This is a genomic window from Clostridia bacterium (assembly GCA_024653205.1).
Classification (GTDB): Bacteria; Bacillota; DSM-521; order Neomoorellales; family SLTJ01; genus JANLFO01.
Genome location: JANLFO010000021.1, coordinates 1 through 40802, shown reverse-complemented (window position 1 = coordinate 40802; position 40802 = coordinate 1). Strand labels below are relative to the sequence as shown.

Genomic DNA, 40802 nt, shown 5'->3' with positions numbered 1-40802 from the left:
TCGGCGAGGTGACAGTACGAACGGGGAGCACCCGGTACCGCCCGTGGGAAAGTGGTGATAACTCAGCCGCTAGTGTTCTTGACAAGCCTGAGTCGAGCCCGATATAATGCCGCTAGTCAAGGTGGGGGAAAAGAGGGGTCCGACAGGCGGCCGCCTGGCAAGGACCTCTTTCTTTTCCCGGTCTAGAGCTAACGGATGGGGGGATCCGGGGATGACCTCCGAGGTGGCCGACCTGGCGGCCAGATTGGTAGAATGGCTCAGAGAGCAGGTGGGGGCGGCCGGGGCCAGGGGCACGGTCGTGGGCCTGAGCGGAGGAGTGGATTCCGCCGTAGTGGTGGGCCTGTGTCAGCGGGCCTTCGGCGACAACAATCTGGCTCTCATCCTTCCCTGTCACAGCGACCCCCAGGATACGGAGGATGCGGTCCTGGTGGCGCAAGCCTTCGGCGTACCCTACCATACGGTGGTGCTGGACGGCGTGTACGATATGCTGTTGGAGCTCCTCGACCCCGGTGGTATCGAGAATCCCCGGGACCTGGCGGCGGCCAACCTCAAGCCCCGCCTGCGCATGCTCGCCCTTTACTACTTCGCCAACCGCCGTAACTACCTGGTAGTCGGGACCTCCAACCTCAGCGAGCGCACCGTGGGCTACTTCACCAAGTACGGGGACGGCGGGGTAGACCTCTTGCCCCTGGGTAATCTGGTAAAGCGGCAGGTGCTTGAGCTGGCGGCCTACCTCGGCGTTCCGGAGCGCGTACTGCGCAAGCCCCCCTCCGCCGGGCTCTGGGCCGGCCAGACCGATGAGGGAGAAATGGGCCTGACCTACGCCGAGCTGGACGCCTACCTGTTGAGCGGCAAGGCCCGCCCCGAGGTAAGGGAAAGGATAGCCCGGCTGAGCCGGGCCAGCGAGCACAAACGCCGCATGCCTCCGGTGGCACCCGCATAGGCCCTATCGTCGGCCGGGTATCCCTGGTTTTCGCCGGCAGCCCTGGTTTCCCCGGGCACCTGAAGCGGGCCGGGCACCGAACTCGCGCAACTGAGGGCCGGGCCTAAGCCGCGCCGGAAATCATCCGTGGCCTCCGGCCCTCTTCCGGACTTGCCCTCGCCGAGCTCGGTACCCGGCGCGGTGCCAATATGTCCAGAGAGCACCCGGTACCGCCTGCCAGCCCAAGATAACTAGGGTCGGTCGGTTCTTGACCGTCCGGTGACCCGGTGGTATATTGGGCTTGCAGGATCGGGGGAAGAAAGCCAGGAGAGGAGGGACGAGAATGCGATTTGCAGCCGAAAACCGAGTATCAGGGGCGCTGGCCGTTCTTCTGGTGCTGACCCTGGTGTTAACCGTCGGCTTCCTGCTGGGCGGGTGCAGCCAGCCTGCCGCCTTGGCCGACAATCCTCCGCCGCCGGCATCCGATTCCGCTTCTTCCGGTGGGAGCGGTACCGCCGTGGCGGCCGTGCCGCCCGGAGTAGGCCCCAACACCATTGCCGATATCGTGTCTAAGGCCGGCCCGGCGGTAGTCAAGATCGACACCATAACCCGGGTTGGCGGGTCCAATCCCTTCTTCAACGATCCCTTCTTCCGCCGCTTCTTCGGGGTTCCTTTCCAGCTCGGACCCCAGGTGCAGCAAGGAGTGGGGTCGGGCTTTCTGATTTCTGCCGACGGTTATATACTCACCAACGAGCACGTGATCGATCAGGCTCAGGAGATCAAGGTCACTGTAGCCGGGTATGATACTCCCTTCGAGGCCCGGGTGGTAGGTTCGGATTACGACCTTGACTTGGCGGTTTTGAAGATCGACGGGCCGCGGGCCTTCCCTTACCTGGAGCTGGGAGACTCGGACGCGGTGCGGGTAGGGGAATGGGTGATTGCCATCGGCAACCCGTACGGGCTGGACCACACCGTGACCGTGGGAGTGATCAGCGCCAAGGGGCGGCCGGTACCGGTGGAAGATCGCCTGTATGAGAATATGCTCCAGACTGACGCGTCGATCAATCCCGGTAACAGCGGCGGCCCGCTCCTAAACCTTCAGGGCAGGGTGGTGGGCATTAACACCGCCATCAACGCCGAGGCGCAGGGGATCGGCTTTGCGATCCCTATCAGTGCCGTAAAGGGAGCAATTGAAACTCTTAAGACCAAGGGTCAACTCGTGCGGCCTTGGCTGGGAGTGGGCATTTACGACGTTACGCCTGACGTAGCCGAGTACTTCGGCCTGGGCCGCGTTGAAGGGGCCCTGGTGGATTCGGTGGAGAGCAACAGTCCTGCTGCCAAGGCGGGCCTGCGTCGGGGAGATATAATCCTGGAGTTCAACGGCCAGAAGATAACCGATGCCGACACTTTGGTCAAGGCCATCCGGAGTACAAAGGTAGGCCAGCAGGTGAAGATAAAAGTATGGCGTCTGGGCAAGACCATTGAAATCACTGCAGTGATTGCCCAGAAGCCTGCGGAACGCTAGCGCTGGAATCCAAAATAATGCCCCCGCTCCGCCGGCCAGACTAGTATACGAAGAACGTCATCCGGCGGTAGAGGGGCGAGGAACGACGGGTAGCTGGAGAGCGTTATTCCGGGTCAAGCCGCTGGAGGAAGTCCTGGCCGAGCGGGGAGAGCAAGGCCTGCGGCGGCGGCTTGGCCCTTTTGATTTGGTATTCTTGGGAGTAGGGGCCATCATCGGCACCGGCATTTTCGTTCTCACCGGCGTGGCCGCCAGCCGCTTTGCCGGGCCCGGGGTCATCATTTCCTTCGCCCTGGCCGGGGTGGCCAGCGCCCTGGCCGCCCTGGTGTACGCCGAACTGGCCTCCATGGTGCCGGTGGCCGGCAGTGCCTATACCTACGCCTATGCCGCTCTGGGCGAGTTGGTCGCCTGGATAATAGGTTGGGACCTGATCCTGGAATACACCGTCGCCGCGGGCGCGGTGGCCATAGGCTGGGCTGGGTACCTGGCCAGCTTCCTGGAAGCCGCGGGTGTGGCGCTGCCTGCCTGGATGTCCGCGCCTCCGGGGGCCGGAGGCGCGGTTAACCTGCTGGCCTTGCCGGTGGTGGTATTCGTGGCCGCCGCCCTCACCTGGGGTACGCGGTTGTCCGCCAGCACCAACAATCTCGTGGTTTTGATCAAACTGGCCGTAGTGGTCGTTTTCCTCGCCGTGGGAGTCTCGAGGGTTAACCCTTCCCTGTGGGTACCCATGTTTCCCTACGGTCCCGCCGGGGTAATTACCGGTGCCTCCATAGTGTTCTTCGCCTATATCGGCTTTGACGCCGTTTCCACTGCTGCCGAGGAGGTTGCCAACCCCCGTCGGGACCTTCCCCGGGGCATTCTCGGCTCTCTGGCCCTGTCGGGGACGCTGTACGTGGCGGTGGCCGCCGTCCTTACCGGAATGGTGAGCTGGCGGGAGCTCAACGTGCCTTCTCCGCTGGCCTACGCCCTGGCGCGCCACGGCCTGGCCTGGGCCTCGGCGCTCATATCCGTGGGAGCCATCGCCGGCCTGACCAGCGTGATTATAGTCGACATGTTCGGGCAGACCCGGGTATTCTTCGCCATGGCCCGGGACGGCCTGCTGCCCCGGGTGTTCGCCCGGCTTCATCCCCGCCACCGTACCCCGGTACTAACCACCTGGCTAACCGCAGCCGCGGTGTTTGCCATCGCCGGGTTCCTTCCTATAGGGCTGGTGGCCGAACTGGCCAATATAGGCACGCTGGCCGCCTTTGTGCTGGTCTCGCTGGGCGTGATGGTACTGCGGCGGGCAAGGCCGGACCAGCCCCGGCCTTTCCGGGTGCCCTGGTTCCCCTGGATTCCTTTGGCAGCCATGGCCTCTTCCCTCTACTTGATGGCCAACCTCCCCGGGGTCACCTGGATCCGCTTCGCGGTATGGCTGGGGTTAGGGCTGGCGGTATACTTCCTGTACGGGCGCCGGGCGAGCCGGTTGGCCGGGGTCCCCGCCCGCTGGGGCTGGGTACCCCAGCCTGCGGCCAAACCGCTGCCGGAAAAAGAAGACGGGCAAGCCGGCCGCCTGCCCGCTCCCGACAAGGGAGGAAAGTAAGCCGTAGGTAGGCCATAGGTTCCTAGAGATAGCTTACCACCAGGTCCCCCACTTCGGAGGTGGTATAGCCCATCTGTCCGGCGGCCAGGCTTTTCAGGTGATCCCGGCAGACCCGCATGACCGCCTCTTCCACCCTCCGGGCCGCCTCCTCCTGGCCGAGGTTCTCCAGCATCATGGCTCCGGCGCAGATGGCCGCTAAGGGGTTAATCAGGTTCTTGCCCGCGTACTTGGGGGCAGAGCCGCCTATGGGCTCGAACATGGAAACCCCCTGGGGGTTGATGTTGGCCCCGGCGGCGATGCCCATACCTCCCTGGATTATGGCGCCCAGGTCGGTGATGATGTCTCCGAACATGTTGTCGGTGACGATTACGTCGAACTGCTCCGGGTTCTTGACCATCCACATGCAGGCGGCGTCAACGTGGGCGTAATCCTTGGTTATGTCCGGGTATTCTTCGCCCACTTCGTAAAAGGTGCGCTGCCAAAGGTCGGAGGCATAAGTAAGGACGTTGGTCTTGGCTACTAAGGTGAGTTTCTTCTTGCGGTTCCTCCGCTGGCAGTATTCAAAAGCGAAGCGGATGCACCGCTCCACCCCTCGCCGGGTATTGATGGACTCCTGAATGGCCACCTCTTCCGGGGTTCCCTTTTTGAGAAACCCTCCCGCTCCGGCATAAAGACCTTCGGTGTTCTCCCTGACCACTACGAAGTCTATGTCCTCGGGCCCTTTATCCTTTAGGGGGGTATCCACTCCCGGATACAGTCTCACCGGCCGCAGGTTGACGTATTGGTCGAGCTTGAAGCGCAGCTCCAGCAGGATACCCTTCTCCAGCACCCCGGGCGGAACCTCCGGGTGGCCTATGGCCCCCAGATAGATGGCATCGAAAGTCTTCAGCTCTTCCAGGGCCCCCGCGGGCAGGGTCTCTCCCGTGCGCAGATAGCGTTCTCCGCCGTAGTCAAAGGTTTGGAACCGGAGCCGGAAGCCCAGCTTCCCGGATACGGCCTCGAGCACCTTCATACCCTCTCGAATCTGCTCCGGGCCGGTGCCGTCGCCCGGTATCACCGCTATGCGGTACACATGCTTGCCTCCTTTGCCTTGCCGGATATGGTTGCCCGGATTTCTATTCTATCGCTTGGCGACCTGCTAGCGCAAATAGCTCCACGGGCTGACCGGCTCGCCGCCTTCGCGGACGTCAAAGTGCAGGTGCGGTCCGGTGCTCAGGCCGGTGTTGCCCACCCGGCCGACTTCCTGTCCCTGTTTTACCTGCTGTCCCTCCCCGACGCTGATCCGCGAAAGGTGGCCGTAGGTGGTGGTCACGTTACCGCCGTGGCTGATTACCACCGCGTTCCCGTACCCGCCGTACCAGCCGGAAAAGATGACTTCACCCTCGGCCGCCGCCACCACCCGGGTTCCGGTAGGCGCCGGGATGTCGATCCCGGAATGGAAGCGTCGCCCGCCCAGGATCGGGTGTATTCGCCAGCCGTAATCGGAGGACACGCTATAGTATCCGGGCACCGGCCAGGCAAACCGGCCGCCTACGAAGGGGGTCTTGCCGCGCTGCCCCTCGAGTTCCCTTATCTTGGCGGCCAGCTTGCGGGAGGCCTCTTCCTCTGCCGCCAGCGCTCTTTCGGCCCGGCGCTTCTCCTCCTCGGCTTGGGCCCGCAAGGCCGCCTTTTCCTTCTGGTGACCCTCCAGAGTCTGCTTTTGCGTTTCGGTCTGACCTTTTAACGAGGCGATTCGTGCCTTCCTGGCCTCCAGGTCGGCCTTCCTGGCGGCGATGTCCTGCCGTCTGACCTCCAGGTCGGCCTTCCTGGCCTCCAGATCCCGGCACCGTGCTTCCAGATCCCGCACCAGCTCGGCGTCGTATTCCGCGATCTTCTGCACCAGGTCGAAACGCACCAGGAAATCGGTAAAGCTGGCCGAACCCAGCAATACTTCCAGGTAGTCAAGGGAGCCCTGCTTGTACATGGACCGGAGGCGGTCCATGAATATCTCTACTCTTTCCTCGTAGGCCGCCTGGGCCTCGGCGAGTTCCTTCTCCGCCCGCGCCAGATCGGCCTCTGCCTGCTCCAGCGCCTGTTCCGCCTGTTGCAGTTCCACCTCGGCCGTAGCCAGGGCCTGCTCCAGTTCCGCCAGCTTGTCCTCCGCCTGCTCGATCTTCCGGTCGAGTTCGGCCAGCTGGCGGTTCAGATCCTTGATCTCGCTCTGCTTCTCCGCTATGTAGCGCCGGTACTGCTCTATCTGCCGGCTTACCTCTTCCTGGCGTTCCTTGAGCTCGTCCAGCTCGCCGGCCCAGCCGGTGGCCGTGGTCAGCAAAACCAGTATGCCCAATACTGCCATCAGAATCCGCATACCTTTTGAAAACATGCGGTCATGCCCCCACCCCGTGGAACGCTGACTGTTGAAGGTAAGTTTCGACAAGAAATGGGGGATTTCCTTCCCCGTATCCGGTTGCGAACCGACTTTTTACCCGCCGTGTGCCTTTGCCGGCCGCACGGGCAGAGAAAGCCCTTTTCCCGGTTTCGGCACCTTTGCCTCCGGCAGGCCATAAGTTGAAAGCACGGGAGGTGCTGAAAGATGGAGGAATTGACCGCATTGCTGGTGGTGGCCCTGTTTGCCGAACGGCTGGTTGAGGCACTGAAGATGGTGCTGGGTTCCATGGTGCAGGGCTGGCCGCGCCCGTACCAGGAGAGCTTTTGGAGGCTGCTGGGGCTCTTCTGGGGGGTACTGCTTGCCGTGGCTCTCAAGGTCAACCTTTTTGTAATCGCGGGTCTCCCCGACGCCAACCCCGTTTTGGGTGCCCTGCTGGCGGGGCTGTTCGCCGGTATGGGGACCGAATGGGTGCACCAGCTGTTAACCAACCTGCCGCGCCTGTCTGCAGAGGCACGCCGCCTGCGTTTGCTGACCGGTGCCGACGGAGCCGGGCGGAAGCGGTCGGACTAGAGGGGGATGGGGGGTGGCCGGACCGCCGCGGCCCGATAATCCCGCGCCCGGGCCGAAGCCGCCCCGGCGCCCCGTGCCATCCTCGGCAGGGGCCCTCGAAGCGGGTAGCCTTGGCTTGGAACGGGGACCGTGGTAAAATAGCCCCGAGGGGGAAGCCATGTACGACCCGTACAGCTATCTGCCGGAACACTTTGCCCAGGCCGTACGCGAGGGGCGGCTGCACGTGTACTGCGAGTTCTGCGCGCGGCGGCGCAAAACCTCCTGCCTGGCCCTTACCGATCCGGTGAGCATTTGGGAACGCGGCGAGTGCTGGGCCTATACCGAGAAGCACCGGGACGTACTCCTGGCCGAGAAGGCGGTGCGCGAGTACGCTCTGCGCAAGCGCCGGCTTCTCCTGGCCAGGGCCTAGTGGCCTCGGGTAAGAAGAGGAGAAGGGGCAGGGGTTCCGGGCGGGGGTGCCGCAATTGAGCCGGAGAAGTGAAATGACCCTGATGGAGCATCTGGAAGAACTGCGGCGCGTCCTGGTGGTGTCCGGGATCACCCTGGGGGTCACCACCGGTATTGTCTACGGATTCTTCCGGCAGGAACTCATGGCCTGGGTGACCTCTCCCTTGGAAAAGTATCACGTCCCGCTGGTCTATATAGGGGTGGGGGAAGCCTTCCTCACGCAAATAAAGCTTTGCCTGGCCGCCGGGTTCGTCCTCGCCTTGCCGGTCATCCTGTGGCAGGTATGGGGATTCATCGTCCCCGCGCTCAAACCCGAAGAGCGGCGCACGATCGGCGCCGTCGTTTTTTTTTCGGTGCTGCTCTTCCTTGCCGGCGTGCTTTTCGCCTACTTTGCCGTGTTCCGGTTTGTAGTCCGCTTCCTCATAACCATTGCCGGGCCGGGCCTAACCCCGATGTTTTCCATCGGTCATTACATCTCGTTCCTGGTCAGTTTCCTGCTCCCTTTCGGGCTTTCTTTTGAGCTGCCTTTGGTCATGTACCTTCTCAGCCTCTGGGGGATATTGGGAGAGGACTGGCTGGTCAGGAACCGCCGCTACGCGATAGTGATCGTCTTCATATTGGCCGCGGCCCTGACCCCCGGTCCGGACGTGATCTCCCAGCTCTGTATGGCCGGGCCCTTGTTGATACTGTACGAGGTCAGCGTCTGGGTGGCGCGCCTTGCGGTCCGCCAGCGAAAGGCCTCGGAAGCCCGCCAGATCTAGCCCGACCGCCGTGCGATAATCCGCGGTCGTCTACTGCTCCCGCCGGTTCTTTCCCGCCCGGCACTTTTTCTTACATGTTCGTCCTCCTGATTTACTTATTACCCGAGGAGAATAATATAGACCTCGGGTGGTTCGGTTATGGGTATCTATTTGGACAATGCCGCCACGTCCTTTCCCAAACCCGAAGCGGTTTACCGGGCGGTATTAGACGCCATGCGTAGGGTGGGGGCCAGCGCCGGCCGAAGTACTTACCGCCGGGCTCTGGAGGCGGAGCGCCTGGTTTTTGAGGCCCGCTTGGCCCTGTGCCGGCTGTTCAACATCGCCGACCCCACACGTCTGGTGTTTACGGCCAACGCTACGGAAGCGCTTAACCTGGCCCTAAAGGGATTCCTGCGCCCGGGTGACGAGGTGGTCACCTCTTCCGTGGAGCATAACGCGGTCTGGCGACCGTTAAAGGTTCTGGAGAGAACACGGGGCATAGTGGTTACCGCCGTGCCCTGTCAAAAGGACGGAACCCTGCCCCTGGAAGCTCTGGAGAAAGCACTGGGGCCCAGGACTCGCCTGGTGGTGCTCACCCATGCCTCCAACGTGGTGGGCACCCTCCTTCCGGTAGCCGAGGCGGGCCGGCTTACCCGGCCGAGGGGTATCGTGTTCCTGGTGGACGCCGCCCAGACCGCCGGGGTCTACCCCATTGACGTGGAGGCCATGAACATCGACCTCCTGGCCTTTACGGGCCATAAGGGGCTCTTGGGTCCCATGGGCACGGGCGGGCTCTACGTGCGGGAAGGCGTGGAATTGGTTCCCCTCAAGGAAGGGGGTACCGGGGGCCAGTCCCTGCTGGAGGAACAGCCGTCCACGCTGCCGGAACGCTACGAGGCCGGCACCATGAACGTGCCGGGACTGGCGGGTCTGAAGGCGGGGGTGGAGACCCTAGTGGCCGAGGGTGTGGATAGGGTAAGGAAGCGGGAGAAAGAGCTCACTGCCTACGCCCTGCAGGAACTCGCGAGCATACCGGGCCTCGTGCTCTACGGGCCGGGCGAGGCCGAACGCCAGGTAGGGATAGTCTCCTTCAACCTGGAGGGTCTGGAAGCCGACCGGGTAGCCCTCCTTTTGGACCGGGTCTACGACATTCAGGTGCGGGCGGGATTGCACTGCGCCCCTCAGGCGCACCGCACCATAGGCACGTTGGAGCAGGGTACGGTGCGCGTGGGTTTGGGCTATTTTAACCGGGAAGGCGACGTGAAAGCTCTGGTAAGGGCCTTGAGAGCCTTGAGGGCAGCGAACTGAGCGGCGGCATCGTGCCTTTTCTTCTCGCCCGGTTCCCCGAGGCTCGCTTTGCCTGCCCTCTCCACCCGCCCACCCCTCTGGGTTATCCCCGAATTCGGCTGACAGTGCTGATTTCCCCGAGCAGGCCGGAACCGCGCCGGGCAATTCCCATCCCATGTTTTTCCGAGTCGGGGAGACCGCGCGGGCCGGGAAAGGTCGGAGCCGCCGGCACCGGATAGGGCTACCGGCCCAGCCTTTGCGTTGACACGAGGAATTCCCTGGTGTTATATTGGCGAAAACGGGCACCAATAGAGAACGGGGGGAGGTGAAGAACGTGCTCGAACAGTTGCGCGAACTGGTTGCCGGAAGGGACGTAGAGGGGATAAGGAATCTGGCGGCGCAGCTGCTGCCTACCGACCTGAGCGCCATCCTGGAAGAGCTGGAGCCGGCGGAGCGGGCGTTCGCCTTCCGGTGCCTGCAGAAAGATCAGGCCATCGCCGTGTTCGAGAACCTGAACAGCGAGCAGCAGCAGGATTTACTGGCGAACCTGCACAGCGGCGAAATGATTCACATATTGGAAGAGATGAGCCCGGACGACCGTACCCGCCTGCTGGACGAGATGCCGGCCAAGGTTACCAAGCGCATTCTGGAGCAACTGACACCCGAAGAGCGGGAGATTTCCGCCCTGCTTCTGGGATATCCGCCTCGGACCGCCGGCCGCATAATGACCCCGGACTACGTGAGCCTGCACAAAGATATGCAGGTAGGGCAGGCCCTGGAGAAGATACGCCAGGTGGGGCTCCAGAAGGAAACCATCTATACCTGCTACGTCACCGACAGCGAGAGGCGACTGGAGGGCATAGTGAGCCTTCGTGACCTGGTGTTGAGCGACCCCGACCGGACGGTGGAAGAGATTATGGACCGCCGGGTGGTGGCCGTGCACACCGAGGAAGACCAGGAGGTAGCGGCCCGGCAAATCCAGGAGTACGACCTGCTGGCGGTGCCGGTTCTGGACCGCGAGGGGCGTCTGGTGGGTATCGTTACCGTAGACGATGCGGTGGACGTGCTGGAGGAAGAGGTATCCGAGGACTTTCAGCGCATCATGGCCGTGGCCAAGGTAACGGAGCGGGGGTGGGAGAGCTACTTCGACCTGGGGGTTTTCTCCCGGCTGCTGCGTCGGCTCCCGTGGCTGGTGGTGCTGCTGGTGGCCGAGGTGGTGTCCGGTAATATTATCGGGCTTTACGAGCACGCGCTGGAAACCGTGCTGGTGCTGTCGCTCTTCATCCCCATGATCATGGCCACCACGGGTAACGTGGGCTCCCAGACTACCACCCTGATCGTGCGTTCCATGGCTACCGGAGAGCTGGACCGGAAGGCCCGCCGGCAGGTGGCCGGAGAGATAGTTACCCTGATTTCTCTGGGAATCATGCTGGGAATCGTCGCCTTCGGGATAGCCGTGGCCATGGCCCGGGACCTGCGCGTCGCCCTGACCGTGGGGCTGACGCTGGCGGGGGCGGTGAGCAGCGCCGGGCTGGTGGCCATGTCCTTGCCCTTCCTCTTCCGGTTACTGCGGCTCGATCCCGCAGTAGCGTCGGCTCCTCTTATCTCGACCATCGGCGACGCCGTGGGGCTCCTGCTCTACTTTAACGTTGCCCGGCACCTTTTCGGCTCCTAGGCCGGGCGGTGGATGTGGTGGTCACGCATGCACGGCGCGCGGCTCATCTTGGCCGACCCAGATGAAGCTACCCGACGAGAGATCAGAGAGGCAGTGCAGCGTTACGGGTACTTGGTTGTAGGGAGCGTTGGAGACGGACGCAGTGCCGCCCAGCTCATCTTTCAACGGGAGCCGGAGGCAGCGGTAATCAGCTGGCAACTGCCCTTGCGGAGCGGCCTGGAGGTAGCCCGGGTAGTGGAGGAGCAAATGGTATGCGCGGTAGTCCTTACTGCCGAAGAGCTCAACTGGTTTGTGTTGGAAGAGGCTCGGGAGGCGGGAGTGCAGGCTCTTTTGCCCAAACCGCTGACCGAACAAGTGCTGATTCCCGCTCTAGAGATTGCTATTTCTACTTTTAGGCGCTACCGAGAGGTGGCGCTCCAGAACCGCAAACTAAGAGAAGAACTAGAAACCCGGCGTTTGGTGGAACGGGCAAAGGGTTTGCTCATGCAAACGCGAGGCTGGAGTGAGGCAGAAGCCTACGCCTTCTTGCGACGGGCAAGTATGAATCGCGGGCTACCACTGCGGAGGGTGGCCAGGGCGGTACTGGAAGGGCATCTTGGAACTTGAGGTCCGTGTTCAGCCCTGCTGCCGAGAAATATACTGTATACATTATTGCCCCCTCTTTACTTTTTCCTAAGGTACCGGTAGAATTGGTCCCCGGGAAAACGGGATAGCGGGTGCAGGGAGGGCAAGGGCGTCCTCGCCGGCAGACTTGAGCTGCCCAAGGGCAGCTTTTTTCTTTCCCCAAATGGAGGCTGCGGTCATGGGTAGTAAGCAGACGCAATTGGAGGTTCTCGAAAGGGTACAAGAGAATAACGTGAAGTTCGTGCGGCTGCAGTTTACCGATATCTTCGGCGCCTTAAAGAACGTAGCCATCACCGTCGAGGACCTGCCACGGGTGTTGGAGGAAGGCATGCTATTCGATGCCTCGGCAGTGGGGGGGATAGCCTCTCACCTTCAGTCCGACATGGTGCTTCGGCCCGATCCCACTACGTTTGTGGTCTTCCCTTGGCGGCCGCGCGATGGGGCGGTGGCCCGCCTCTTGTGTGATCTGCACACGCCCGAGGGCCAACCCTTCCCGTTGTGCTCCCGTTGGGTCCTCCGGCGGGTGCTGGAAGAAGCGTGCGGTCAGGGGATAAGGTTTCTAGTGGCCGCCGAGGCCGAGTTCTTTCTCTTTCAACTGGATGACCGGGGTCACCCTACAACGGTAACCCATGACCTTGCGAGCTTTTGCGATCTTACTCCGGTGGACCTTGGCGAGAATGCCCGGCGGGATATGGTGCTTACCCTTCAGGAGATGGGCATTGGCACTGCTTCTTCGCACCACGAATTGGGCCCCGGCCAACACGAAATCGCCTTGAGGCTGACCGAGGCCTTGCAGGCCGCCGACCAGTTGGTCACGTTCAAGTTTGTGGTGCGCACCATCGCCCAGCGGCACGGGCTCCACGCGTCTTTCATGCCCCAACCTTTGTCCGGAGCAAACGGTTCCGGCCTCAACCTCGGGTTGCAGGTTTGGCAGGGGGACCGTAACCATCTATGGGATCCTTATGGAGAGTGGGGGCTGAGTGCGGCAGGACGCCGTTTTGTCGGCGGGATACTGAGGCATGCTCGGGGTGCGGCCGCCTTGACCAATCCCTTGGTGAACTCTTATAAGCGTCTGGTGCCGAGCGATACCGCCCCTACCTATGTGGCTTGGGGGGAGGAAGGTCGGAATACCATCGTCCGTCTTCCTGCCCGTCGGGGGATAGATATGAGGATAGAGGTCCGCCATCCCGACCCTACCTGCAATCCCTATTTGGCCTTGGCGGTGCTGCTGAGGGCGGGATTGGCGGGCATGCACCAGGGTGTGGAGCCTCCGCCCCCGGTATCGGAGAAACTGTACCCTGCAGAAGGCGGCGGGCTTGGGCAACCGGGCGCGGTCTGCCTTCCCCGTACCCTGGAGCAGGCCCTGGCGGCCATGCAGGAGGATGATCTGGTTCGGCAGACTTTGGGTGATACTCTCTTCGAACTGTACTACCAGACCAAGGCGGGAGAATGGGAGCGGTTTATTGCCGAGGTCCATCCTTGGGAACTCCAAGAATATCTGAAGGCCTACTGAGGGAGGCGGTAAGAAAATTTCAGGGTAAGAGAGGAACCGAATGAACGGAACGGCAGAAAGGGTGTGCCGGTTTAGGGAAGCCCAGGACGTTTCGAAGTTGGTGGGCGCTATGAAGGGTGAAAAGCCGGAGAGTAGAGTAAGGGACAGGAGGTTGATAAGATGAGCTACAGCCCGGGTATCAATGCTAGCGAGGCCACCCGTACTTCCCGAAGGACCAAAGGCGACTGGTGCCCGTTTAGCGGCATGTGCGTCACCTGCCTGGATGGGTGCGTGGGCTTCTGCGAGATCGGCAAGTCAGCCGTGCGGGGCAAAGAGGTAATCTATCCTCAACCCTTCGGGCAGATAACCTCTGCCGCCCAAAAGGATTACCCCGTAGACTTCTCCCACTTCAATATCATGGGTAGTGCTACCGGCGCCTATGGCATAGATGCGGACAGCGACAAGGCGGTCTTTCCGGCGGTGAACCTGGAAACCCGCTTGGGGAACCAGGGAGACCTTCGTCTCAGGCTGCCGATAGTGATAGCGGCCATGGGGTCCACCGACGTGGCTGCCCGCAACTGGGATCATCTGGCGGCCGGCGCCGCGCTCTCGGGAGTAGGATTGGCTATCGGCGAGAACGTTTGCGCCATGGACCCTCAGTCTGAGATAAGAAACGGGCGGGTGGTACATTCGCCGAACTTGGCACGGCGGGTCGAGGCTTTCCGGCGGTGGTACCGGGGCTATGGCTTTATAGCCGTCCAGGCTAACGTAGAGGACAGCCGTTTGGGAGTTCAGGAGTACGCCATTGAAAAGCTGGGTGTGGAAGTTGTAGAACTTAAATGGGGTCAGGGTGCCAAGGACATTGGCGGTGAGGTCAAGCTGGGCACCCTTGAGCGGGCGCTGGAACTAAAGAGCCGGGGCTACATTATCCTGCCCGACCCGGAGGACCCCCAGATCCAGGCGGCCTACAGGGCCGGGGCCTTCCGGGAGTTCGAGCGGCACTCCCGCATCGGCATGGTGGACGAGGAGGCCTTCCTTGCCCGGGTGGAGGAGCTGCGGCGGGCCGGGGCCAAGTACGTTATGCTTAAGACCGGCGCCTACCGGCCGGCCGACCTGGCCCGGGCGGTGAAGCTGGCCTCGCTGGCCCGGTTAGATCTTTTGACTGTGGACGGCGCCGGGGGTGGAACTGGTATGAGCCCGTGGCGCATGATGAACGAATGGGGCATCCCCACGGTATACATCGAGTCCTTGCTGTACCGCTATTTGGAGCGCCTCGCTGCCAGGGGACAGTATATTCCGCCCGTGGCCATTGCCGGCGGGTTCACGCTGGAAGACCATGTCTTCAAGGGGCTGGCTCTGGGCGCGCCCTATGTGAAGGCGGTGGGCATGGCCCGCGCGCCGCTGGCCGCCGCCATGGTGGGCAAGACCATCGGGACCCGCCTTAAGGAGGGCAAGGTTTCCAACGAATACAAGGCTTATGGTGAGACCCTGGAACAGGTATTCGTGCTGGCCCAGGAAGTCAAGCAAATGGTGAGAGATGCCTTTGAGGAGTTGCCCGTGGGTGCCATCGGCGTTTATACCTACTTCGAGCGCGTGGCTCAGGGACTGCGGCAGTTGATGTGCGGTGCCCGCAAGTTCGCCCTGGAGTACCTGAGTCGAGACGACCTGGTGGCCCTCACTCGGGAGGCGGCCGAGGTTAGCGGTATTGCCTACGTCATGGATCTGGACGCGGCGGAGGTCGATCGGATCCTGGGTTAGCCGGGCTTGATTTCTTCCTCCTTTTCAGGGGCTGGCGGCGCCCTGCTTCCTCGTCGAAGAACCACATGGCGTAACCTCGGACCAGGTGGAGGTCGAGATGGCGAGGGCGGTATGCACGCCCTTGTGTCGCTGGTGGTGTGGACACCGGCCATATGAGCCCTCGGCCTCACCTCGGTTCGAGGCGTGTTATAATAGCTTCGATAAGGGCTGGCAAAGGAAGGGGACTAGGCCATGGGAGAAATGACTGCAGAACAGGTAAAGGAGGTTGTGCGACGGAGGAACGTACGGTTCATCCGGTTACAATTCACCGATATTCTCGGTGTGCTTAAAAACGTGGCTATTCCGGTGGAGCAATTGGACAAGGCGTTGGCAGGGGAGCTCATGTTTGACGGCTCCTCGATAGAGGGATTTGTTCGCATCGAGGAGTCGGACATGTACCTGCGTCCGGACCCCAACAGCTTCGTGGTTTTCCCCTGGCAGCCGTATGACGGCGCCGTTGCCCGCTTCATCTGTGACGTATATAACCCGGACGGCACCCCCTTTATCGGTTGCCCGAGGGCCAGGTTGCGGCGGATGCTGGAAAAGGCCCGGGAGATGGGGTTCGCAATGGACGTGGGGCCGGAGGCGGAATTCTTCCTCTTCCACACCGACGCCGAAGGCAAACCCACGCTGATCACTCACGACCAGGCCGGTTACTTCGACCTCACGCCGGTAGACTTGGGCGAGGAAGCGCGACAAGAGATTGTAGTAATGCTACAGCAAATGGGTTTTGAAGTAGAGGCCTCCCACCATGAGGTGGCTCCGGGACAGCACGAAATCGATTTCAAGTACTCCGAGGCCCTGGAAATGGCGGACATGGTAATGACCTTCAAGTTCGTCGTAAGGACCCTCGCCCAGCGCCACGGGTTTCACGCCACCTTTATGCCCAAACCCATCGCCGGGATTCCGGGATCGGGCATGCACCTCAACATCTCCCTGCGGCGGGGAGATGAGAACGCCTTTTTCGACCCCTCTGCCCCGGATCAACTCAGCGTGGTGGCGCGCCATTTCATCGGCGGCATGCTGAAGCACGCCCGTGCTCTTACCGCCGTAACCAACTGCACGGTCAACTCTTACAAGCGGCTCATCACCGGTTTTGAAGCTCCGGTGTACATCTGCTGGTCCTACCAGAACCGCAGTCCCCTGATCCGCATCCCGGCCAAGAAAGGGCCTTCCACCCGCATCGAGTACCGCAGCCCGGATCCGGCCTGCAATCCCTACCTGGCCTTTGCCGCCTGCCTGGCCGCGGGGCTGGACGGGATCGCCAATCGCATCGAGCCGCCGCCGCCCTTCGACGGCAACGTGTACGAGCTAACGCCGGCGGAGCGGGAGCGCTACGGAATCGGGCTCTTGCCCGGAAGCCTGGCGGAAGCGTTGGAAGAGCTCAAGAGAGACGAAGTGGTCACGGACGCCCTGGGCCCGCACGTGGTTCGGCGCTTCATCGAGGCCAAGGAACTGGAATGGAAGGAGTACTGCGAGACCGTTCACCCCTGGGAGATCACTCGTTACCTCACCAAGTTCTAGCAAGTGCGAGGCGGTTACCATTAAGAAGATTTAACCGGCCAGGGTCGGCACTAAGAATTTGCTGGCCGTGGACCCGGGCGCAATGCCAGTAAAGGGCTGAGGCGCCTTCGCGCTGGAGAAGGTGGCCCGCTACCCGCTGGCGAGACCGCACCCACATATCGTTGACGGGTGGCCCAGGGCGAGCGGGTTGTTTTCGTGAAGCCCAAGACGGGGAGTGGGTCGTAAATGCGGTGCTTCTAGGCTCGAAGATGAGGAGCCGAGTGGGCGACCTCGCGCTAGGCAAGGCGCAAGGGAGGGAATGTACAGTGAGGTTGGCGTTGGCCCAGATCAACTCCACGGTAGGCGACCTCGAGGGCAACCGAGACAAGATCCTAAGCATGGTGGAGCAGGCCCACGGACTGGGCGTAGACCTTCTGGCGTTTCCCGAGCTGTGCCTAACCGGCTACCCCCCCGAGGATTTGCTGTTGAAACCGCAGTTCATCCTGGACAATCTCAAGGTCCTGGCGGAAATTATCCCTAGGTGCCGCGGGCTCACCGTAATCTTGGGGTTCGTGGACCAGGACCAGGACATTTACAACGCTGCGGCCGTCATCCACGACGGCCAGCACCAGGGTACCTATCGCAAGATGTTCCTGCCCAACTACGGCGTTTTTGACGAGGAACGCTACTTCCGGGCGGGGCGGGAAATCTCGGTCTTTTCCCTTGGCGAGGTGAAGGTAGGGGTAAACATCTGTGAGGACGTGTGGTATCCGGAGGGCCCCCACCACTTTCAGGCACTGGCCGGTGCGAGCCTAATTGTAAACCTCAACGCCTCGCCCTATCATGCGGGTAAGAGAGAGCAGCGGGAGAAGATGCTGGCCACCCGGGCCCTAGACAACCGGGTGATAGTGGCCTACGTGAACACGGTGGGCGGTCAGGACGAGCTGGTTTTCGACGGCCAGAGCTTCGTGGTGGACCCGGAAGGGCAGGTAATCGCCCGGGCAGGCGCCTTTAGGGAAGAGCTTCTGGTGGTAGACCTGCACCCGGAAGCGGTATTCCGTACCCGCCTGCACGATCCCCGGCACCGAAAGCAGCCGATTCTTCCGGAGGCCGCAGACGCGGGGGTGAACCTGGTGGTGCTCGGGGCCGAGCCGCGCCCAGGCCAGAAGCCGCGCGTCGAGCCCCGGGTTGCCCCGCCCCTTTCCGAAGAGGCAGAGATCTACGCCGCCCTGGTGGTCGGCACACGGGATTACGTTCGCAAGAACGGGTTTACGAAAGTACTCTTAGGGCTTAGTGGCGGCATCGATTCCTCGCTGACGGCGGCCATCGCCGCTGATGCCCTGGGTCCGGAGAACGTCATTGGAGTGCTGATGCCCTCCCCATACACTTCACAGGAATCGGTGGAGGACGCACTGGAACTTGCCCGCAACCTGGGCCTGCGTACCCTGACTTTATCGATTAACGAACTTTTTTCCACGTACCAGAGCGTGCTGGCCGATCCTTTTCGTGGACGGGAGGGGGACGTTACCGAAGAGAACATCCAGGCCAGGATAAGAGGCAACCTGCTCATGGCCCTTTCCAACAAGTTCGGCTGGTTATTGCTCACCACCGGCAATAAGAGCGAAATGAGCGTGGGCTACGCCACGCTTTACGGTGACATGGCGGGCGGCTTCGCGGTGCTGAAAGACGTGTTTAAAACCAAGGTTTACGCCCTGGCCCGCTACCGAAACAGTCTGGGTCCGGTGATCCCCGAAAGAGTGCTCACCAAAGCGCCCAGTGCCGAGCTCAAGCCGGACCAGGTGGACCAGGATACTCTTCCGCCCTACCCGCTACTGGACGCCATCCTGGAAGCCTACGTGGAGCAGGACCTGCCCTACGAGGAAATACTGTCCCGGGGTTTCGACCCGGAAACAGTGAAAAGGGTAATCTACCTGGTGGACCGAAGCGAGTACAAGCGTCGGCAGTCCCCGCCGGGGGTGAAGATCACTCCTCGAGCCCTGGGCAAGGATCGGCGCATGCCCATTACCAATCGCTACCGCGGGTTTTAGTCTTGCCACCCCGTCCAATTATCTTCCTCCTGCCCGGTTGGCTGCGATCAGCCCTGGAGCCGGGACACAAACTCTTGGAACAAATAGCGGTTCTCCTCGGGGCCGGGGCCGCCCTCGGGATGGTACTGTACGCCGTGTATCGGTAGCTCCCGATGGCGGATACCCTCTACTGTTCCGTCGTTGAGGTTGAGATGGGTTATCTCTGTTTCGGGAGGCAGGCTTTCCTGTGCCAGAGCGTAACCGTGATTCTGCGCGGTAATATACACTCTGCCGATAAGCAGGTCCTTAACTGGATGGTTCGAGCCCCTGTGACCGAACTTAAGTTTGTAGGTGTCTCCACCTAGGGCCAGACCTAGGATCTGGTGCCCGAGGCAGATGCCGAACAGCGGTAGACCGGAGTATGCCAATTCTCGGGCGGTAGCAATGGCTTCGGGCACGTCCTTGGGATTGCCGGGCCCGTTGGAAAAGAGCACACCTTTGGGAGAGTAAGCCAGGATCTCGGCTGCCGAATAGAAGCTGGGCACGACGACCACGTCAAGGTCGTAGCCTTGAAGCTCCTTGAGTATGTTGAGCTTAACTCCCAGATCAACCACCACCACGCGGGGACCAGGACCGGCCAGATGATAGGGCTGAGAAGTAGTCACCCGACGTACTAGGGAAGGTCCGCCGAAGGGGGTGGCCTTTACTTCCTGCACCAGCTTCTTAGGCTCAGCCACTTCCTCCGGCTCAGTAGTGATGAGCCCACGCATGGTTCCGTACGTTCTTAGCCTGCGGGTAAGCGCCCGCGTATCGAGGCCCGCAAGACCGATAATCCCGTGACGGGCCAGGTATTCTTCCAGGGTCTCCTGGCACCGCCAGTTGCTTGGTTCCGCGCAGGCCTCGCGTACTATCAGACCCTGTACCCAGGGCCGGCGGGACTGGTCATCTTGATCGTTAAGGCCGTAATTGCCGATCAGCGGATAGGTCATGGTGACGATTTGGCCGGCGTAGGAAGGGTCAGTCAGCACCTCTTGATAGCCGGTCATACTCGTATTGAACACCACTTCGCCAAAGGCACGGCCCATGGCCCCGAAGGCCTGGCCGTCAAATACTGTACCGTCCTCCAGTACAAGGACACCTAGGGTCATGCCTTATCCTCTCCTTGCCGCTCGTCGCAAGAGGTGCCCCCCGCTTCCCCTTCGGTGAACACTCTTGCAAGATTTCTAGCGCCTGGCCGTTTTCTCACGGCTCACCACCAGCGAAGCGGTACCGGGCGCAGTACCGAGCCCGCAGCACAGTTTATCAGAAGCACTCCGCCTTCGCAAGCCCGGGCGATGGTCGGGCGAATTTTCTGCTGCCCAGAACTCGGGGATAGCCGGCAATCAGAGCTCCTGATCGGGACAGGAACACGTGCCGTCTACTAGCTGGTGTATCCCCAGTTTGTCTCGGGGGAGTGCTGGTTTGCCCCTCGTACCGGTCGCTTAGCCGACCGAACTAGGGTTCGACCTTCGCGCTTCGGCCGGCTTCCCGCGCAAGAACCCGTCCATGGCGCCGGCGCGGCTCCGGCCATCCTTGGCCTCCGACCGGCCTCCGCGCTCGCTCTCACCTAGTTCGGTACCCGGCACGCTTTAGGTACTCGGGCAAAACCAGCACTCCCCTCGAAAAAGTGGGGATCCGTCAGGTCTACTAGGGCTTGACACGAGCCCTGAGGCCCAAAGCTGTTGACGCTCCTCAGGGAGCCATGTTATGATATCGGTGGCCAGGTGAAGTCGGGCAAAGAGGCCCGGCAAGCAGGCAAGGAGGCCGCCGGTAGCAGGCTCGCACCGGCGGTTTTTCACTGCTGGGGCAATGGTGCTCGTGGGCGTGAGGGGGGGCCACGTCGACCTCCTGCCGAAGGTCAAGCTCGAGAATGACGATGGCCGTGCGCAATCTGCACTGCCGAGCAAAGCGAGTGGCCCTATGCGCCCGAGCGAGCCTACGGTAGGTTCGGGACCAGAATGCACTGAGGGGGGACGTCTCATGAACGTGCCGGTCTACATCTGTGACACCACGCTGCGCGACGGCGAACAGACCGCAGGGGTGGTCTTCTCCAATCACGAGAAAATCCGCATTGCCCGCATGCTGGCCGAAGTCGGGGTGCACCAGATAGAGGCCGGTATACCGGTCATGGGCGGGGACGAGAAAGAGGCCATAAAGCAGATAGTGGATGCGGGCCTCAACGCCAGCATCATGGGGTGGAACCGGCCGGTAATCGAGGACATCAAGCATTCCCTGGACTGCGGTGTGGACGCGGTGGCCATCTCCATCTCCACCTCGGACATCCACATCGAGCACAAGCTGCGCAGCACGCGCGAGCGGGTCCTGTCGGACATGGCCGCGGCCTGCGAGTTCGCCAAAAAGCACAACCTGTACGTTTCGGTGAACGCCGAGGACGCCTCCCGCTCGGACATGGACTTCCTGCTCAAATTTGCCCGCGTGGCCAAGGAAGCCGGCGCCGACCGGCTGCGTTTCTGCGACACCGTGGGGTGTCTGGAGCCCTTCACCAGCTACGAGAAAGTCAGGGCCATCATCGACGAGGTAGGCATCGAAATCGAGATGCACATGCACAACGACTTCGGCATGGCCACGGCCAACACCCTGGCGGGGCTAAAAGCGGGCGCCACCTACGCCGGGGTCACGGTCATGGGCCTGGGCGAGCGGGCGGGCAACGCCGCCCTGGAGGAAGTGGTCATGGCCCTGAAGCACCTGTATGGCGTGGATCTGGGCTTCAAGACCGAGCGTTTTAGGGAGATCGCCGAATACGTGGCCATGGCCTCCGGCCGCGAGCTGCCGGCCTGGAAGGCCATCGTGGGCACCAACATGTTCGCCCACGAGTCCGGCATCCACGCCGACGGGGCCCTCAAGGATCCGCGCACCTACGAAGTCTTCTCGCCCGAAGAAGTGGGCCTGGAGCGCCAGATCGTCATCGGCAAGCACTCGGGCACAGCGGCCCTAAAAGCCAAGTTTACCGAGTACGGCATCACCCTTACCGATGAGGACGCCGCCGCCCTGCTGCAGCGTGTGCGGGAGGCGGCGGTGGAGCTCAAGCGCTCGCTGTTCGACAAGGAGCTGATCTACATCTACGAAGACTACCTGGAGCACTGTTCCCGGGAGAGCCGCGCCCTTGTGAGCTGGGCGGGTCGCGCCCTCGGGAAGGATTTGCAACGGCGAACTGGGTTCTCGCCGGAGGGGAGGCACCAAATAATAAGGTTAAGAGGTTCGTGAGAGGGAAACAGGATGCCGGCGGAGATCGACGATTCGGGGGGGCCGGTCGTGGCGGCACGGTTCGCGGACGAGGTTGTCTACGAACCGCCGAGACCGCTGAAGGAGATGATCCGGGTTTGCGTTTGGAGAAGGACCTGCTGGGCATGGTTCCCATCTCGGAAGACGCGTACTACGGCATCCATACCCAAAGGGCTAGGGAGAACTTCGCCGTGTCCGGATGGCCGGTGCATCCAGAGCTGATCTGGGCCCTGGCCCTGGTGAAGAAGGCCGCCGCCCTGGCCAATATGGAATTAGGGTTGCTGGAAGAGCGCGTGGGCCGAGCCATAGTGCAGGCGGCGGAAGAACTGGCCCAAGGGCACTGGCGCGAACAAATAGTGGTGGACGCCTTCCAGGGCGGAGCCGGCACCTCTACCAACCTGAACGTCAACGAGGTGCTGGCGAACCGGGCCATCGAGCTGCTGGGAGGCAAAAAAGGCGACTACTCCCTGGTTCATCCCATAGATCACGTGAACCTAGGCCAGTCCACCAACGATGTCTATCCCACTGCCCTGCGGGTGGCGGCCATCAAGCTGGTGCGAGACCTGGCCCGGTCCCTGGCCGGACTGCAGGGGGCTTTGCAAGAGAAAGAAAGGCAGTTCGCCGGCCTGCTCAAGGTGGGCCGCACCCAGCTTCAGGACGCCGTCCCCGTAACCCTGGGGCAGGAATTTGCCGCTTGGGCGGAGGCCGTGGCCCGGGACTGGTGGCGGCTGTACAAAGCCGAGGAGCGGCTGCGCCAGGTGAACCTGGGCGGAACCGCGGTGGGCACGGGGCTTAATGCCAGCCGCCGGTACATCTTCCGGGTGATCGAGATCCTGCGGGAGCTTACCGGCTTCGGCCTGGCCCGGGCGGAAAACCCGGTAGAAGCCACCCAGAACGCCGACCTCTTTGCCGAGGTTTCCGGCCTGGTCAAGACCGCGGCGGTGAACCTGGCCAAGATCAGCGGCGATCTGCGGCTGCTTTCCTCCGGCCCCAAGGCGGGACTGGCGGAGATCCGGCTGCCGGAGGTGCAGGCCGGCTCCTCCATCATGCCCGGGAAGGTGAACCCGGTGATTCCGGAGATGGTTACCCAGGTGGCCTACCAGGTCATGGCCGCGGACGTGGCGGTGAACCTGGCCGCGGCTTCCGGGCAGTTGGAACTAAACGCCTTCCTGCCTCTGGTGGCCCATAATCTCCTGCATTCTATGGAAATGCTGGCCCGGGCGGCGCGGCTGCTGGCCGACCGGTGCATACGCGGCATTGAGGCCGACGCGGGCCGCTGCGCCGAACTGCTGAACCGGAGCCAGGCCTTGATTACCGCCTTCGTGCCCTATCTGGGCTACGAGAAGGCCACCGAGCTGGCCCGGCGGGCGGCGGCGGAAGACCGGCCGGTGACCGAGCTGCTGCTGGAAGAGGGGCTGTTTACTCGGGAAGAAGTCGAGGCGGTGCTCCGGCCGGAGGAACTGACCACCCCGGGGATCGCCGGGATCGGCAAGCTCAGGCGGTTTCTGGAGCACCCAGGCCACTGAAGTCAACCCCGGGCTACCCTGAGTTATCCCCAGTTTGCCCTAGGCGGTACCGGGTGCTCTCCGTTCGTACTGTCACCTCGCCGACCGAGCTACGGCTCGGTCTTCGCGCTCCGGCAGGCTCCCGGCGGAGGCGCCGTCCGTGGCGCCCCGCCGCTTCGGCCGTCCATGGCCTACGGCCTGCCTTCGTGGTCGCCCTCGCCTGGTCCGGTTCCCGGCGAGGTGCCAATGTACTCAGGAGAGCACCCGGTACCGTCCGCCAACGTGAAAGTAGGGTGGTTCCGGATCCCCGGACCCGCTCAAAGCAAAACGTGAATACGCCAGGGCAGGTGATTCCTCATGACCCTTAACGCCACCCCCAGGGGAGAAAGGCTACACATCGCCCTTTTCGGCCGGCGCAACGCCGGGAAATCCAGCCTCATCAACGCCCTCACCGCTCAAGAGGTGGCTATCGTTTCCGACGTCCCCGGCACCACCACCGACCCGGTGGCCAAGGCCATGGAGTTGCTTCCCCTGGGCCCGGTGATGATCATCGATACCGCCGGCCTGGACGACGTGGGTCCCCTGGGAGAGCTGCGGGTGCAGCGCAGCTTGGCCGTGCTGGGCCGCACCGACCTGGTGCTTCTGGTAATCGATCCGGGCCAGGGAATTGGCGAGTACGAGCGGGAGGTGGCCCGGCGGGCGGCCGAAACCGGGGTGCCGGTTATAGGGGTGGTCAACAAGATCGACCTTTACCCCGAGGCCGCGGCCCGGCCCTGGGATCAAGAGCTGGATTTGCCCTGGGTGGCGGTAAGCGCCCGGCGGCGGGAAGGCATCGACCGGCTGAAAATGGCCCTGGTGCGGCACGCACCCAGAGACTGGGCCCTGCCCACCATCGTGGGCGATCTCATTCAGGCGGGGGACCTGGTAGTGCTGGTAATCCCCATCGATAAGGCGGCTCCCAAGGGCCGGCTGATCCTGCCCCAGCAGCAGGTGATCCGGGACGTACTGGAACACGACGCCGCGGCGGTGATGGTGAAGGAGCGGGAGTTGCGGCACGTATTGGCCGGCCTCGGCCGGCGGCCGGCCCTGGTGGTCACCGACGCTTCCGCCTACCTCAAGGCGGCGGCGGACACCCCGGCCGACGTGCCCTTCACCTCCTTTTCCATTCTCTTCGCCCGCTACAAGGGCGACCTCCTCACCCTGGTGGAAGGAGCCAAGGCGGTGAAGGGGCTTCGTCCCGGCGACCGGGTGCTGATCGCCGAGGCCTGCACCCACCACCCGGTCCAGGACGACATCGGCCGGGTGAAGATCCCCCGCTGGCTGCGCCAGACCGTGGGCGGCGACCTGGCCTTCGAGGTGGTAGCCGGCGGCGGCCCCCTGCCGGACAATCTGGGCGATTATAAGCTGGTGGTGCATTGCGGGGCCTGCATGCTTAACCGCCGGGAGATGCTCTACCGCCTGCTCCAGGCCCGCCAGGCCGGGGTACCGGTGGTTAACTACGGGGTGATCCTGGCCTACATGCACGGGGTGCTGAAGCGGGCGCTTTCCCCTTTTCCGGCCGCCCAGGCCCTCCTAGAAGAGGGAACGGAACTGGAGGACGAGCTGGCCCTGCTGCGGCAGGCCCGGCGCATGCCAGAAGGCTGGCATTGACAGGGTTGCCGGGGGCTGCTAGAATGTAGCCAAAAGCGGCAACGGGGCCGCTAGAGAGGGCAACGAAGCCCGTGGGCGGAAATGGTTCGCCCCGGGCTTTTCGTTTTTAAGTGAACAGCTGAAGGAGGCCCAAAGCGATGAAGCCAGAGGATGTATTTGCCCTGATCGAGAAGGAGAAGGTAGTCTTCGTGGACCTCAAGTTCAACGACCTGCCCGGGGTGTGGCAGCACTTTACCGTCCCCGCTGGCGAACTCATCCATCAGCCGGACCTGACCGAAAACGGCATTTTCCGGCAGGGGATCGGGTTTGACGGCTCGAGCATCCGTGGGTTTCAGGAGATCCAGGAGAGCGACATGATCCTCATCCCCGACCCGAACACCGCGGTCATCGACCCGATTACGAGCGCCCGCACACTCAGCTTGATCTGCGACGTGTACGATCCCCTCACCCGCAAGCCCTATTCCCGCGATCCCCGCTACGTGGCCAAGAAGGCGGAGGAGTACCTCAAGAGCACCGGCCTGGCGGACGCCAGCTTCTGGGGGCCGGAAATGGAATTCTTCATCTTCGACGACGTCCGCTTCGCCCAGAACGTGCACTACGGCTACTACTTCGTGGATTCCATCGAGGGCGAGTGGAACACCGGCCGGGAGGAAAACCCCAACCTGGGCTACAAGCTGCGCTACAAGGAAGGCTACTTCCCCGTTCCGCCCCACGACTCCTACCAGGACCTGCGCGGCGAGATGGTGCTCACCCTGATGCAGGCTGGCGTCGAGGTGGAGATTCACCACCACGAGGTGGCCACCGGCGGCCAGGCGGAAATCGACATGAAGTACGACCGGCTCACCCGCATGGCCGATAAGTGCATGATGTACAAGTATATCGTGAAGAACGTGGCCCGCCGCCACGGCAAGGTGGTTACCTTCATGCCCAAGCCCCTGTTCGGGGATAACGGCTCGGGCATGCACACCCACCAGTCGCTGTGGAAGGGCGGGAACAACCTCTTCTACGACCCCAAGGGCTACGCCTCCCTGAGCGAGCTGGCCCGCTACTACATCGGAGGGTTACTCGCCCACGCGCCGGCGCTGATGGCCTTCTGCGCCCCCACCACCAACTCCTATAAGCGGCTGGTGCCGGGATTTGAGGCGCCGGTCAACCTGGTGTACTCCATGCGCAACCGCAGCGCCGCCGTGCGCATCCCGGTCTACAGTGATAACCCCAAGAGCAAGCGCCTGGAGTTCCGGCCTCCGGACTGCTCCTGCAACCCCTACCTGGCCTTTGCCGCCATGCTCATGGCCGGGCTGGACGGCATTGAGCGCCGCCTGGACCCCGGACCGCCGGTAGACAAGAACACCTACGACCTTTCACCGGAGGAGGCCGGAAAGTTGCGCGTGCTGCCCAAGTCCCTAGAGGAGGCCCTGGAGGCCCTGGAAAAGGACCACGAGTTCCTGCTCAAGGGCGGGGTCTTCACCCGGGACGTGCTGGAGGTCTGGGTGCGCTACAAGCGGGAGAAGGAGATCCTGCCCATAGCTTTAAGGCCGCACCCCTACGAGTTCCACCTTTACTTCGACCTCTGATCCGCCCTTTTTCGGCCGGTCAACCGGGTTTGGTACCAGTGTATCTCCGGTTTGCCGTGGGCGGTTCCGGGTGCTCCCCGTTCGTACTGTCACCTTGCCGGCCGAGCTAGGGCTCGGGCTTCGTCCTCCGGCGGCCTCCCGGCGGAGGCGCCGTCCATGGCGCCCCGCCGCTTCGGCCGTCCGTGGCCTTCGGCCCGCCTCCGGACTTGCCCTCGCCAAGCTCAGCACCCGGCGAGGTGCCAATGTACTCCGGGGAGACCCGGAACCGCCTGGCAGCCGAAGCTGGGGATAACTCACGGTTTTATACAGTATACATGGCCCTGCCCCCTTTACTTTCTCGGGGCCGGGGCCCTAAAATAGTTCTCGAGTAAAACGGGATAGGGTTCCAGGAGGACAACGGCGTCCTCACCGGGCAGAAGACCTAATTAGGCTGCCGCAAGGCAGCTTTTTTGCTGGCCGGATGGCCGGCGCAGGAGGTGGCAATCGGGGTTGTTAGGGTAGAGGAGATCGCGGTTCTGCGCAAGGAGGCGTCTATGTACCGGGCCAAGGTTTTCCTCGCCGCTACCGAAGGCGAATTGCGGCGCCGCGTGGAGGCGGTGTTGCTCCGGGAGGGGTACCACCTGGTGGGGCAGGCGGACAGCGCCGCCGAAGCCCTGCGGCGGATCCGGGCCCTGTCCCCGGAAGTAGTAATCCTGGACGAAGACCTGCCCGGTGGGTGGGAGGTCCTCCGGGTGGCCGCGGGCGAGCACATCGGGGCGGTGCTGCTTCTAGGAAGCTCCTGCCCGCAGGAGCTGGAGGAGCGCTACCCCGGAGCGGTAATCGGCCTGGTACCCAAGCCGGTGCGTAAGGTCCTGCTGGTGTCCAGCCTTCAAACCTGCCTGGCGGCTTGGCGGCGGGTGAGCGCCCTGGAGGAGGAGGTCAACCGGCTTAAGGAGAAGCTGGAGACCCGCAAGGTGGTGGAGAGGGCCAAGGGGATTCTCATGCAGACCCTGGGCCTCAGCGAGCAGGAAGCCTACCGCCGGATCCAGAAGGAGAGCATGGACCGCTGCCTGCCCATGCGGGCCATAGCCGAGGCCATAATCCTGGCCAACGAACTTAAGGGGAAGAAGTGAATATTCGGGGCAACGGGGCCCCATAGGATAGGGCAAAGGCGTCCTTCCGGCCTCCGGAAGTCTTCTTACCGGAGGGGAGACGCCTTTTTCGGCCCTAAGGGAGGATGGGTGTATGGCCATACCGGCGCTGTTGCCGGAATTCCGGGTGGAGAGGGATCAGGAGCGCTGCCTGGTCTGCGGCGCCTGCGCCCGGGTGTGCTCCTTTCAGGTGCACGAGTACCGGCCGGAAGAAGAGCTGATCTTGAGCGAGCCCGGCCGCTGCGTGGGCTGCCAGTTTTGCGCCAGCCTGTGCCCCACCGGGGCGCTGTCCATCTACCCGCACCCGGCCCGGCTTCGACCCAACGCCAACTGGACCGAGGGGGTAGTGAACGACATCACCAAGCAGGCGGCCACCGGCGGGGTGCTGCTCACCGGTATGGGCTGCGACCGGCCCTACCGGATCTACTGGGACCACCTGCTGCTCAACGCCTCGCAGGTAACCAACCCTTCCATCGATCCCCTGCGGGAGCCCATGGAACTCAGGACTTATCTGGGCCGCAAGCCCGACCGGGTGCCGCCGGAGCAGGTGGACCTCAGCACCCTCCTGGGGCCGCAGATGGTCCTGGAGACGCCCATCATGTTCACCGCCATGTCCTACGGCTCCATCAGCCTCAACGCCTGCCTCTCCCTGGCCCGGGCGGCCACCGAGGTAGGTACTTACTGGAACACCGGGGAAGGCGGCCTGCACCGGGCCCTTTATCCTTACGCCCACCGGGCCATCGTGCAGGTGGCCTCCGGCCGCTTCGGGGTGGACTACGAGTACCTGGAGCGGGGCGGAGCCATTGAGATCAAGATCGGCCAGGGGGCCAAGCCGGGAATCGGGGGGCATTTGCCCGGGGAAAAGGTGGGCCCGGAGGTGGCGGCCACCCGCTGCATTCCCGAAGGCAGCGACGCCTTAAGCCCGGCTCCCCACCACGACATCTACTCCATCGAGGACCTGCGCCAGCTCATCTACGCCTTGAAAGAGGCCACCGCCTACCGCAAGCCGGTGGGGGTGAAAATCGCCGCGGTGCACAACGTGGCCGCCATCGCCAGCGGCATCGTGCGCGCCGGAGCCGACTTCGTGGCCATCGACGGCGTGCGCGGGGGCACGGGCGCGGCGCCTAAGGTCATCCGGGACCACGTGGGCCTGCCCATCGAGCTGGCCCTGGCGCAGGTAGATGCCCGCCTGCGGGAAGAGGGAATAAGGCACCTGGCCGCGGTGGTGGCGGCGGGGGGCTTTCGCTCCAGCGCCGACGTGGTGAAAGCCATCGCCCTGGGTGCGGACGCGGTTTATATCGGCACCGCCGCCCTGGTGGCGCTGGGCTGCCGGGTCTGCCAGAAGTGCTACACCGGCAAGTGCAACTGGGGCATCGCCACCCAGGACCCCAAGCTCACCCGGCGCCTCAACCCGGAGATCGGGGCCGAGCGGCTGGTCAACCTCCTGGAAGGCTGGAGCCACGAGATCAAGGAGATGCTGGGCGCCATGGGCATCAACGCCCTGGAGTCCCTGCGGGGCAACCGCGAGCACCTGCGGGCCGTAGCCTTAACCCCGGCGGAGCTGGCCATTCTCGGGGTTAAGGCGGCGGGCGAGCCGTGGTAGGGCGGTCGGACAGGAGGGGGGACGGAAATGGCCGCAGTTGTCTGCCGTAAGGAGTACTGTATCGGCTGCCGCTTGTGCGAGGTGTTCTGTGTAGCGGCACATTCCGGGGTTGGCAATCTTCTCCTGGCCTGGAGGCAGGTTCCCCGTCCCCGGCCGCGGGTGCTGGTGGAGGAGAAGGAAGAGCAAACGCTGGCGGTGCAGTGCCAGCATTGCGCCGAGGCGCCGTGCCTGGAGGCCTGCATCAGCGGGGCCATGGTGCGGGATGCGGCCACCGGCGCGGTGATCTGCCGGGAGGACCGGTGCGTGGGGTGCTGGTCCTGCGTAATGGTCTGCCCCTTCGGCGCGGTGGTCCCGCACGAGGCCGGGGGGCGGCGCCACGCCCTGAAGTGCGATCTCTGCGCCGGGAGCGAAGCTCCCTGGTGCGTGGCCCACTGCCCCAACCGGGCCCTGGTGCTGGTGAGAGAGGAGGAAGCGGGATGCAGGCCGACTACCTGATCGTGGGGGGCGGGATTGCCGCCGCCCGGGCGGTGGAGGGGATAAGAGCCCGGGATCCGGCGGGGCGGATCGTTATGGTCACCGAGGAGCCGGACCCGCCCTATTTTCGGCCGCTAATATCTTACTTACTGGCGGGCAAGGTGGAGCCGGAGGCCCTGCCCTGGCGGCCGGAAAGCTTCTGGAGCCGGCAAGGAGTGGAGCGGATAACCGGCTGCCGGGTGGTCTCCTTGGACGGTGCGGCCCGGGCGGCCCTTCTGGCCGACGGGCGCGAAATCGGCTTCGGCCGCCTGCTTTTGGCCACCGGCAGCCGCCCCCTGCTGCCGCCCCTTCCCGGCCGGGACCTGCCGGGGGTGTTCACCTTCACCACCTGGCAAGACGTGCGGTCGATCCAGGAGTATCTCAACGCCCGGCAGCCGGAGCGGGCGGTGGTTATCGGCGGGGGTCTGATCGGCCTTAAGGCGGCCGAGGCCCTTGCCGCCCTGGGGATCAAGGTGGCGGTGGTGGAACTCAAGCCCTACTTGCTTCCCACCGGCCTGGACCCCGAGGGGGCTTCGTTTCTGGAAGCCCACCTGCGCCGCCTGGGTTGGGAGTGCCTTCCCGGCCGGGGCGTGGCGGCCATAGAAGGCCGCTCCCGGGTCACCGGGGTCAGTCTAGACGACGGCACGGTCCTGGACGCCGACCTGGCGGTGGTGGCCACCGGGGTGAGGGCCAATGTGGAGCTCGCCCGGGCGGCGGGACTGGCCGTGGAGCAGGGCATTGTGGTGAACGAGTACCTGGAAACCGGCCAACCCGGGATTTACGCCGCCGGAGACGCGGCCCAGGCTCCGGAAGCCCTGAGCGGTCAGCCCCGGGTGCTGGCCCTGTGGCCGGTCGCCGGTGGCCAGGGCTTTACCGCCGGCCTCAATCTGGCCGGGGAGCGGCGGGCCTGCCGTCCGGGAGTGCCCATGAACGCCACCAGCCTGGCCGGGCTCTCCCTGGTGACCGTGGGGCGGGTAGAGGCTCCGGCGGAGGAAGGCTTTACGGAGCTGGTCCGGGCGGACCGGGAAAGCGGATATTACCGCAAGCTGGTCTTCCGGGAGGAGCGGCTGGTGGGGGCGGTGCTGATCGGCCAGGTGGCCCGGGCCGGGCTGTTGACCGGCCTAATCCGCAGCGGCTTGGCCCTGCCGGAGGCGGTGCGCGAAGGGCTCCTTCTGGGTGGCGCCGGGCTTTTGGATCTGCCCGAGGCCTACTGGGAAGGGTTGCGGGCCTGGGCCCGGCGGGGAGGTGGGCAGGTTGACGCGGCTTGAGGCTCACCATCTGCCCTACCGGGAAGTGAACGACCGTTTACGCGCCCTGATCGCTGCGGGCGAGAAGGAAATCGAGGTGCACGGGGTAAACGGCCACCGCTACCTGGCCGCCGGGATGACCGGCCGGGAAGTAACTCTCAAACTTTACGGCGTGGCCGGCAACGATCTGGCCTGCTTCATGGGGCCGGGAATCCACGTAGAGGTGGTGGGCAACGCCCAGGACGGGGCGGGAAACACCATGGGCGCGGGCCGGGTGGTGGTGCGGGGCCACGCCGGCGACATCGTGGGTTACGCCATGCGCGGGGGCAAGATCTTTGTCCAGACCGGCGTGGGCTACCGGGTGGGCATCCACATGAAGGCCTACCGGGAGCGGGTGCCGGTAATAGTGATCGGCGGCCGGGCCGGAGCCTTCCTGGGCGAGTACATGGCCGGCGGGGTAATCATCGTCCTGGGGCTGGAGCGGCGGGGCGGTTCCCCCGTGGGCAGCTTCCTGGGCACGGGCATGCACGGCGGAGTCATCTACGTGCGCGGGGGATTAGATCCGCGGTTCCTGGGCCAGGGCGCGGTCATAAAGGAGCTGGAGGAGGAAGACCGGCGGGTGCTCGACACCCACCTGGCGGAGTACGCTAGCTTTTTTGGGCTCGACCACCGGTCCCTGCTGGCGGAGGAGTTCGTGAAAGTAGTGCCCAGGAGTCACCGCCCCTACGGCACCCTTTACGCTTATTGAATCCGGTACGAACGGGGAGCACCCGGTACCGCCTGTGGGAAACTGGCGACACGTCAGGGGGTGAGGAACATGCCGCTTTGCCCCGACCGGGATTACCGCATCCCTTCGGGCTGCAGCATTATGGGAATAATGGATTTGAGCGGGCGGCGCTTCAGCGGCGAGGCGATTATCTCCGGCATGGCCACCATGCGGGAGCGGGCCAACGGCCTGGGCGGGGGGTTTGCCGCCTACGGCATCTATCCCCAGTTCGCCGACTGCTACGCCTTTCACCTTATGTTCGAGGACCGGGAAGCCCAGGCCGCCACCGAGAAACTGCTGCGCCAGTGGTTCGAGCCGGTGCACGACGAGCCCATCCCCACCCGGCCGGTGGCGGAGGTGGGCCGGCCGCCGATTCTGTGGCGTTATTTCCTGCGCCTCCGGCCTGCGGCCGCGGCGGAGGCGGAGGAGGAAGCCGTAGTGGCGGCGGTGATGCGGATCAACACCTCTGTGCCGGGCGCGTTCGTGGCCTCCAGCGGCAAGAACATGGGCATCTTCAAGGGCGTGGGCTATCCGGAGGACATAGGCCGCTTCTTCCGGCTGGAGGAGTACGAAGGCTATATCTGGACCGGCCACGGCCGCTTCCCCACCAACTCCATCGCCTGGTGGGGCGGGGCCCACCCCTTCGGGCTCCTGGACTGGTCGGTGGTGCACAACGGCGAGATTTCCTCTTACGGCGCCAACCGCCGGTTTCTTTTGAGCCACGGCTACCACTGCACCCTGCACACCGATACCGAGGTGGTGGCCTACCTGTTCGACCTGCTTTCCCGGCGCCACCGCCTGCCCCTGGCCACCGTGGCCCGGGTATTGGCCCCGCCTCTGTGGGAGGAGATGCCCTATCTGCCGGAGGAGGAGCGAACCTTATGCGAAACCCTCCGGGCGGTCTACGCCGGCGCCATGCTGAACGGGCCCTTTGCGGTGGTGGTGGCCCGGCATGGCTTCATGGTGGGCCTTAATGACCGCATCAAGCTCCGGCCTCAGCTGGCGGCACGTGACGGTTCTCACCTTTTCATCGCCTCGGAGGAGGCGGCCATCCGGGCGGTTTGCCCCTCGCCCCGGGAGGTTTGGGTGCCGGGCGCGGGCGAGCCGGTAGTGGGGGAGTTGATGGGCGAAGCGGCCTAATCCCTAGCTCAAGTTAATCTCCACCTCCTGTCGGCGGGCTTGGGTCCGGGCAGCCCGACCGCGCCCGCTAAGGCAGGCGGGTTGTTCAATCTACCACATCCTGTCTTTTCTCATGCGCCGGCCTTCGGGCCGGCCCCTTTTTACGGTGCCGCTGCACGAAATCCGCAGCCTTTACCCCGTTAGGGGGGCCACCATCTGACTCTAGAGTTTGAAATCGGCGAGTATCGGGTGGCGGATATCCGTCCTTTGCTTGAAGGCCCGGTGCTCGAGCCCTTAAGGGATCCCGCTGTTTCCGCCAGGTGAAGGCGGACCCGGACACGCATACTGTAGCTTGGCCCGAACGGCACCGACTTGTGACTGGACGTGCTCTACGCTTAGAGCGCGCCTCTCAAGCTGCCTGAGGAACTGGGCGCATAGCCGGATTTGGGTTCAGAGCGGCCGTTCCAGGCCTTCCGCACCCACGTGCACCAAATCTGATTGTGCAAGTGTTCTTCACTCCGGCTACCCAACACGGCAGGGGGCCGCAGGGGAGAGCCTGGATCCTCCAGGGCTTCCAATAGCACCTGTTGGACGGAGGCGAAGTACTCCGGGTCGCAGGTCTTGGGATAGGGCTCCTCCGGCGGCCCAGGATTTCCGGCGGCAGTGTTCGGGCCGTCCGATGATGTATACCGTATTTTTGCCTCGGGGGTATTGCCAGGGGGCGGGATTCGGATACAATTAGTAGCCAGAAGGTCGGCAAGGAAGCCGAAAGGTGGACGACGGGGTCCCTGCAGGTGAAAGCGCGGGGACCCTAACTTTTTGGGTGTTGGGGTGCGGCGCCAGCGGTGGCGGCGCGCATGGCAACGGGGCCCCGGTGCGGGAGACTAATCCTGCGCCTTGGGGCCCCGAGCGTTTACGGCCGGGATACGGCGGGAGGCACAGCGGCCTAGCCGGGTTCCGCGTTTGGAAGGGGGTGATGGAACGGGGCAGCGCGCACTTCGGGCAATCATCTCATCTTGGCTAGGGAGGGATCGAACGTGCGGGGGGCCAGTCGGGATAGGGTATTGATGGGACCGGGTCGGATAGGGGTGAGCGACGCCGGGCTACAACTGCTCCGGCGGGCCGCCGCCGGTTGGGCGGCAGGTTTCGTCCTGATGGCTCTTCTCTTGAGCCTATGGCCTGCCGCGGCCCTGGCCCAGGATCCGGGCGGGGCCGCCACTATTGAGGCCAATCCGGCGGCGGCCGTGGACTACGTTTGGGTTTTGGTCTGCGCCTTCCTGGTGTTCTTCATGCAGGCCGGGTTCGCCCTGGTGGAGGCCGGCTTTTGCCGGGCCAAGAACGTCACCAACCTCATGAGCAAGAACCTCTTGGACTTCGTGGTGGCCTCGCTGGTGTTCTTCGCCGTAGGCTACGGTTTTCTTAAGGGGTCAGACCACCTGGGCCTGATCGGCGCCGGCAAGTGGTTCCTGCACGGCGAGGCTTACGACGTGGGCACATATCTGGACTTTTTCTGGCAGTTGGTGTTCGCCGGCACTGCCGCCACCATCGTGTCCGGCGCGGTGGCGGAGAGGCTCAAGTTTCCCGCCTACCTGATGTATTCCTTGGTGGTAAGCGGTTTCATCTACCCGGTTTACGCCCACTGGGTGTGGGGCGGAGGTTGGCTTTCGCAGCTCCCCTGGGGGCTGGGGCACCTGGACTTTGCCGGCTCGGGCGTGGTGCACACCATAGGCGGGCTGGTGGGTCTGGCCGGCACCCTGGTCCTGGGGCCGCGCTACGGCAAAATCGGCCGGGAGGGCAAGCCCCAGGCCATTCCCGGGCACAGCATGAGCCTGGCGGCTCTGGGCACCTTCATCCTGTGGTTCGGCTGGTTCGGGTTTAATCCGGGCAGCACCTTCAGCGCCCACCACCTGCGGACGGCGGTGGTGGCGGTGAACACCAACCTGGCGGCCGCCGCCGGCTGCCTGGTGGCCCTGCTCCTGGTCTACTTGAAGACGCGGCGCTGGGACCTGGGCATGGCCCTGAACGGGGTGCTGGGAGGCCTGGTGGCGGTGACCGCTCCGGCGGCCTGGATCGAGGCCTGGGCGGCGGTGGTGATCGGCGCCGTGGCCGGGGTCATCCTGGTGGCCGGGGTCTACGGGCTGGAGGCCCGGCGGGTGGACGACCCGGTGGGCGCGGTTAGCGTGCACGGCTTCTGCGGCCTGTGGGGCCTGATCAGCGTGGGGCTTTTCGCCGACGGCACCTACGGCCTCTACAGCCTGGAGCCGCCCTATGCGGTTGGGCTTTTCTACGGCGGCGGGGCAGGGCAGCTCTTGGCCCAGTTGGCCGGCGCCGGGGTAGCCGCCGCCTGGAGCTTCGGCCTGGGCCTGCTGCTGTTTAAGCTCCTGGATCTGGCCATGGGCATCCGGGTGTCGCCGGAGGAAGAGCTGCAGGGCCTGGACCTCTCCGAGCACGGCACCCCGGCCTATCCGGAGTTTGCCCTGCGGCGTACCACCTTCCTGGGAGGTTGATCGGCATGGCAGAGGCCCGGCTCTACAAGGTAGAGGTTATCCTGCGGGAGGAAAAAGTGGAGGCCCTGGTGGAGGAATTGGGGCGGCGGGGATATTCTTCCATGACCGTGACCGAGGTGCGGGGAAGAGGTAGGCAGGGGGGCTGGCAGGAGCAGTTCCGCGGCCGCACCTACGTGATCCCCTTCCTGCCCAAGATCAAGGTGGAGCTGGTGGTGGAGGAAAGCGACTTGGAGCCGGTAACTGCGGCCATCGCCGAGGTGGCGCGCACGGGCGAAATCGGGGACGGTAAGATTTTCGTCTATCCCATTGCCAATGCCATCCGCATCCGCACCGGCGAAGAGGGAGCCGCCGCCCTCTGACCGGGGGGATCGGGGTGACCTTCTCCGGTTCAGGCAACCGCACCTTGAGTTATCTCCAGTTCTGGATTGCGGGTTTCCCCTGAGACGCCCATGCCACCCAGGTGGCCCCACCAGAGGATGAGAATAGCACTACTCGGCCTATTTTCAGGGCAGACGGAAAAGGGAGATGCCGGCCGGCGTGAGGCCGGCGGTCGAGGCAAGGGGGCCTCCGGAGTAAGTCCGGAGGCCCGGCCCTTAGTTTGGGCCGTGCGGGCAAGCACTGTCGTTCAAACTTTGCGGACACCGCAAGCGGGAGGGAAGGGCATGACCAGAAAGATTGCCTTTTACGGCAAGGGGGGCATCGGCAAGTCCACCACCCAGCAGAACACGGCCGCGGCTCTGGCCCACTTTTACGGAAAGAAGGTATTGATCCACGGCTGCGATCCCAAGGCGGACTGCACCCGGCTCATCCTCGGCGGCAAGCCTCAGGAAACGGTAATGGACACCTTGCGGGAACAGGGAGAAGAGGCGGTGACGTTAGAGCGGGTGGTAAAGGTAGGATTCGGCGGCATCAGGTGTGTGGAATCCGGCGGCCCCGAACCCGGGGTAGGCTGCGCCGGCCGGGGGGTGATCACGGCCATGAGCCTCATGGAGGAACTGGGGGCCTACACGCCGGAGCTGGACTTCATCTTCTTCGACGTGCTGGGGGACGTGGTTTGCGGGGGGTTCGCCATGCCGGTGCGCGAGGGCAAGGCCGAGGAGATATACATCGTGGCCTCGGGAGAGATGATGGCCCTTTACGCGGCCAACAACATCTGCCGGGGTATGGTGAAGTACGCCGAGCAGAGCGGGGTCCGGCTGGGCGGGATCATCTGCAACAGCCGCAACGTGGACGGGGAGAGGGAGCTGATGGAGGAGTTCTGCGCCCGATTGGGTACTCACATGCTCCATTTCGTTCCCCGGGACAACATCGTGCAGAAGGCGGAATTCAACCGCCAGACGGTTACCCAGTTTGACCCGGACTGCCCGCAAGCCCTGGAGTACAAGGAGCTGGCCCGCAAGCTCATCGAGAACGATCGCCTGGTCATCCCCCGGCCCATTACCATGGACGAGCTGGAAGGACTGGCGGCCAAGTACGGCCTGCTGAATTGACGGAAGTGCGGCCGCCGGCGGCTTCGACCGAGACTTCGGCCTGGAGGAGGTGGGGCATATGAAAATGATCCGGGCCATCATCCGGCCCGAGAAGAGCGAGGAAGTGGTAGACGCCCTGGCGGAGAGCGGATACGTGGCCCTAACCAAGATGGAGGTGGTGGGGCGCGGCAAGCAGAAAGGGCTCCACGTCGGGGGCATCTACTATGACGAGCTGCCCAAGGTGATGCTCCTGCTGGTAGTGGAGGATCACCGGTGCGAAGAGGTGGTGGGCATTATCTCCAGGACGGCCTACACCGGAAGCTTTGGGGACGGTAAGATCTTTATCTCCCCGGTAGAAGAGGCCTACACCGTGCGCACCGGCGCCGCCGGGCTCTAGGAGGTGGAGCCGGTGAAGGAAATAGTGGCCATCATCCGGCCGAGCAAGATGACGGCTACCAAGAGAGTGCTGGAGGCTTTGGGGTTTCCGGGAATGACCGCCTGGAAAGTGCTGGGGAGGGGCAAGCAAAAAGGCATTGCCGGGGAGGTAACCTTTGCCGTGAGCCCCGAGCTTCAGAGGCAGGAAGGGGGCATGAAGTACGTCCCCAAGCGGATGGTTTCGGTGGTGCTGGAGGACGCGGACGTGCCCCTGGTGGTGGCGGCCGTAATGAAGGTAAACCGCACCGGGCAGATCGGCGACGGCCGCATATTCGTCTGCCCGGTGGAGGAAGCGGTGCGCATACGCACCGGCGAAAAGGGGCCGGCGGCCCTGTAGCTAAGTTGGGGAGGTAGAGGCTATGCCCTTCGTCAGCATGGAGTGCGACCGGGCTATTCCGGAGAGGCAAAAGCACATATACCGCACCGAGCGGGAACCCATAATTCCGGCCTGCAACCTTGCCACCGTTCCCGGGGACATGACCGAGCGGGGTTGCGCCTTCGCCGGCGCCCGCGGGGTGGTGGGCGGGCCCATAGCCGACGTGCTGCAGGTGGTGCACGCCCCGGTGGGCTGTGCCTGGTACACCTGGGGCACGCGCCGCCACCTTTCGGATTTCTACCCCTGGGCCACGCCCGCCAGATTGACCAACGTGGCCTTTAACCGGCGCTACTGTTTGTGCACCGACATGCAGGAAAAGGACGTGGTCTTCGGCGGCGTAAAGAAGCTGGAGCAGGCCTGCCTGGAGGCCATACGCCTGTTCCCGGAGGCCAAGGGCCTGATAATCTTTACTACCTGCACCACCGGGCTGATAGGGGACGACGTGCAGGCGGTGGCCCGACAGGTGGAAAGGAGGACCGGCAAGCTGGTCTTTACCTCGCAGTCTCCGGGCTGCTCGGGGGTGAGCCAGTCCAAGGGGCACCACGATTTCAACACCCAGTTCTACCGCCAGATCCGCCAGCTTCGGGAGCGCCGCCCGGAGCTGAAGATGGCGGAAGAGGAGAAAACCCCTTACGACATCTGCCTCATCGGCGAGTACAACATCGACTGGGACCTGAAGGTGGTAAGGCCCCTGTTTGAAAAGATCGGCCTGCGGGTGGCGGCGGTGTTCAGCGGCAACGAGCGCATCGAAAATCTGGTGAAGATGCCGGACGTAAAGCTCAACGTGGTGCATTGCCAGCGTTCCGCCGAGTACATCGCCCACATGCTTGAGGACGGCTTTGACATCCCCTTCGTGCGGGTTTCGCTCTTCGGCCTGCACCAGACCGCCGAAGCCCTGCGCAGGACGGCCGCCTTCTTCGGCCTGGAAGAGCGGGCGGAGCAGGTGATCGCCGAGGAGCGGCAACGGGTGGAGCGGAGCCTGGCCTTTTACCGGGAAAGGCTGGCGGGAAAGCGGGTGGCCATATACGTGGGGGGGCCGCGGGTGTGGCACTGGATCAGGGTGATGGAAGAGCTGGGAATGACCGTGGTGGCCGTGGCCTGCACCTTTGCCCACGAGGACGACTACGAGAAGATAAACGCCCGGGCGCCGGAGGGGATGCTGGTCATCGATAACCCCAACGAGTTCGAAATCGAAGAGATGCTCAAGACCGAGAGGCCCGACCTCTTTATCACCGGCTTGAAGGAGAAGTACATCGCCCGCAAGCTGGGCGTTCCCACCCTCAACTCCCATTCCTACGAGAAGGGGCCCTACGCCGGGTTTGTGGGCCTGGTGAATTTCGCCCGGGACATCTACCAGGCCCTCTACGCCCCGGTGTGGAGGCTGCAGTGGGGCTTCGGGGCCGGGCTCAGGACCGAGGAGGAGGAAGGCGCCAGATTATGAGCACGGTAGAAATCCCCATTACCGGCCTGCCGTACGATCAGATCAAAATCCAGAAGGTGCCGGCTTCGCCGGAGTACATCCCCCGGCCGCCGGAGTTGGTTCCCTCGGCCAACCGGGCGGTGGTGATCAACCCCAACCGCACCTGCATGCCCCTGGGCGCCATGTGGGCGGTGCTGGGGGTGAGGCGGGCAATACCTTTCGTCCAGGGGGCCCAGGGCTGCACCACTTACGTGCGCTACACCTTCTGCCGGGTGTTCAAGGAGCCGGCCACCATCGCCACCGCCTCCTTTCACGAGGACGCCGCGGTCTTCGGCGGCCGGCGTAACCTGGTGGAGGGCCTCCGGAATCTGGTGCTGCGCTACTGGCCGGAGCTGATCGGGGTGGTAACCACCTGCTCCAGCGAGATCATCGGCGACGACATGGTCAGCTTCATCAAGATGGCCCGATCTCAACTGCGCAAGGAAATCGGGACGGAGAAGGCAGAGCGGATTCCCATCGTCCTGGTCAACACCCCCAGCTTCGCCGGCTCCCACGTGGAGGGTTACAACCGCGCCGCGCGCGCCTTCGTGGAAAGCCTGGCCGTGCCTGGCGGCCGGCCCAACGGCAGGGTGAACATCATTCCCGGGCTCTTATATCCGGGAGACATCCGGGAAATCAAGCACCTCCTGCGGCACATGGAGATCGAGGGCATCGTGCTCTTTGACATCAGCGACACCCTGGACGCCCCCCTGGCGCCGCCCACCACCATGCCCTACTATCCTCCGGGCGGCACCCCGGTGGAGGCTATCCGGGACATGGCCAACTCTCTGGCCACCTTTGCCCTGCAGCCTCACGCCGGCCAGGCGGGGGCCGTCTACCTGGAAAGGAGGTACGGGGTCAAGGCGGTGATAGGGCCCCCGCCCCTCGGGGTGCGGGCCACGGACGAATTTCTCGCCCGGCTGTCCGAGCTTACCGGACGGCCGGTTCCCCGGGCGCTGCTGGACGAGCGGGGCCGGCTGATAGACTTTCTGGCCGATGCCCTCCACCACACCATGATGAAGAAGGTGGCGGTTATGGGGGACCCGGACACGGTGCTGGGCGTCACCGGTTTTCTGTTAGAAATGGGCATGGAACCGGTGGCCCTGGCCAGCGGCACCGCCAGCAAGACCTTCACGCACGACGCCGAACGCCTCCTGGCCCAGGCCGAATACCGGGGCGAGGCCCCGCTGATCCTCAACGGCGGCGACCTGTTCGAGTTCGAGGAGTACCTGAAGCAGCAGCCGCGGCTGGACCTGATCCTCGGCAACTCCCGCGCGGTGGACATCGCCCGGGAGCTGCGGGTGCCCCTGGTGCGGGTGGGCTTTCCCATCTACGACCGCTTCGGCTACCAGAAGCGGCCCATAGTGGGCTACCGCGGCGGGGAGCTGCTGCTGATGGAAATAGTCAACGCCCTGCTGGACTACCAGTATCCCGACGACCGCACCCAGCAGTTGTAGGGACGGGTCCCGGCGCCCCGGCCGGACCGGGCGGGTGGGTCAGGAAGGCCGCCGCCCGGCCCGGGCCGGACTCAAGAGGAAGGAGGACTGAGTTATCCTCACTTTCGAGTTAACTTGAGTTGACTGGCGGTACCGGGTGCTCGCCTGAGTACAT

Annotated in this window: 33 protein-coding genes; 30 read left to right on the top strand and 3 right to left on the bottom strand. The window is 63.8% G+C overall.

Annotated features, from left to right (window positions below; genetic code table 11):
- Positions 1–211 precede the first annotated feature (211 nt).
- The 3 genes from nadE to NUV99_10075 all read left to right on the top strand — a co-directional run bounded on the left by nadE (position 212) and on the right by NUV99_10075 (position 4026).
- Complete coding sequence (gene nadE / locus NUV99_10085) at positions 212–943, top strand: NAD(+) synthase (protein ID MCR4420446.1); 732 nt, start codon at positions 212–214, stop codon at positions 941–943.
- A 322-nt stretch (positions 944–1265) separates the two neighbouring features.
- Positions 1266–2447, top strand: a complete 1182-nt coding sequence (locus NUV99_10080) for a trypsin-like peptidase domain-containing protein (GenBank protein MCR4420445.1) — start codon at positions 1266–1268, stop codon at positions 2445–2447.
- Between the two features lie 121 nt (positions 2448–2568).
- Positions 2569–4026, top strand: a complete 1458-nt coding sequence (locus NUV99_10075) for an amino acid permease (GenBank protein ID MCR4420444.1) — start codon at positions 2569–2571, stop codon at positions 4024–4026.
- Between the two features lie 22 nt (positions 4027–4048).
- Here NUV99_10075 and NUV99_10070 read toward each other — a convergent pair whose 3' ends face one another.
- Positions 4049–5098: a 3-isopropylmalate dehydrogenase gene (locus NUV99_10070; GenBank protein MCR4420443.1), complete on the bottom strand. Its 1050-nt coding sequence runs from the start codon at positions 5096–5098 to the stop codon at positions 4049–4051.
- A 66-nt stretch (positions 5099–5164) separates the two neighbouring features.
- A complete protein-coding gene (locus tag NUV99_10065) occupies positions 5165–6388 on the bottom strand; it encodes a peptidoglycan DD-metalloendopeptidase family protein (protein MCR4420442.1) in 1224 nt (407 codons plus the stop codon).
- 210 nt (positions 6389–6598) lie between these two features.
- Here NUV99_10065 and NUV99_10060 point away from each other — a divergent pair, with 210 nt between their 5' ends.
- The 10 genes from NUV99_10060 (at position 6599) to NUV99_10015 (ending at position 18577) form a co-directional block, all read left to right on the top strand.
- Complete coding sequence (locus tag NUV99_10060) at positions 6599–6964, top strand: hypothetical protein (protein MCR4420441.1); 366 nt, start codon at positions 6599–6601, stop codon at positions 6962–6964.
- 157 nt (positions 6965–7121) lie between these two features.
- Positions 7122–7373, top strand: coding sequence for a hypothetical protein (locus NUV99_10055; GenBank protein ID MCR4420440.1), 252 nt, complete (start codon positions 7122–7124; stop codon positions 7371–7373).
- Between the two features lie 55 nt (positions 7374–7428).
- Positions 7429–8172 carry a twin-arginine translocase subunit TatC gene (tatC, locus tag NUV99_10050; GenBank protein MCR4420439.1) on the top strand — a complete coding sequence of 248 codons (744 nt, stop codon included), beginning with the start codon at positions 7429–7431 and terminating at the stop codon, positions 8170–8172.
- Between the two features lie 138 nt (positions 8173–8310).
- Entirely contained in the window at positions 8311–9459 is a 1149-nt protein-coding gene (locus NUV99_10045) for an aminotransferase class V-fold PLP-dependent enzyme (protein MCR4420438.1), read from the top strand.
- Between the two features lie 313 nt (positions 9460–9772).
- Positions 9773–11113: a magnesium transporter gene (gene mgtE / locus NUV99_10040; protein ID MCR4420437.1), complete on the top strand. Its 1341-nt coding sequence runs from the start codon at positions 9773–9775 to the stop codon at positions 11111–11113.
- Positions 11114–11125: 12 nt separating this feature from the next.
- Complete coding sequence (locus NUV99_10035; GenBank protein ID MCR4420436.1) at positions 11126–11719, top strand: ANTAR domain-containing protein; 594 nt, start codon at positions 11126–11128, stop codon at positions 11717–11719.
- 196 nt (positions 11720–11915) lie between these two features.
- A complete protein-coding gene (locus tag NUV99_10030; protein ID MCR4420435.1) occupies positions 11916–13250 on the top strand; it encodes a glutamine synthetase family protein in 1335 nt (444 codons plus the stop codon).
- Positions 13251–13409: 159 nt separating this feature from the next.
- Entirely contained in the window at positions 13410–14987 is a 1578-nt protein-coding gene (locus NUV99_10025; GenBank protein MCR4420434.1) for an FMN-binding glutamate synthase family protein, read from the top strand.
- Between the two features lie 231 nt (positions 14988–15218).
- Positions 15219–16550, top strand: a complete 1332-nt coding sequence (gene glnA, locus NUV99_10020; GenBank protein MCR4420433.1) for a type I glutamate--ammonia ligase — start codon at positions 15219–15221, stop codon at positions 16548–16550.
- Positions 16551–16855: 305 nt separating this feature from the next.
- Positions 16856–18577: an NAD+ synthase gene (locus tag NUV99_10015; GenBank protein MCR4420432.1), complete on the top strand. Its 1722-nt coding sequence runs from the start codon at positions 16856–16858 to the stop codon at positions 18575–18577.
- A 47-nt stretch (positions 18578–18624) separates the two neighbouring features.
- Here NUV99_10015 and carA read toward each other — a convergent pair whose 3' ends face one another.
- Positions 18625–19704 carry a glutamine-hydrolyzing carbamoyl-phosphate synthase small subunit gene (gene carA, locus NUV99_10010; protein ID MCR4420431.1) on the bottom strand — a complete coding sequence of 360 codons (1080 nt, stop codon included), beginning with the start codon at positions 19702–19704 and terminating at the stop codon, positions 18625–18627.
- 871 nt (positions 19705–20575) lie between these two features.
- On the opposite strand from carA, the gene nifV reads away from it, so the two are divergent.
- From nifV to NUV99_09925, 17 genes are all read left to right on the top strand, one after another.
- Positions 20576–21820: a homocitrate synthase gene (gene nifV / locus NUV99_10005; protein ID MCR4420430.1), complete on the top strand. Its 1245-nt coding sequence runs from the start codon at positions 20576–20578 to the stop codon at positions 21818–21820.
- Between the two features lie 116 nt (positions 21821–21936).
- Entirely contained in the window at positions 21937–23364 is a 1428-nt protein-coding gene (locus NUV99_10000; protein MCR4420429.1) for an aspartate ammonia-lyase, read from the top strand.
- 336 nt (positions 23365–23700) lie between these two features.
- On the top strand, positions 23701–24993 hold the full coding sequence (gene hydF / locus NUV99_09995; GenBank protein ID MCR4420428.1) for a [FeFe] hydrogenase H-cluster maturation GTPase HydF: 1293 nt from the start codon (positions 23701–23703) through the stop codon (positions 24991–24993).
- Between the two features lie 137 nt (positions 24994–25130).
- Positions 25131–26567 carry a type I glutamate--ammonia ligase gene (gene glnA / locus NUV99_09990; protein MCR4420427.1) on the top strand — a complete coding sequence of 479 codons (1437 nt, stop codon included), beginning with the start codon at positions 25131–25133 and terminating at the stop codon, positions 26565–26567.
- A 449-nt stretch (positions 26568–27016) separates the two neighbouring features.
- Positions 27017–27679: an ANTAR domain-containing protein gene (locus tag NUV99_09985; GenBank protein MCR4420426.1), complete on the top strand. Its 663-nt coding sequence runs from the start codon at positions 27017–27019 to the stop codon at positions 27677–27679.
- Positions 27680–27791: 112 nt separating this feature from the next.
- Positions 27792–29300 carry a glutamate synthase-related protein gene (locus NUV99_09980; protein MCR4420425.1) on the top strand — a complete coding sequence of 503 codons (1509 nt, stop codon included), beginning with the start codon at positions 27792–27794 and terminating at the stop codon, positions 29298–29300.
- A gap of 27 nt (positions 29301–29327) precedes the next feature.
- A complete protein-coding gene (locus NUV99_09975; GenBank protein ID MCR4420424.1) occupies positions 29328–29795 on the top strand; it encodes a 4Fe-4S dicluster domain-containing protein in 468 nt (155 codons plus the stop codon).
- Positions 29777–31081: an FAD-dependent oxidoreductase gene (locus tag NUV99_09970; GenBank protein ID MCR4420423.1), complete on the top strand. Its 1305-nt coding sequence runs from the start codon at positions 29777–29779 to the stop codon at positions 31079–31081. The genes NUV99_09975 and NUV99_09970 overlap by 19 nt, the downstream gene beginning before the upstream one ends.
- Positions 31068–31808, top strand: a complete 741-nt coding sequence (locus tag NUV99_09965; protein MCR4420422.1) for a hypothetical protein — start codon at positions 31068–31070, stop codon at positions 31806–31808. Before NUV99_09970 ends, NUV99_09965 begins: the two co-directional genes overlap by 14 nt.
- Before the next feature lie 69 nt (positions 31809–31877).
- Positions 31878–32966 carry a glutamine amidotransferase family protein gene (locus tag NUV99_09960; GenBank protein ID MCR4420421.1) on the top strand — a complete coding sequence of 363 codons (1089 nt, stop codon included), beginning with the start codon at positions 31878–31880 and terminating at the stop codon, positions 32964–32966.
- Positions 32967–34099: 1133 nt separating this feature from the next.
- A complete protein-coding gene (locus tag NUV99_09955; protein MCR4420420.1) occupies positions 34100–35452 on the top strand; it encodes an ammonium transporter in 1353 nt (450 codons plus the stop codon).
- Between the two features lie 5 nt (positions 35453–35457).
- Complete coding sequence (locus tag NUV99_09950) at positions 35458–35811, top strand: P-II family nitrogen regulator (GenBank protein MCR4420419.1); 354 nt, start codon at positions 35458–35460, stop codon at positions 35809–35811.
- A 303-nt stretch (positions 35812–36114) separates the two neighbouring features.
- A complete protein-coding gene (gene nifH, locus NUV99_09945) occupies positions 36115–36942 on the top strand; it encodes a nitrogenase iron protein (protein MCR4420418.1) in 828 nt (275 codons plus the stop codon).
- Positions 36943–37000: 58 nt separating this feature from the next.
- Positions 37001–37318 carry a P-II family nitrogen regulator gene (locus NUV99_09940; protein ID MCR4420417.1) on the top strand — a complete coding sequence of 106 codons (318 nt, stop codon included), beginning with the start codon at positions 37001–37003 and terminating at the stop codon, positions 37316–37318.
- Positions 37319–37330: 12 nt separating this feature from the next.
- Positions 37331–37693: a P-II family nitrogen regulator gene (locus tag NUV99_09935; GenBank protein ID MCR4420416.1), complete on the top strand. Its 363-nt coding sequence runs from the start codon at positions 37331–37333 to the stop codon at positions 37691–37693.
- A 22-nt stretch (positions 37694–37715) separates the two neighbouring features.
- Positions 37716–39173, top strand: a complete 1458-nt coding sequence (locus tag NUV99_09930) for a nitrogenase component I subunit alpha (GenBank protein ID MCR4420415.1) — start codon at positions 37716–37718, stop codon at positions 39171–39173.
- Positions 39170–40648, top strand: a complete 1479-nt coding sequence (locus NUV99_09925) for a nitrogenase (GenBank protein ID MCR4420414.1) — start codon at positions 39170–39172, stop codon at positions 40646–40648. Before NUV99_09930 ends, NUV99_09925 begins: the two co-directional genes overlap by 4 nt.
- Positions 40649–40802 lie beyond the last annotated feature (154 nt).

Coding starts and splice junctions, on each gene's coding strand:
- nadE (MCR4420446.1), top strand. CDS start 212: ATGACCTCCGAGGTGGCCGACCTGGCGGCCAGATTGGTAGAATGGCTC.
- NUV99_10080 (MCR4420445.1), top strand. CDS start 1,266: ATGCGATTTGCAGCCGAAAACCGAGTATCAGGGGCGCTGGCCGTTCTT.
- NUV99_10065 (MCR4420442.1), bottom strand. CDS start 6,388: ATGTTTTCAAAAGGTATGCGGATTCTGATGGCAGTATTGGGCATACTG.
- NUV99_10060 (MCR4420441.1), top strand. CDS start 6,599: ATGGAGGAATTGACCGCATTGCTGGTGGTGGCCCTGTTTGCCGAACGG.
- NUV99_10055 (MCR4420440.1), top strand. CDS start 7,122: ATGTACGACCCGTACAGCTATCTGCCGGAACACTTTGCCCAGGCCGTA.
- NUV99_10045 (MCR4420438.1), top strand. CDS start 8,311: ATGGGTATCTATTTGGACAATGCCGCCACGTCCTTTCCCAAACCCGAA.
- NUV99_10035 (MCR4420436.1), top strand. CDS start 11,126: ATGTGGTGGTCACGCATGCACGGCGCGCGGCTCATCTTGGCCGACCCA.
- NUV99_10030 (MCR4420435.1), top strand. CDS start 11,916: ATGGGTAGTAAGCAGACGCAATTGGAGGTTCTCGAAAGGGTACAAGAG.
- NUV99_10025 (MCR4420434.1), top strand. CDS start 13,410: ATGAGCTACAGCCCGGGTATCAATGCTAGCGAGGCCACCCGTACTTCC.
- glnA (MCR4420433.1), top strand. CDS start 15,219: ATGGGAGAAATGACTGCAGAACAGGTAAAGGAGGTTGTGCGACGGAGG.
- carA (MCR4420431.1), bottom strand. CDS start 19,704: ATGACCCTAGGTGTCCTTGTACTGGAGGACGGTACAGTATTTGACGGC.
- nifV (MCR4420430.1), top strand. CDS start 20,576: ATGAACGTGCCGGTCTACATCTGTGACACCACGCTGCGCGACGGCGAA.
- hydF (MCR4420428.1), top strand. CDS start 23,701: ATGACCCTTAACGCCACCCCCAGGGGAGAAAGGCTACACATCGCCCTT.
- glnA (MCR4420427.1), top strand. CDS start 25,131: ATGAAGCCAGAGGATGTATTTGCCCTGATCGAGAAGGAGAAGGTAGTC.
- NUV99_09980 (MCR4420425.1), top strand. CDS start 27,792: ATGGCCATACCGGCGCTGTTGCCGGAATTCCGGGTGGAGAGGGATCAG.
- NUV99_09975 (MCR4420424.1), top strand. CDS start 29,328: ATGGCCGCAGTTGTCTGCCGTAAGGAGTACTGTATCGGCTGCCGCTTG.
- NUV99_09970 (MCR4420423.1), top strand. CDS start 29,777: ATGCAGGCCGACTACCTGATCGTGGGGGGCGGGATTGCCGCCGCCCGG.
- NUV99_09960 (MCR4420421.1), top strand. CDS start 31,878: ATGCCGCTTTGCCCCGACCGGGATTACCGCATCCCTTCGGGCTGCAGC.
- NUV99_09955 (MCR4420420.1), top strand. CDS start 34,100: ATGGCTCTTCTCTTGAGCCTATGGCCTGCCGCGGCCCTGGCCCAGGAT.
- NUV99_09950 (MCR4420419.1), top strand. CDS start 35,458: ATGGCAGAGGCCCGGCTCTACAAGGTAGAGGTTATCCTGCGGGAGGAA.
- nifH (MCR4420418.1), top strand. CDS start 36,115: ATGACCAGAAAGATTGCCTTTTACGGCAAGGGGGGCATCGGCAAGTCC.
- NUV99_09940 (MCR4420417.1), top strand. CDS start 37,001: ATGAAAATGATCCGGGCCATCATCCGGCCCGAGAAGAGCGAGGAAGTG.
- NUV99_09930 (MCR4420415.1), top strand. CDS start 37,716: ATGCCCTTCGTCAGCATGGAGTGCGACCGGGCTATTCCGGAGAGGCAA.
- NUV99_09925 (MCR4420414.1), top strand. CDS start 39,170: ATGAGCACGGTAGAAATCCCCATTACCGGCCTGCCGTACGATCAGATC.